The 57,671-nt window shown below is 35.1% G+C and carries 54 protein-coding genes (2 of these 54 running past the window's edge); 39 read left to right on the forward strand and 15 right to left on the reverse strand.

The annotated features are described in order from the left end of the window. From K0U91_RS12240 to K0U91_RS12265, 6 genes are all read left to right on the forward strand, one after another. Positions 1–4,029, forward strand: partial view of an alpha-2-macroglobulin family protein gene (locus tag K0U91_RS12240; protein WP_220179842.1) — the 3' portion only. 1,863 nt of this gene lie to the left of the window's left edge; the window shows 4,029 of its 5,892 coding nt (coding positions 1,864–5,892); the start codon falls outside the window, past its left edge; its stop codon occupies positions 4,027–4,029. A 161-nt stretch (positions 4,030–4,190) separates the two neighbouring features. After that, entirely contained in the window at positions 4,191–4,646 is a 456-nt protein-coding gene (locus K0U91_RS12245) for a DUF1569 domain-containing protein (protein WP_219969434.1), read from the forward strand. A gap of 10 nt (positions 4,647–4,656) precedes the next feature. Beyond that, entirely contained in the window at positions 4,657–5,130 is a 474-nt protein-coding gene (locus K0U91_RS12250; protein ID WP_258561878.1) for a hypothetical protein, read from the forward strand. 2 nt (positions 5,131–5,132) lie between these two features. Then, positions 5,133–5,534 carry a hypothetical protein gene (locus K0U91_RS12255; protein WP_220179843.1) on the forward strand — a complete coding sequence of 134 codons (402 nt, stop codon included), beginning with the start codon at positions 5,133–5,135 and terminating at the stop codon, positions 5,532–5,534. A gap of 10 nt (positions 5,535–5,544) precedes the next feature. Next, positions 5,545–5,916: a VOC family protein gene (locus tag K0U91_RS12260; RefSeq protein ID WP_219969432.1), complete on the forward strand. Its 372-nt coding sequence runs from the start codon at positions 5,545–5,547 to the stop codon at positions 5,914–5,916. 90 nt (positions 5,917–6,006) lie between these two features. Then, entirely contained in the window at positions 6,007–6,453 is a 447-nt protein-coding gene (locus K0U91_RS12265) for a VOC family protein (RefSeq protein WP_220179844.1), read from the forward strand. A 361-nt stretch (positions 6,454–6,814) separates the two neighbouring features. Here K0U91_RS12265 and K0U91_RS12270 read toward each other — a convergent pair whose 3' ends face one another. From K0U91_RS12270 to K0U91_RS12310, 9 genes are all read right to left on the reverse strand, one after another. Beyond that, on the reverse strand, positions 6,815–7,411 hold the full coding sequence (locus K0U91_RS12270; RefSeq protein ID WP_220179845.1) for a hypothetical protein: 597 nt from the start codon (positions 7,409–7,411) through the stop codon (positions 6,815–6,817). Beyond that, a complete protein-coding gene (locus tag K0U91_RS12275) occupies positions 7,404–8,327 on the reverse strand; it encodes an RHS repeat-associated core domain-containing protein (RefSeq protein ID WP_220179846.1) in 924 nt (307 codons plus the stop codon). Before K0U91_RS12275 ends, K0U91_RS12270 begins: the two co-directional genes overlap by 8 nt. Positions 8,328–8,543: 216 nt before the next feature. Then, a complete protein-coding gene (locus K0U91_RS12280) occupies positions 8,544–9,119 on the reverse strand; it encodes a hypothetical protein (protein ID WP_220179847.1) in 576 nt (191 codons plus the stop codon). A gap of 1 nt (position 9,120) precedes the next feature. Beyond that, positions 9,121–9,696, reverse strand: a complete 576-nt coding sequence (locus K0U91_RS12285; RefSeq protein ID WP_220179848.1) for a hypothetical protein — start codon at positions 9,694–9,696, stop codon at positions 9,121–9,123. Between the two features lie 316 nt (positions 9,697–10,012). Further along, positions 10,013–10,438 carry a hypothetical protein gene (locus tag K0U91_RS12290; protein ID WP_220179849.1) on the reverse strand — a complete coding sequence of 142 codons (426 nt, stop codon included), beginning with the start codon at positions 10,436–10,438 and terminating at the stop codon, positions 10,013–10,015. 11 nt (positions 10,439–10,449) lie between these two features. Next, positions 10,450–11,304 carry a hypothetical protein gene (locus K0U91_RS12295; protein WP_220179850.1) on the reverse strand — a complete coding sequence of 285 codons (855 nt, stop codon included), beginning with the start codon at positions 11,302–11,304 and terminating at the stop codon, positions 10,450–10,452. A gap of 13 nt (positions 11,305–11,317) precedes the next feature. Beyond that, positions 11,318–11,476, reverse strand: a complete 159-nt coding sequence (locus K0U91_RS12300; protein ID WP_220179851.1) for a hypothetical protein — start codon at positions 11,474–11,476, stop codon at positions 11,318–11,320. Between the two features lie 174 nt (positions 11,477–11,650). Beyond that, positions 11,651–11,962, reverse strand: a complete 312-nt coding sequence (locus K0U91_RS12305; protein ID WP_220179852.1) for a hypothetical protein — start codon at positions 11,960–11,962, stop codon at positions 11,651–11,653. Between the two features lie 378 nt (positions 11,963–12,340). Continuing rightward, the gene (locus K0U91_RS12310) at positions 12,341–12,844 is read right to left on the reverse strand and encodes a hypothetical protein (RefSeq protein ID WP_220179853.1); all 504 of its coding nucleotides are present in this window, start codon (positions 12,842–12,844) and stop codon (positions 12,341–12,343) included. Positions 12,845–13,145: 301 nt separating this feature from the next. Between K0U91_RS12310 and K0U91_RS12315 the strand changes: the two genes are divergently transcribed. The 9 genes from K0U91_RS12315 to K0U91_RS12355 all read left to right on the forward strand — a co-directional run bounded on the left by K0U91_RS12315 (position 13,146) and on the right by K0U91_RS12355 (position 20,435). Then, on the forward strand, positions 13,146–13,817 hold the full coding sequence (locus tag K0U91_RS12315; RefSeq protein WP_220179854.1) for a DUF2490 domain-containing protein: 672 nt from the start codon (positions 13,146–13,148) through the stop codon (positions 13,815–13,817). Positions 13,818–13,856: 39 nt separating this feature from the next. After that, entirely contained in the window at positions 13,857–14,861 is a 1,005-nt protein-coding gene (locus tag K0U91_RS12320) for a bestrophin family protein (RefSeq protein WP_220179855.1), read from the forward strand. A gap of 52 nt (positions 14,862–14,913) precedes the next feature. After that, complete coding sequence (locus tag K0U91_RS12325) at positions 14,914–15,171, forward strand: hypothetical protein (RefSeq protein WP_220179856.1); 258 nt, start codon at positions 14,914–14,916, stop codon at positions 15,169–15,171. 82 nt (positions 15,172–15,253) lie between these two features. Further along, complete coding sequence (locus K0U91_RS12330; RefSeq protein ID WP_219969427.1) at positions 15,254–16,867, forward strand: Na+/H+ antiporter; 1,614 nt, start codon at positions 15,254–15,256, stop codon at positions 16,865–16,867. Positions 16,868–16,904: 37 nt separating this feature from the next. Then, positions 16,905–17,285: a VOC family protein gene (locus K0U91_RS12335; protein WP_258319562.1), complete on the forward strand. Its 381-nt coding sequence runs from the start codon at positions 16,905–16,907 to the stop codon at positions 17,283–17,285. 38 nt (positions 17,286–17,323) lie between these two features. Then, entirely contained in the window at positions 17,324–18,349 is a 1,026-nt protein-coding gene (locus K0U91_RS12340) for a glutaminyl-peptide cyclotransferase (protein ID WP_220179857.1), read from the forward strand. Positions 18,350–18,437: 88 nt separating this feature from the next. Further along, positions 18,438–19,343, forward strand: coding sequence for a hypothetical protein (locus tag K0U91_RS12345; protein WP_258561879.1), 906 nt, complete (start codon positions 18,438–18,440; stop codon positions 19,341–19,343). A gap of 39 nt (positions 19,344–19,382) precedes the next feature. Next, on the forward strand, positions 19,383–19,997 hold the full coding sequence (locus K0U91_RS12350) for a deoxynucleoside kinase (RefSeq protein WP_219969424.1): 615 nt from the start codon (positions 19,383–19,385) through the stop codon (positions 19,995–19,997). An 87-nt stretch (positions 19,998–20,084) separates the two neighbouring features. Continuing rightward, positions 20,085–20,435 (forward strand): ArsC/Spx/MgsR family protein, encoded by a 351-nt coding sequence (locus K0U91_RS12355; protein WP_219969423.1) that lies wholly within the window; start codon positions 20,085–20,087, stop codon positions 20,433–20,435. A gap of 51 nt (positions 20,436–20,486) precedes the next feature. On the opposite strand, the gene K0U91_RS12360 is transcribed toward K0U91_RS12355, so the two are convergent. Together K0U91_RS12360 and K0U91_RS12365 are read right to left on the reverse strand one after the other, a co-directional pair. Next, a complete protein-coding gene (locus K0U91_RS12360) occupies positions 20,487–20,792 on the reverse strand; it encodes a DUF493 family protein (RefSeq protein ID WP_219969422.1) in 306 nt (101 codons plus the stop codon). Positions 20,793–20,830: 38 nt separating this feature from the next. Then, on the reverse strand, positions 20,831–21,511 hold the full coding sequence (locus K0U91_RS12365) for a DUF4197 family protein (protein WP_220179858.1): 681 nt from the start codon (positions 21,509–21,511) through the stop codon (positions 20,831–20,833). Between the two features lie 434 nt (positions 21,512–21,945). Between K0U91_RS12365 and K0U91_RS12370 the strand changes: the two genes are divergently transcribed. The 16 genes from K0U91_RS12370 (at position 21,946) to K0U91_RS12445 (ending at position 43,374) form a co-directional block, all read left to right on the forward strand. Continuing rightward, positions 21,946–24,735, forward strand: a complete 2,790-nt coding sequence (locus K0U91_RS12370; protein ID WP_220179859.1) for a SusC/RagA family TonB-linked outer membrane protein — start codon at positions 21,946–21,948, stop codon at positions 24,733–24,735. Between the two features lie 18 nt (positions 24,736–24,753). After that, on the forward strand, positions 24,754–26,217 hold the full coding sequence (locus K0U91_RS12375; RefSeq protein ID WP_220179860.1) for a RagB/SusD family nutrient uptake outer membrane protein: 1,464 nt from the start codon (positions 24,754–24,756) through the stop codon (positions 26,215–26,217). Between the two features lie 20 nt (positions 26,218–26,237). Beyond that, complete coding sequence (locus K0U91_RS12380; RefSeq protein ID WP_220179861.1) at positions 26,238–27,215, forward strand: LamG-like jellyroll fold domain-containing protein; 978 nt, start codon at positions 26,238–26,240, stop codon at positions 27,213–27,215. Positions 27,216–27,259: 44 nt separating this feature from the next. Continuing rightward, complete coding sequence (locus K0U91_RS12385) at positions 27,260–28,651, forward strand: glucoamylase family protein (RefSeq protein ID WP_220179862.1); 1,392 nt, start codon at positions 27,260–27,262, stop codon at positions 28,649–28,651. Between the two features lie 54 nt (positions 28,652–28,705). Continuing rightward, positions 28,706–30,088: a glucoamylase family protein gene (locus tag K0U91_RS12390; protein WP_220179863.1), complete on the forward strand. Its 1,383-nt coding sequence runs from the start codon at positions 28,706–28,708 to the stop codon at positions 30,086–30,088. Between the two features lie 247 nt (positions 30,089–30,335). Further along, complete coding sequence (locus tag K0U91_RS12395) at positions 30,336–31,043, forward strand: carboxylesterase family protein (protein ID WP_220179864.1); 708 nt, start codon at positions 30,336–30,338, stop codon at positions 31,041–31,043. 244 nt (positions 31,044–31,287) lie between these two features. Further along, entirely contained in the window at positions 31,288–33,618 is a 2,331-nt protein-coding gene (gene bglX / locus K0U91_RS12400; protein ID WP_220179865.1) for a beta-glucosidase BglX, read from the forward strand. 263 nt (positions 33,619–33,881) lie between these two features. After that, positions 33,882–35,228, forward strand: a complete 1,347-nt coding sequence (locus K0U91_RS12405; RefSeq protein WP_220179866.1) for an alpha-amylase family glycosyl hydrolase — start codon at positions 33,882–33,884, stop codon at positions 35,226–35,228. A gap of 165 nt (positions 35,229–35,393) precedes the next feature. Next, positions 35,394–35,834 (forward strand): hypothetical protein, encoded by a 441-nt coding sequence (locus K0U91_RS12410; protein ID WP_220179867.1) that lies wholly within the window; start codon positions 35,394–35,396, stop codon positions 35,832–35,834. Positions 35,835–35,971: 137 nt separating this feature from the next. Further along, on the forward strand, positions 35,972–36,685 hold the full coding sequence (locus K0U91_RS12415; RefSeq protein WP_220179868.1) for a proprotein convertase P-domain-containing protein: 714 nt from the start codon (positions 35,972–35,974) through the stop codon (positions 36,683–36,685). A 163-nt stretch (positions 36,686–36,848) separates the two neighbouring features. After that, positions 36,849–37,301: a hypothetical protein gene (locus K0U91_RS12420; RefSeq protein ID WP_219969411.1), complete on the forward strand. Its 453-nt coding sequence runs from the start codon at positions 36,849–36,851 to the stop codon at positions 37,299–37,301. 146 nt (positions 37,302–37,447) lie between these two features. Further along, on the forward strand, positions 37,448–38,242 hold the full coding sequence (locus K0U91_RS12425; RefSeq protein WP_220179869.1) for a thymidylate synthase: 795 nt from the start codon (positions 37,448–37,450) through the stop codon (positions 38,240–38,242). Between the two features lie 81 nt (positions 38,243–38,323). Next, complete coding sequence (locus K0U91_RS12430; RefSeq protein WP_220179870.1) at positions 38,324–39,637, forward strand: serine hydrolase domain-containing protein; 1,314 nt, start codon at positions 38,324–38,326, stop codon at positions 39,635–39,637. A gap of 4 nt (positions 39,638–39,641) precedes the next feature. Then, positions 39,642–39,872: a hypothetical protein gene (locus K0U91_RS12435; protein ID WP_219969408.1), complete on the forward strand. Its 231-nt coding sequence runs from the start codon at positions 39,642–39,644 to the stop codon at positions 39,870–39,872. Positions 39,873–39,882: 10 nt separating this feature from the next. Continuing rightward, a complete protein-coding gene (locus K0U91_RS12440) occupies positions 39,883–42,393 on the forward strand; it encodes a M1 family metallopeptidase (protein WP_220179871.1) in 2,511 nt (836 codons plus the stop codon). A 174-nt stretch (positions 42,394–42,567) separates the two neighbouring features. After that, the gene (locus K0U91_RS12445) at positions 42,568–43,374 is read left to right on the forward strand and encodes a T9SS type A sorting domain-containing protein (RefSeq protein WP_220179872.1); all 807 of its coding nucleotides are present in this window, start codon (positions 42,568–42,570) and stop codon (positions 43,372–43,374) included. Between the two features lie 105 nt (positions 43,375–43,479). Here K0U91_RS12445 and K0U91_RS12450 read toward each other — a convergent pair whose 3' ends face one another. Then, a complete protein-coding gene (locus K0U91_RS12450; protein ID WP_220179873.1) occupies positions 43,480–43,983 on the reverse strand; it encodes a hypothetical protein in 504 nt (167 codons plus the stop codon). A gap of 107 nt (positions 43,984–44,090) precedes the next feature. Continuing rightward, positions 44,091–45,290, reverse strand: coding sequence for a dicarboxylate/amino acid:cation symporter (locus K0U91_RS12455; protein WP_220179874.1), 1,200 nt, complete (start codon positions 45,288–45,290; stop codon positions 44,091–44,093). A gap of 94 nt (positions 45,291–45,384) precedes the next feature. On the opposite strand from K0U91_RS12455, the gene K0U91_RS12460 reads away from it, so the two are divergent. The 3 genes from K0U91_RS12460 to K0U91_RS12470 are packed head-to-tail and all read left to right on the forward strand — an operon-like array spanning position 45,385 to position 47,166. Then, positions 45,385–46,293, forward strand: a complete 909-nt coding sequence (locus tag K0U91_RS12460) for a DnaJ C-terminal domain-containing protein (protein WP_220179875.1) — start codon at positions 45,385–45,387, stop codon at positions 46,291–46,293. Between the two features lie 3 nt (positions 46,294–46,296). Continuing rightward, a complete protein-coding gene (locus K0U91_RS12465; RefSeq protein ID WP_219969402.1) occupies positions 46,297–46,599 on the forward strand; it encodes a chaperone modulator CbpM in 303 nt (100 codons plus the stop codon). A 39-nt stretch (positions 46,600–46,638) separates the two neighbouring features. Next, the gene (locus K0U91_RS12470) at positions 46,639–47,166 is read left to right on the forward strand and encodes a hypothetical protein (protein WP_220179876.1); all 528 of its coding nucleotides are present in this window, start codon (positions 46,639–46,641) and stop codon (positions 47,164–47,166) included. A 47-nt stretch (positions 47,167–47,213) separates the two neighbouring features. On the opposite strand, the gene K0U91_RS12475 is transcribed toward K0U91_RS12470, so the two are convergent. Beyond that, the gene (locus K0U91_RS12475) at positions 47,214–48,197 is read right to left on the reverse strand and encodes a PLP-dependent cysteine synthase family protein (protein ID WP_220179877.1); all 984 of its coding nucleotides are present in this window, start codon (positions 48,195–48,197) and stop codon (positions 47,214–47,216) included. 313 nt (positions 48,198–48,510) lie between these two features. On the opposite strand from K0U91_RS12475, the gene purB reads away from it, so the two are divergent. The 3 genes from purB to K0U91_RS12490 are packed head-to-tail and all read left to right on the forward strand — an operon-like array spanning position 48,511 to position 54,744. Continuing rightward, a complete protein-coding gene (purB, locus tag K0U91_RS12480) occupies positions 48,511–49,938 on the forward strand; it encodes an adenylosuccinate lyase (protein WP_220179878.1) in 1,428 nt (475 codons plus the stop codon). Positions 49,939–49,980: 42 nt separating this feature from the next. Further along, positions 49,981–51,003: a hypothetical protein gene (locus tag K0U91_RS12485; RefSeq protein ID WP_220179879.1), complete on the forward strand. Its 1,023-nt coding sequence runs from the start codon at positions 49,981–49,983 to the stop codon at positions 51,001–51,003. 42 nt (positions 51,004–51,045) lie between these two features. Beyond that, a complete protein-coding gene (locus K0U91_RS12490; RefSeq protein WP_220179880.1) occupies positions 51,046–54,744 on the forward strand; it encodes a phosphoribosylformylglycinamidine synthase in 3,699 nt (1,232 codons plus the stop codon). A 54-nt stretch (positions 54,745–54,798) separates the two neighbouring features. On the opposite strand, the gene K0U91_RS12495 is transcribed toward K0U91_RS12490, so the two are convergent. Further along, positions 54,799–55,152 carry a diacylglycerol kinase family protein gene (locus tag K0U91_RS12495; RefSeq protein ID WP_220179881.1) on the reverse strand — a complete coding sequence of 118 codons (354 nt, stop codon included), beginning with the start codon at positions 55,150–55,152 and terminating at the stop codon, positions 54,799–54,801. 143 nt (positions 55,153–55,295) lie between these two features. On the opposite strand from K0U91_RS12495, the gene dnaN reads away from it, so the two are divergent. Beyond that, positions 55,296–56,426 carry a DNA polymerase III subunit beta gene (gene dnaN, locus K0U91_RS12500; RefSeq protein ID WP_219969394.1) on the forward strand — a complete coding sequence of 377 codons (1,131 nt, stop codon included), beginning with the start codon at positions 55,296–55,298 and terminating at the stop codon, positions 56,424–56,426. A 151-nt stretch (positions 56,427–56,577) separates the two neighbouring features. Further along, on the forward strand, positions 56,578–57,671 hold the 5' end (the start) of the coding sequence (gene pheT / locus K0U91_RS12505) for a phenylalanine--tRNA ligase subunit beta (protein ID WP_220179882.1). Its footprint extends 1,309 nt past the window's final position; the window shows 1,094 of its 2,403 coding nt (coding positions 1–1,094); the start codon lies at positions 56,578–56,580; its stop codon lies off the right edge, out of view.

The following is a 57,671-nucleotide window of genomic DNA, read 5'->3' on the forward strand; positions in this document are numbered from 1 at the left end:
GGACAGCTTAATGGCACATTTTATATAAGGACTGATTCCAATGAAGGTTATAAAAATATCAGAGTTGAAGAATATAAACGTCCGAAATTCGAAGTGACCTTTGAACCCGTAAAAGAAGAATACAGATACGGACAAACCATTGAGCTGAAAGGTAAAGCAATGATGTTTTCTGGGGTTGCACTAAGCAATACAAATGTAAATTATGAAATCAGAAAACAAAACATCCGCTGGAGATATTTCCCATGGTATCCGAGTGATAATGAAAATGAAAACTCAATTTTGGGTGAAGCAAAAACCAATGAAAAAGGTGAATTTACCATAAAATTAGATCTCAAAAAAGACGAAATAATAGATGGGATTCAAATTGATAATTACCAGATTAATGCTGCAGCTACAGACATCAACGGTGAAACGCAGACTGCGAATACCAATCTGAAAGTTGCCTCAGTTTCGCACTATATCAAAGTTGATGACATCAAAAATACATTTGCTGATGAAAATATAAAGCTGAAAGTTGAAACAAAAAATTATAACGAACAAAATCTAAAAAAATCCTATCAGGTTAAATTATCAAAATTAGAAGCACCGGAAAGAATTTTCAGGGAAAATTTCAAGGAAGAAGTTCAGGATCTTCCAAAATTTTCAAAAGAGGATTTTATCAGCAAATTTCCTCACGATTTGTATGACAAAAATGATGAATTAAAAAACCGTAAAACTTCTTTTGTCATTCTGAACGGAGAGAAGCGAAGTGAAGAAACTCTGGATCTAGGAAAGCTGGAAGCAGGAGGTTATCAGTTGGAGCTTTACAATATCGAAGGAAAAGACACGATAAAATCTGTTCAGCAGTTCAGTGTTTGGGATAAAAAATCACTTAAATCTGATCAGAAAACTTTTCTGACCGTTTTAGAACCTAAAAATGAATTTTCGAGAGGCGAGAAGGCAAAAATATATGTGTATTCTGGGATTCCTGATACTTTGGTGAATGTTTTTGTTCAGGACGGTTCCGGAAAAACAAATTCAGAAGTACACCAATTTAAAAATGGAATTTTAGAGTTTATTGTTGATATTCCAAAAGAAAAAAGCATTACCGCATTAAATATTCAGTTTCAGGTTGTAGCATTCAATGATGTGCAAACAGAAACGGTGGATTTAAAAATAAAAGGTACGGAACAGCCTTTAAAAATTGAAACAACGACTTTCAGGGATAAAATTGAGCCTAATTCAAAGGAAAAATGGTCAGTAAAAGTTTCAGGAAATGAAAAAGAAAAAATCAATGCTGAAGTTTTAGCCAATATGTACGATATGTCTCTGGATCAGTTTGCAATGAACACTTTTACTTGGAATAAGTTATATACTCCATATTCATTTGTAAATTCTTATAATGTTGCACAAAATCTTGAACAAAAATATTATCAAAAAAGATTGAAATACTATAGCGGAAATTATGTAGAAGTTCCGCAGTTTAATTGGTTTGACCGTTATAGCTTTTTAAATTCATTACAAGGTGAAGTTGCAGGCATTTCAGTGCAAGCTAATGCAGCTCCTTCTCCTATGGCTGCACCAAGAGATTCAGTTTCTAAAGAAAGAAATGTTGAGGAAGTTGTTGTTTTGGGGTATAGTAAAAGTAGGATGTCTACTGAAAATCGTCAGAATGTTGAGGAATTAGAAGATAATGCAATTGATATCAAAGGCCCAAAGGAAGCGCTTGATAAAATTCCTGTCCGTCAAAATCTCAATGAAACCGCATTCTTTTATCCGGATTTAAAAACCGACTCAGAAGGAAATGTCAACTTCGAATTCACCTCTCCGGAAGCCTTGACTAAATGGAAATTAATGTTTTTAGCGCACACAAAAGACGCAAGATCCGCAACTTTAGAAAAACAAGTTGTTACGCAGAAAGAATTTTCCGTAACACCAAATTATCCGAGATTTTTGAGAGAAGGTGATGAATTGAATCTTCAGTCAAAACTATCAAATCTAACAGACAAAAAACTAAGCGGCTCAGCAAATCTTCAGATTCTGGATGCTTTTACCAATGAAGATATTTCGTCAAAATTTGGGTTAAATTCAAGTACTCAGAATTTTGATTTAAATGAAAACGGAAACTTAGCGCTGACATGGAAAGTAAAAGTTCCCCACAATGTCTCATCCATCATTTTCAAAGTAGTGGCAAAAGCAGGACAATATTCTGATGGTGAACAAAAAGCAATCGCCATTTTACCAAACAGAATGTTGGTAACAGACGCTCTGCCAATTTTTGTGAAAGAAGGAGAAACACAAACCTTTGTTCTTGACAATCTTAAAAATACAAACTCAACAACGATTTCAAATGTATCAAATACGTTGGAACTGACAACAAATCCGATCTGGGAAATCATGTTTGCTTTGCCAAGCCTGAAAAATGATCAGAATAGCTCTGCTGATGTAATCTTTAATAAATGGTTTGCCGATATTTTGGCTTCGGAAATCTATAAAGCCAATCCGAAACTGAAAACTGTTTTTGAAGAATATCAAAGCAAAGGATTATTAAATTCAAATCTTGAGAAAAATCAGGAGCTGAAACAACTCTTGCTGGAAGAAACTCCATGGGTTCTGGAAAGTAAAAATGAAGAAGAGCAAATGGCAAAACTTTCACTTTTATTTGATACGAATACGATGAGGAATGCTATTCAGACTGATTGGGATGAATTTGAAAAACTGCAGAATCCTGATGGTGGTTTCTCATGGTATCAAGGGTATCCTAGTTCATACGGAACTTCATTGTACATCCTTAAAAACTTAGGAAAAATCAACGTATGGTTGAAAGAAAATGTGAAAGATTATCAGTCTTCGGAACAGATAAAATTGACAGAGAAATTAATCAATTATGTTGATAATGAAATCGACAAATATTTTGAATTAAAAAAAGAAAACGTCTGGACAAACTGGGCGGTCGATTATCTTGATACCAGAAATTACTGGGAAAAACAATATCCTTTAAAAGGAAAAGGTGCAACGCTGAAAAATTTAGTAAAACAGAAAGCAAAAACGGCAAAAATCACTGATTTTACATTCTTCGGTCTACATCGTGCAGCTTTATTGCTGAGTGATTACGGTCTGAAAGATGTTTCTGATAAATTATTAAATTACCTGAAAGAAACTTCTGTTGATACAAAAACGCAGGGCATTTACTGGAAACAGAATCTTGACGATTGGGGCTGGTTCGGCTCGAAGGTAGTCAATCATGCAGGAGCATTGGAAGCTTTTAATAAGCTGAAACCAAACGATCAAAAATTCATTGAAGACATGAAAATCTGGCTGATCACGCAGAAGGAAGTCAACTCATGGGGAAGCTCGAGAGGTACTTCAGAAGTAATTTTCACCATTTTAAATTCAGGGAAATCATGGACGAATGCAGAGAGTGATAAAGCAACAATTATTTGGGGAGGAAAAGAATTGCAGCCTCAAACTCAGGCAACAGGTTATATAAAATCTTCTGTAAAAACAGATATTTTAGATAAAAATTTAGCCACATTAACTGTAACAAAACCGGGCCCAGGAATTGTTCAAGGTGGATTATTTTGGCAGTATTATGAAGATTTAGATAAAATAAAATCATCTGAAAACTATATTTCGATTACCAAAGAGCTGTATAAAAAGATTAAAACGGTAAATGGTGAAGAATTGCAGAAAATTTCACCGGAATCACCTTTAAAAGTGGGAGATAAGATAACGGTAAGAATGATTCTCAATACAGACCGTGCGATGGAATTTATTCACATCAAAGATATGCGTGCTGCCGGGTTTGAACCTTTGGATGTGATTTCCGGATATCAGTGGAAAAATAGCTTAGGCTATTATCAATCGACGAAAGATGCATCTACTAACTTCTATATCCAATATATGCCAAAAGGAAAATATGTTTTTGAATACGATTTTGTAACCAATGCTTCAGGAACATTTTCGAACGGAATTACAACCGTGCAAAATTATTATGCTCCACAGATGAATGCGCATACAAAAGGGAGTACTGTGAAAATTTCAGAATAATTTATTTTAAAGTAAATACCAATCAACTCCTCACATATTTTGTGGGGAGTTTTTGATGGTTGTGATGAAAAAAGATGAACTTTAATTCACACTTCAGATTCAAAACAATATCAAATCAACCGAAATAATATTATATTTGTTTCTATACAATTTAAGATATTATGGAAAACGTATTTGACGCAAAAGATGCTCAGAATTATATCAATAGAATCAATAATCTTGTTGAAGATACACATGGTTTGTGGGGGAAAATGACGGTAGATCAAATGTTGGCACACTGCTGCATCACCTACGAAATGGTGTACGAGCCCGAAAAGCATAAAAAACCGGGAACCATTGCAAAATTTATCTTAAAAACTTTTGTAAAGCCAAAAGTAGTAGGAGAGAAGGCCTATCCCAGAGATTCTGCTACCGCTCCGCAATTTGTCATCAGCGGAAGAAGAGATTTTGATGACGAGAAAAAAAGACTGATTGGTTTTATTCAGAAGACGCAGCAGCTGGGATCTTCAGCCTTTCATGAGAAAGAATCTCTTTCTTTCGGGAAATTAAAATCTGATGAATGGAACAATATGTTTGCAAAACATTTAAATCACCATTTATCTCAGTTTGGAGTTTAAAAAAACATTGATGGTGAAAAAATTATTACCATTTCTAATCCTCGCATGCAATTTTGCAGCTGCGCAAATGCCCAATATCTCAAATGTCTGGCTGAATAAGTCAAAACCCTACATCGGTACCATTGGCAAAGACAGTGAAATCCTTAAGCTCAAGGTAGAAATTTCTGAACAGAATAAAAAAAACGACCAGCAATATTTTGTTGCAGGATATACTGTGGTAGAAAATAATTCGACCAAATTTGAAGGTAAACTGACCATCACGCAATACAAAGACGGCAGGAAAAAAGGCGTCGTGTATGGCGATTATGAATTGTCAGAAGAAGTCAAGGGTAAGCATTCCGGTGTTTTTACCGGGAAATTCATCTATACTTTTCAATGGAATAAAAAAACGCAGAAGATAGAAAATCCATATATCCAACTCATTGGAAACTGGAAAAGCTATGACGGAACTTTAGATTTTAAAACCAACTTAAAAAACCAATAATCATGTTAAGACAAATTTTAGGGATAATCGCAGGAATTATAGCCGGCTCACTCTGCGTTTGGGCAGTAGAAACAATCAATCACAGTCTCTATCCTTTTCCTGCCGGTATGAAAACCAATGATATGGATGCCTTCAAAGCTTATGTTGAAAATTTGCCTGTTTTGGGAAAATTACTGGTGATTGTTGGTTATGCTTTGGGAGCATTAGTTTCAGGATTTGTCTCAACTAAAGTTGCAAAAAACGGAAAACCGGTAGCAGCAATTATTTGCGGGCTTATTTTCCTTACTTTTACCATCTACAATATGTTTGTGCTGCCAACACCTGTCTGGTTCTGGGTTTTAGGGATTCTGGTTTGGGGATTGGTTTTAGCAGGATATAAATTGGCTTTAAATAAAAAACAGTAAATAATTGAATATGAAATTAGGAGCATTTTCCATCAGCTTAAGTGTAAAAGATTTAGAAAAATCAAAAGATTTTTACGAAAAATTAGGTTTTACTACGATGGGTGGCAACATGGAAAGCAATTATCTGATCATGAAAAACGGCAGCACACTGATCGGGCTTTTCCAGGCAATGTTTGACGGCAATATGCTGACTTTTAATCCTGGTTGGGATGAAAATGCCCAGAATCTGGAAACTTTTGATGATGTAAGGGCAATTCAGAAACACTTGAGAGAAAATCAGATAGCGTTGGAGAAAGAAGCTGACGAAACCACTTCCGGACCGGAACATATTTTCCTGAAAGACCCGGACGGAAATATGATCTTAATAGACCAACACAGATAACTAATTAGTAACTAAAATTAATATTTGAATTTTCGTACTTATTTTTCAACTTTCAACAACAATAATAAACACAAAACTAAAATTAAAATTATGGCAACAGTAAACGTTTATCTTACATTCAACGGAAATTGCAGACAGGCATTTGATTTTTACAAATCAGTTTTCGGTGGCGAATTTCCATACATCGGAACTTTCGGGGAAATGCCTCCACAGGAGGGAAAAGAAATGTCTCAGGAAGATAAAGACAAAATCATGCACGTATCTCTTCCGATCTCCTCTGAAACCATGTTGATGGGAAGTGACACCGGCGGAGAATGGTCATCAAATCTTATTGTAGGGAACAATTTTTCTGTTTCCATTAATGCAGATTCTAAAGAAGAAGCAAATAGGCTTTTTGAAGGGCTCTCACAAGGCGGAAATGTTACTATGCCACTTGAAGACACTTTCTGGGGAGCGTATTTTGGAATGTTCACCGATCAGTTTGGCATCAATTGGATGGTTAATTATGATGATCCTTCTAAAATGCAGCATTCTTAACAGTCTTTTTAAATTTAAATGAAACCGGCAGATTGATTTTGTCGGTTTTTTATTTATCTCATAAGATTTAAGCAAAGCATTTAAGAGTCTGTAAAATTGTGGCAGATAATAAAATCTTACGGTAGCGAGGGACTAAAATTTCTGATCCTTTAGGCGTTACACTTGATTATATCGTAAAAGATGGACAGTATGAGCAGATCGACAACGATACTCTGAAAAAACTAAAGCAATATAGGAACTTGACAGCGACACCAAAGCTCACATTTTTGCAACCATCGATGCTTTTATCAAAGCCTCTAAACTTAAAAATATTGCTGCATTATAAAACAAAACCGCCACTCAAACGAGTGGCAGTAGTTTTTTAGGGATATTCAAAACCAAATATAATTTTATAAAGCCTATTATCTTTCAGATAAAACTCCATAAAATACGGAGGCATTTCATATTGCTTTATTTTAGGGTCATCAGGATTATCAATTGTGTATCTGATAATTTCTTCTTTAGATTTTTTTTCAACTTTAAAATCAGTGCCTTTTAAATTGGTTATTTCTTCTGAAGTCATTCCTAATTTTAGTCCTGATTCCGTTTTAAAATTATCATATTTAGTTTTCCCAAAATCTCTCTCAAGTTTAGGGTCATCTTTTAAATACCCTAACTCGAAACAACTAAAACTATTTTTTACATCTCCTTCATATTGATAAGCAATTAAGTATTCTTTTTTTTCTTTATCTGTAAAAATAGTTACAGGAGAATATCTTAAGTTATCTAATAATCTTATATTTTGAGAATAAAAGTCAGTTAAAGAATTTTCTTCTCTTAATTCTAATTGATTTATTTTAAAATCTGGCTTAGAAAATTTTTCTGTAATCACAGTTTCATTTTCCTTCTTTTCTTGTACCTTTTTTTCTGATTGTTGACAACTAAAAAGTACAAAAAATAACAGTAAAAAACTACTCATTAACGTTCGGTATTTTTGCTCCACTTCTACCATTATTATTAGGATTATTTTTAATGTTAATATTAGCAGAAACCGGCCCACCGGTTTTCATCATCCTATTACGGGTATTTGTAGAAGTAGTAAGTACAATCTTATCTCCAGACATTCCAATACAACCCCGTGTTCCTTCTTTATTTCCATCAGCGTGTATTCTTAATAAACTTCTTCCTGTATCAAACTGTGGATTTAAATTATAACTAAATCCTATTCCATCCCGATTCATACCTTTAATGTACCATCCTTTCGGACCTCTATCTTGATAAGAGTCTACGGTATATTCACCATTTTCTGGTGCTCCGTTTCCAAAACCTCCTGCGACACCATCATAAGAACCTAAAGTTTTTATTTTACCATTCTCAAATGTTACATTTAACCTTACATCTACATCGCCAATTTTAGAATTTCTCATTTCTCCATCTATTTCAACGCTCATTTCTTTTGCTCGGGAGTAGTCCATTTTTTTATAAGTATGGTAGGTTTCTAAGACTAAGCCCTTATGTTTTTTATTGTCCCAGGTTTTAGTGCGCTCATAATAAGTTCCTCTATAAGTCTGTCCTTTTTGAAGGACTCCTTTATCTTTATGATTTTTAGCCGTTACATCATCTCGCCAAGTAATATCTCCGTTAGAAGCTTCAAACCAATCCATTCCGTTTGGATCAACAAAACGTATTGGATTACTATTTGCGTAAATCATAGGATTTAACTCAGGATGTTTCTCCGCCAACTGATCTACCACGCCCCATCTTCCAATATCCGGCATATAAAATCTTGCGCCATAATCATACATTCCCGTCTCTTGCAACTCTTTTCCATTGTACTTATAGTTTTTATAGCTTCCCTGCCCGAAGAAAGCTGTTCCTGTTTTCAGGTGATTCATCCCGAAAGGGTAATAATCATCATTATTGGTGATCTCAAGAACGCCTGCGCTGTTTCTTCCGTAAAAAACCTTTACATCCTTAAATAACGTTCATCATCATAACTTTGCACGTTTTGGGATGGCAACTCAACAGAATCTTTAGCAAACTTACATATCCTCTAATTGGAATATTATTCTGCATAAAGAAAAATACAAGGTAATATTATTATTTTCATTTTAAAGACCTGTTATATCTGTAACAATAGCCTTAGAATCTTTCGGAAAAAGATATTGATTATTTACTTTTAAAGTTTTGATAACATTCAAAAGACTATCTTTCTTAAAAGGTATCTGTTCTAAACCTTTATCTGTTTTAAAAACAAAATCATAAATATTTCCATTATACTCTCTAATAAAGCTAAAACCACCATAAGTGTTTTTAGGAAATGTTTCTAAAATATAACACCAATCATTATTTCCTACATGATATTTATAAACATAATACGGCAATCCCTCTTTTTGTTGTAATTGAATTGCATTACTTAAATCGTGTATAATATAATCTCTCAAACTTATTATTTTTGTAGGATTTGAGAGCAATATTACCTGAGAGCTATCATTAGATTTATTCATTAAACCACCAAATAAATAACGATCATCATCAATGACCTTCCACGTTTTGGGTATCGATAATTCAACAGAATCTTTAGCAAACTTTACATATTCTCTGATTGGAATATTATTCTGAACATTTTCCTTTTTACAGCTAATAACAAATGTTAAAACATAGAATATTAATATTGTTTTTTTCATTTTAAAGACCTGTTAAATCTGTTACAACAGCTTTAGAATCTTTAGGAAATAAATATTGATTATTTATTTTTAAGGTCTTGATAATTTCTATAAGACTATCTTTTTTCAATGGTATCTGATCCTGCCCTTCCGGTGTTTTAAAAGTTAAATCATAGATATTCCCATTATATTCTCTAATAAAGCTAAAAATCCCTTTTTTATTTTTTGGAAAGGTTTCTAAAATATAACACCAGTCATTATTTTCTACATAATATTTATAAACGTAATATGACAAGCTTTCACTTTGCTGTTCTTTTGTTACTACCCTTAAATCTTCTATCATATAATCTTTCAAAGTAATTAAATTGGTGCTATTAGACAGTAATATCGCCTGATGTTTATCATCCGATTTATCCATTATTGCACCAAATAAATAACGTTCATCATCAATAACTTTCCACGTTTTAGGTATTGATAACTCAACAGAATCTTTAGCAAACTTTACATATTCTCTGATTGGAATATTATTCTGAACATTTTCCTTTTTGCAGCTAATATGCAATACTAAAACACAAAATATTAGTACTATTTTTTTCATTATTTATTGTCTCTCTTAACATTTAATGTTGCACTTCCTCCAAATTTGATATATCTATTCCCAACATTAACCTTTTGCTCTGCCTGAACACCTCCTGAATAGGTTGTTGATTTCTTTTCCGCTTTCACAGAACCTACTACACCATTGTCTCCCGCTCCGTAAATTGCTTTTGTAGTATTGCTCTTACTGCTACTCTTACCACTTGATGTACTACTTTTTTTGAAGAATATGCTGTTGTATTTTTTATAGTTACTGTTCCTGCTTCTGTTGGTATTACTTTTTTAAATTCTGATTTAACAAGACTCTCATTCTTTACTTATTCAATAGATTTTTCCTTATAATAAAAGTTCAAAATATTTAATACTAAAAGACTGACTAAAAATAGTATTGAGGAACTTAAATAGATATCTTGTTCGATAATTCCTTTGAATAAAATCATATTCTTAAGCCAAACAATCAATAAAAGTATTGAAGAATATAAAATATATTTAGAGTTTTTAATGAAAACTGTGAGTATAAATATAACTACTGATAGTAGTATTTCCAAATATAATATAGAAAAATTACCCCGATAATCCGCACTTAGGTTTATATACTTCCAACTTGATGGATTAGGCATTTGCGTTAATGTTTCTAAATCTAATATTGGAGATGGCGATGAAAAATTATAGGCTATTTTAATATTTAAAAATCCTATTACTACCAATAGTGCTACAATAATTATTATATATTTCTTTTTCATATTAACCTAATTTATGAGCCCGATCCAGTTCCTTTCTTTTGTTGGTCTCCAGTTCTTACATTTGGCTGAACCTCAAAGTTATTCCAATTAACATTCTGAAACCATTTTACTGGATTTACACCTTGATCTGTTCTCTGTATCAATGGCTTTAAATAAGGAGTTACAGAATCATCGATATTAACGTGGCTCGTGCCAGTCATTGTTGATTTCACAGATTGTTGACTATTATTTGATCTTGATCCACCACCATTAGCATAACTATCAGTTGAACTTAAACTTATGATATTTTGAGTATTAATATTTAATTTAGTTGTAGCTGAACTGTAATCTCCAAACCCTATTGATCCTCCTCCTGCATTTACAGTCATAGGATCCATTGTTAGAACTAAATTTATTGTTTCTGAGGTTGAATTTGCGGCATTCAATACATCCCTGCCTCCTAAACTATGTCCTATCATCACAACATTACCATCAGGATTTACGCTTCTGTAATTACTATTAGTTTCAACCATATGAGTTGAAGCAAGACCACTGTCTGTTCCTGTATAAGCTGCAACTGCAATATTGCTTCCTAAATTATTTTGAAGACTGGACAAAGCTCCATCTGTTTGAAGATTTTTAGGAAGATTAGAATATAACGTATTCGTTCCACTTCCGACACCGTCTCCATTTCTTCCATCAGCTCTTCCAAGTCCAAGAACGACTAAGGTAGATTGGTTTTTATTAAAATTATCTGCAGGAACTGCTTCAAGACCTTCTAATTCTCTATGAGAAGTTACCTTATTCTCAGAAAAATTATAGTGTGATTGGTAAGCGTATTTTTCACTCAAAGGATCGACATTAAAAAATCTTCCTACATCCGGCATATAGTTTCTCCATTTAAGTATAAAATCCCGTCTCTTGAAGTTCTTGCTCCTGAAAATTGTAATTTTTATAACTACCTGTTCCAAAATAAGCTTCTGCTTCGGGGTTTCTGATAAAATTCATTCCAAATGGATAATAATCGTGCTTGTCTGCTACTTCACAATTATCATCCATCTTTTTATATAAACTACCCTCACATTTCCCAAATGATCTTTGTACTGATACATGTACTCATTATTTTCCGAAAACTGTTTAATCATACTAATCTTAGATGCATACCAAGACCTCGCAATTTGCGAGGTTTTTCTTTATCTACCACACGATAAAATCGTGCGGGAGCGAGGGGTTTTATTTCTGATTTTTTATCCTATTCATAAAAGGAAAAGTTTCATTGTATTCTACCGAAACTGTATCGCCAACTTTATATTGTTCATCATAACTCGGATTAGAATAGTCTTTACCATTTACTGAAAATTTATAATAATATGTAAATTGATTAGTAAACTGTCCCCTCCTTTTATAGTATTTTTCATTTATTATCTGACCTTTTATATTTTGATTAGAAAACATATTTAGTACTGGTGTATAAATAATATTTTCTCTAAATAAATAAATCATTATAACTAGTAATAGACACACTTTAAGCCATTTGCTATTCATCTGTTTTCTTTTTAATATTATCAACTGTTGTTTTAGTTCTCGCATTAACAGAGTTTTCGACTGCTTTATTAGTAGAATTCTTAATACCAGTACTCAATTGCTTTGAAACACCTTTTATTTTTATTTATTTATTTATTTATTCACATTACGGGATAAAAGACAAGACTTACTATCACTAACTATCTGCCGACAGTTTATTAAGTAACTGCAACCGCTTTATAAGAGGCAATGGCAATTTGTGCAAGCACCTTCAGGCAGTTTATCAATATGTTGAGGTACTGTATATATTACCAATACCCCCTTCATGAAGGGGATGTCGGCACTTATCTAACTGCTCAGTGACGATTTGTCTTGGGATGCTGCCATTTACAGAACCGTCTATTCACCGTTATCGGACTGTTCCGGGGTAGAAGAGGGAGGAACCTGAACGATTGATGAAGAAAAGAACTGCTTCATATCATCATAAATCACATTGGTTCCCGGAACATTTTCACCCGAGAGAAATTTTATGTTTCGATAAAAAGTAATAGCATTATGGTAATTATCATGATCAAGCAAAACTTTCGTATCAGATAATTGTTCGGTGATTGAACTCAGCCTCTGCAGTCTGGTTTCTACCTGTTGTCTGGCAGAATAGTCTCTGTCAAATTCCGCTTTATCCAAGAAGCCCGGAACGTGCTGTGTGTACTGTTCCATATAATCCTTAGCCTTATTTACAAAGAGCTTGTTTTGTTCTGCTATTCGTCCGTATTGTTGTCTCTGGTCAGGGGTAAGGTTAATTGTTTTTCCTCCAAGAATAGATTCGATGCTTTGAATTGCCTGGTCAAGATTGGCTAATTCGCTATCAGAAAAATTAATACTGATGAGATTGTCTAATGCCATAGCTTAAATTTTATTTTTTATCAACGGTAAAAATAAAATAAAAAATTATATTATTATTAAATATACATGACTTTTATTCATTAAATATATTATGTTGAATGAATAATATTATTATGTTAAATGCATTTTTTTGTTTTGGAAAATTAACTTCAAATAAGAAATTGCAAGGCTATGTTCTGGCGAAAACCTCTGCGTCATAAGCAGATTTAGTAATAATTTTGTTTGAGGTTATTTTGTTATTATTGATTTAAAATATTAAATTTGTTACTTCTGATAGACAATAATAATTAACACAATACGCATGAAAATTGCAAATAGGTTCGCATTTACTGTTTTCTGTCTCCTGACTCTGTTTTTATTTGCTCAAAAAAGTGATCTTGGAGCATGGTATATGTATTTTGGGAACAATAAAATCAGTAAAAAATTAAATCTTCACAACGAGATTCAATACCGTAACTTTAATGGAATAGGCGACTTGGAGCAGCTTCTTATCCGTACCGGAATAGGATACGATTTAAACGAGAATAACAATAATATTTTGTTGGGATACGGTTTTATTTTAAGTCAGCCTTATGTGAATGGTGAAAAGAGAGAAAATATAGAACATCGAATTTTCCAGCAATTTATCACAAAACAAAAATTCGGACGACTCAATATTCAACATCGGTACCGTCTGGAAGAACGTTTTTTACAGAATGATTTCAGAATGAGGTTTCGGTATTACCTAGGCTTAAATATTCCGGTCACGAACAAAGAAATGTTGCCAAAAACATTGTATATTTCTGCTTATAACGAAATATTCTTGCATCTCGACAGTCCGGTATTTGATAGAAACCGAGTGTACGGAGCGTTAGGATTTGTCATTAATAAAAATATGAAAATAGAAGCAGGTTATATGAATCAGATTCAGGAAAACAGAAACCGCGGACAGGTACAGATTGGTTTTTATAACAATATTCCGTTGACCAATTAGATATCAATTCTACTAAACTAAAACCATAAACGAAAAAACATGCATTCAGGAAAAAGATTCGGGCCGATAGAATTTATCATGTGGACGAGAAGAAGTCTGTATATTTTATTTGTCATGTCGGCGATCCCAACTATTCTCTATTATTTAGGATTTACTTTTGTTTCTTTTCCATGGCAACCTATTGCTATTATGGGAACAGCCGTTGCTTTCATTGTAGGATTCAAAAATAACGCAAGTTACAGCAGACTTTGGGAAGCAAGACAGATCTACGGAGCGATCATCAACGACAGCCGAAGTTTCGGATATATTTTAAGAGATTCTCTTTCAGACAAAAATTCTGATAAAGTAAAAGTGATGTTCAAACGTCATTATGCGTGGTTAACAGCCCTTCGTTTTCAGCTTCGGGAATCCAGAAACTGGGAAAATATGAGTACCGCACAGTTTAAAGAATATGCTCAGAAATATGAGATTCCGGAAAGACTTTCATCTTTGGATGCCGAATTGCAAAACTATCTTTCCGATGTAGAACTTCAATATGTTTTAAGCAAAAAAAACCGTGCAACACAATTGATGGCTTTGCAAAGTAAAGATTTGGCTGCAGCTTATTCTAAAAGTGAAATTAATGATTTTCAATGGTCGCAAATCAATCAGCAGCTCGTGAAATTCACAGATGATCAGGGAAAAGCGGAACGGATCAAAAACTTTCCTTATCCTAGAAATTTCTCCTCCATTACGACATATCTTTTGCATATGTTTATCATTTTCGTACCATTCGGATTGATCAGAGAATTTGATAAAATGGGAGAAGGAACTGTATTGGCAGACTACACTTTGTGGTTTAATATACCGTTTTCACTTTTAGTGACTTGGTGTTTTCACACATTAGACACTGTAGGTGAAGCTTCAGTAAATCCGTTTGAAGGAAGCCCGAATGACGTTCCTATCACCCAGATCAGCCGTACCATAGAGATTGACATGAGAGATATGTTAGACGAAACCGATCTTCCTGTGGCAATTGTCCCGAAAAATAATATCGTACTTTAAAGTAGCAGAATTTAATGAAATTCACGGTAATAATTTTATTAATCAAAATATTATGGAAGATTTTTATTTAGATAAAAAATTAGAAAACGAACAAATTATAAATACATTATCCGAAGTTTTTGCTGATTTGACGGTTTTTTATTATGATTTCGAAAATGACCAACCGGAAAAATTTGAAAATAGAAAAACATATTTAGCTGATGACAATGATATAGATTTTTTAAATAAAACCGGAATGATTAAAATTCTTAAAGAATATGATTTACCTATTTTTGAATTTGATAAAAAAGCAGTATTTATAAATCATTGATTCATCATAAAACACACATAGACACAAAGCGGAAAAAAATTATTAGTAAAGATTAAAATAACAATAATTTAAATCAGCATACATGATTCATACCTACGTCATCATATCGATCGCAGTGCTTTTATCCGTAATGATCCTCGTAATGATCGGTCAGAAGCTCAAAGTGGCTTATCCTATCTTTCTTGTGATCGCGGGATTGATTATCAGTCTGGTTCCGGGAATGCCCCATATAGAAATAGAGCCGGATCTCATTTTCCTGATTTTTCTTCCACCGATTTTGTTTGAAGCAGCATGGTTTACTTCATGGCAGGATTTTCATAAATGGCGAAAACAGATTTTCTCCATGGCTTTCGGATTGGTTTTTCTGACCTCCGTTGTTGTGGCTTATCTTTCATCATCAATAATTCCGGGACTTACTGTGGCGATGGGATTTTTGCTGGGAGGAGTCAATTCTCCGCCGGATGCAGTTGCAGCAACTTCTGTTTTAAAGCACATGAAGATCCCTAAAAAAATAACCAGTATTTTAGAAGGGGAAAGTTTGATCAACGACGCTTCGAGTTTAATTGTATTTAAATTTGCCTTGGCAGCGGTTATTTCCGGTCAGTTTATATGGAGAGAGGCAATTGGAGATTTTTTCAGCATGGCCGTCGGAGGAATCGCAATAGGAATTGCTCTTGGTTTATTGTTCGGATTCTTCTTAAGGCTGATCCCTTCAAATTCAAATATTGATACAATCATTACATTGATCGTTCCTTACGTAATGTACGTTGGTGCAGAGCATTTTCATTTTTCCGGAGTATTGGCTGTCGTTGCAGGCGGTTTACTGATGTCATATAATTCGCACTGTTATCTAAGCCATACATCAAGAATTCAGTCCGGAAACGTCTGGAGTGTCCTTATTTTCCTCATGAATACCATTATTTTTATCTTAATCGGTCTGGAATTACCAATCGTAGTTGCTGCGATGAAAGATTATACCATTTCAGAAGGTATTTTTTATAGTATTGTAATTGGTGGAGCCATTATTTTCACAAGATTGTTCTACAGTTACGCAATCATGTATTTTCCGTGGTTTTTGTCTAAAAAACTTAAGTCAGAAAATCCTAAACCCGATTGGCGAGAGCCTTTCATCATCAGTTTTGCGGCGATGAGAGGGGTTGTTTCACTCGCTGCAGCACTTTCTATTCCTGCATTCTTACCAAACGGAGAAGCATTTCCGCACCGGAATATTATTTTATTTGTGACTTTTGTGATTATTTTGATAACTTTAGTCGGGCAGGGACTGATGCTGACACCTCTCTTAAAATTTTTAAAAGTGGATAATGCCGGAAGTGATCTGCCGGAAGAAAAACAGGAAGTTATTCTGATGCGCAAGCTGAAAGAAACCGCTTTACAGAAATTAGAATCTGATTTTTCTGAATTGACCGTCAGCAACAGCATGGTGCGACATCAAAAACACAGACTCGAAAATGAGATGCTGATGATGGCGGACAAGTCACAATGTATGGCTTCTACAGGAGATTATGTCACTGCTATGAATGAGAATAAAGATGTAATCAGGCAATTGATTCAGGCACAGCGAAACGAACTTCATCGCATGAAGCGTGAAAAAACATTTGATGATCATGTTATGAGGTCTATAGAAATGCAGCTTGATTTTGATGAAGCTAAGATTACAGGGTTTACCCATTCATAATAGTTAAAATGCCTGAAAATTATTTTAAAAACCGATGATGAAATTCAATTCTTTTTTCCCTGTGATATGGACTCGCAACTTTGAAGAAACGGTTGGGTTTTACATCCATATTTTAAAATTTTCATTGGCTAATGCAAATTCGGAAACGCAATGGGCTTTTCTAGAAAAAGATGGGGTGAGAATTATGATCACAAAACCTAATGAGCATGAAAAGTTTGATAAAATTGCATTTTCGGGCTCATTTTATTTTAATGTGAATGATGTGAATGATCTTTGGCAGGATTTGAAAACCATTACCAAAATATGTTATAAAATTGAAACTTTCGAATGGGGAATGAGAGAATTTGCAATCTATGACAACAACGGTTATATATTACAATTCGGTCAACCTGTAACCGAAATTAGCAAAGAGAAATAAATTTTGCTATTTTTGGTGAAATATTTCAGGAAAAAAATATGAAAAATAAAATAATAACAGGTCTTGCAGCACTTCTGTTGTTTGTATCTTGTAAAGATGATGAAAAAATATTGAATTCATTAGCCGACTACAATGCTTCTATGGAAACCAAAGGTTATCACTTTGGGGATAAACTGGATCTTCCGAAAGATGTTTTAGATAATGCTGAAAATATTACAATCAGCTTTGGTGAGAAAGAAACTTCAAATTTAGTTATAGATTCAAAATATTTTACCTTAGGAGATAATGCGGTCACTTTTAATATCAAAACAAAAAGCGGAGAAACCCTATATCAGGATGCAACGATCAATGTTTTTACTAAAATTCCTGTAAAAAACATCAACTACGAAGTGGTAGCAGAATACCCGCATAATCCTGCAAATTTTGTTCAGGGATTTCAGATCGAGGGAAATACCATCTACGAGAGTGACGGTCAGCAAGGCTCTTCACAAATTTTGAAATATAATTTGGGCGATACCAAACCAATTCTATCGACCAAGCAGCCGGAAGATATTTTTTCTGAAGGAAGTACCATTGTAGGCGATAAAATTTACCAATTGACATGGCAGAATAAGAAAGGATTTGTGTACAATAAAAATTCTCTGAGCCTATTATCTGAATTTCCTTATCCTGATGTAATGGGAGAAGGATGGGGACTAACATACGACGGTAAAAACCTGATTGCATCAGACGGAACAAAAAACTTGTATTTTCTAAATGCAAATGATCCTTCAAAAGTGGTAAGATATATTTCTGTAGCAGGAAATACTGAGGTTTATGATCAGCTAAACGAATTAGAATACTACAAAGGATTTATCTACGCCAATGTCTGGCATAAACCGATTATATTGAAGATAAATCCTGCTAACGGAGAAGTGGTTGGCAAATTTGATTTTACAAAAATTACAGATCCATTTACTAAAGCCAATAGCGAATATGTGCTCAACGGAATTGCTTTCAAAGATGATCATATGGTGATAACGGGTAAAAACTGGTCGAAGATTTATGAAGTTGCTATCAAATAATCAAAAGAATGTAGCTTTTTTAGCATAAAATAATGTGTAAATTGGTAGCGTTCCTTTTGGGGCGCTATCATTGGTAAAATAGATTTTATTGAGATTAGTACAATTATTATTCATTTTTGTTTTCTGCACATTTTCTGCGCAGCGAGTTCTTCCGTTTGATACATTAAGAATCAAAGAGGTAAGAGATTTGTTTGCAGATGATTATGGGAGTATCTACCTATATAAAAACAAAGATTTCAGTTTTACAAAATATGATTCTTTAGGGAAGCAGCTCGGGAAATTGATGTTCACGGTTCCTTTCCGTGTGCAGGGGGTTCAGAATCCTTTAACAATTGCTCTATTTTCTGAAAATGCTCAGGAAATGAAGTTTGTAGATCAGAATTTAAATGAAATTCAAACCATAGATTTCAAACAGAAATTTACCTTCATAAAACATGCATACGCAGAAGATCTGCAACAGATATGGTTGCTCGATGAAAGTGCGAAACGTCTTCTGCAATACAATTTCAGGAATGACACGACGATTAATTCTTATCCTTTTGATTCGAGTTTTGAAGATTTAATTGATCTTCTGGTCTACGAAAATAAAGTGTATATCTTAACCAAAACACAATTCAGAATTTATAATCTGAAATTTGAAAAACTCTATGAAGCTTCTGTTGAAAATGGGAAAAGACTGAGAAGAGAAAATGAATTTATACTGATTATAGCTCAAAATTCAGTTTTTAAATACATCCCGGAAAAAGAATTAACCAAAATTTTTGAAGACCCGGAAGTACAGATTGTGGAAAAAAACTCGTCGGCATATTTTGAAATCAAAGGGAACAAACTTTATCTTTACAACCTTGAAAAGAGGAGTGATTCTACCATTGATACAGTGATTGAAAGTCCAAAAAATGACACTGAGAAAACTGTTGATGAATTAATGAAAGAAAATTCCAAAAAAACAGATCTGATAAATCTTTCTGACGAAATTCAGGAACTCGGTTTTTAATAGTGATCATTGTATAAGTAAAACAACATTCGACGAATTATGCATATTGCAGTTACAGGAAATATAGGAGCAGGAAAAACAACACTGACTACAATGTTGGCAAAGCATTACGGATGGGATGCGCAGTTTGAAGATGTAGATCACAACCCTTATCTCGAAGATTTTTACGCAGATATGAGCAAATGGAGTTTTGCCCTTCAGATTTATTTTCTGGGAAGCAGATTTCGCCAGGTAAAAGAAATAAGAGACAGCGGTAAAAACATCATTCAGGATCGTACAATCTACGAAGATGCGCATATATTTGCAGAAAACCTAAATGATATGAAACTTCTCTCAGATAGAGATTTTAAAAATTATGCTTCTCTTTTTGATCTGATGAAGACCTTTGTTTCGGCTCCGGATTTATTAATTTATCTGAAATCCGACGTTCCTAATCTTGTGAAGAAAATATACAAACGTGGAAGGGAGTATGAAGCATCTATAAGCATAGAATATCTTTCAAAATTAAATCAAAAATACGAAAAGTGGATTTCAGATTATACAGAAGGAAAGCTTCTCATTATTGAAGTAGATGATCTTGATTTTGTAGAAAAACCGGAAGATTTCGGATTGATTTTAGAAAAAATAGAAACCGAGCTGAATGGTTTGTTTTAATCTGTGATTCAGATAATAAAACATTGCATACTTTTTTGGTGCTAAATTTGTTTAAACCAAAACAGATTCAAATTAAATATAAAAAAAATGCTGGTAAAAGTTCTGCATAACGGAAATTGCTCAAAATCGAATGCTGTATTAGAGTATCTTGATGAAAACGGAGTTCCGTTTGAAATCATCAACATGACTGAAGATCCGTTGAGCGTTTTGGAACTGAAGACAGTTTTAAAAAAATTAAATGAAAATGTTTTTCATATTATCCGAAAAGAAGAAAAACTTTACATGCAAAAATATGCCGGAAAAGATTTCACTGAAGAAGAGTGGCTGCAGATTTTATCTGAAAACCCGTCACTGATACAGAGACCGATTCTGATAAAAGGTTCGGTAGCAATGCTCGGAAGACCGGTAGAAAATGTAAAGTTCTTTATTGAACATTAAGAATTAGAAAATAAGAAACAAAAAGAGTCAGCAATTATGCTGACTTCTTTGTTATAACAGGATGACGCCTTCTATTTTTGCCACTTCTTTGTAAATTCTTACAACCTGATCTGCATCTAATACAAATGCGTTGATATTGCACGCGGTGTACTTGCCATTTTTGCTTTCTCTGTTGCCAAGCGTAAATTTGATGCCGTCAAAAACTCTGTATATTTCTGTCAGCTTTGCCTGATCTGTCGGAATAATAAATTTAAAAAGATAATCTTCAGGAAAATCGTGGTGACCTTCAAGTTTTTCTTTTAATGAGATGTAAAATTCTTCAGGATTGGCATGCTGATTTCCTTGTATTATGTCCATTATTGCTGCTTATTTATATAAATATAATGAAAAATAAATTATTTTCCAAGAGGTGCTAAAAGCGATGCCGAATTTTGCTTTTCATGATCTTCAATAATATTGAATAATCCGTTAACGATCTGTTCCGAAGCCAGCATGCTCAATCCGCCTGCGTTAACGTTGCTGTTATTTCCGCCACCTAAAAGACTTCCTAAAAGATTGCTTCCTGATAACGCGGTATTGATGGTTTTTACAATCCCGTATTTATTCAGTTCCTGCTCAACTTTCGGAGCGATTGCTGCAATAAGCTGTTGAGATGTTTTTTCTTTTAAAATCAACGTTGCAGTACCTTTTTCTCCCTGAATGATCCTTGTCACATCCTGTGCATTTAAGCTATTTACTGCATTTTCAAGAATAGGTCTTGAGATATTTACTGTATAAACTGCTGCATCGGCAATATATTCTCTCTCTTTAGCTACCAATGAAGGAGCAATTTTTTCAAGAGTGGTATTGATATCCCTCAATTGTTTTGGTAAAGCCTTGTCTACGAGATTGTTCTGAAGAAAAGCTGCTTTGTTGCCATAAATGCTCATGCCTTTATTAATTCCGCCCAGTAACACTCTTTTTATCACTGCCAATCCTAGATCAGATGTAGCAAGCGTTGAGCAGGAATATAACGTGGTATTAACTGCAGCTCCTGTTCCAAAAATAAGTACAATGGCTATAATATATTTTTTCATTTTTAAAATTTTTTTATCATCGTCAAATACTGCACCAAAGGTAAAACAATTATGTGTTTAACAAAAATTTAGATTATTATACTCTAAATTATAAAATAGGTACTTATCTGAAGATTTTTAAATTTATTTTAAACAATTAAATAAAGCCTGATCAAATTAGGATGTTAATAGTCGATTTTGGTGGAATATTCTCAGAATTTTGTCTTTGCTTCAATGTGAAATATTCATTTATATCACAATATTATGTTTTTGAATTTATTAAAATTTACGATTATTTAATCGATTCTATAATTTAACAAGGAATTAATAAAATATTTAACTAAAATTAACATCATTTGATATTTTTTATATTTTTGAGCAAAGTCTTCTTTTGAGAAAATAAAAGGGACGAGTACATTTACACATTTGATTTGTAAACAAAAAAATTAAACTATATGAAACAAACTAACTTAAAGTATTCTTGTCTGATTGCTGTTCTCTACTTCGGTATGAACGTCAACGGACAGGTAACTCCACAAGATACACTGCCAAAAGAGCAGAAGATTGAAGAGGTTGTTATGATAGGATACGGCTCCAGAAAAGCTGCAGATAATACAACTTCTACAAGTTCTTTAAAGGCAGAAGAGATTACTAAAACCAAAGTTTTGAATGCCACACAAGCTATCCAAGGTAAAGCAGCTGGTGTACAAGTTACTGCGTCAGATCTACCTGGTTCTACTCCTACTATAAGAATCCGTGGATTAGGAACTGTTTTAGGAGGAAGAGAACCACTTTATGTTGTAGATGGATTATTTGCTGATAATATCAACAATGTCAATTCGAATGATATTCTTACCTATGATATTTTGAAAGATGCGTCTGCATTAGCTATCTATGGTAACAGAGGTGCAAATGGAGTAGTGATTATTACCACAAAAAGCGGACGCGGCAAAGGTCTTACTATAGAATATGATGGTTTCACGGGGTTTAGAATGCCGCTTAAGAAGGTAAAAATGGCGGGAAGTAATTTATTTTCTGCCTACAATAATATTGCTATAGGAACAACTAAGTTTTCCCAAGACCAGCCTGTAAATACCGATTGGTTTGACGTGATTACCAGAACGGGTACCTATAATCAACATAATCTAAGCCTATCCGGTTCATCAAGAATCGTCAAATATTTTTTAAGTGTAAGCAATTATGATGAAAAATCAATCCTACAAGGAACAGATTATAACAGAGCAACCATTAGAACCAATAATGAGTTTAAAATTACAAAAGGAATTACTTTAGCTCAGAATTTCAGTGTAGCATTTACGAATACTACTCCAAAACCTTTAGGAGCTTTCACTTCAGCGTACCGACAATCACCGATCGTGCCCGTATATTTTGCAGACGGTTCATACGGAGTTTCTATCGTAGGCGCAGATGGTTTCGCATCACCAACAGGAAATTCTCAGTTTAATAATGTAGGAAATCCTCTGGCACAGCTTATGCTGAATAATGAGAAGCAAAGATTCGTACAGATGCAGGGAGGATTAAAGCTGGATGTTAATTTCCTGAAAGATTTTAAATTTACTTCACAGTTTAGTGCTGAATATTATACATTTAAAGGGTATAATTTTGATAACGGAGTGCGACTTCCGGGACAGTCCCCTGTCAATTTTAGCAATAGGCTTGCCAGTGAGAAAAAAGATTACTACAACTGGTCTGCAACCAATTATTTAACATATAATAAAGTTTTTGCTGATATTCATAATATTGAGGCAACTGTAGGTACAGAAATTACTTTAAGAAAAGGAGAAAATATCTATAAATATACCAGAGATAATGTAAATATTTCAGATTATTACAGCTTGGATGGTATGGATACGAATGGAGATAACAAAGCAGATCGAGCGTATTTGGATTCTAATGAAAATAGGACTCTTTCTTTCTTTGCAAGGGTTCAGTATAAATTGATGAACCGTTATTTATTAACGGGAACTATCAGAAGAGATGGTTCTTCACAATATCAAGACGGGAAAAAATGGGGAAATTTCCCATCATTTGGCGCAGGATGGATCGTTTCTGAAGAAGATTTTATGAAAGACGGCTTTTTTGATCAGTTAAAACTGAGAGCAGGATGGGGAAGATTAGGGAACCAAAAAGTTCCTCTTAATTTTTTACCATTTGCATCAGGAGTAACCTACAATTATTCTTTTGGCGGCAATCCTGTGAATAATGGTAATACCATCAATCAGGTTATCGATCCTGAACTTACTTGGGAAATAACAGAAGAAACCAGTGGCGGCGTAGATTTTCAATTACTGAGCAAAAGATTAAGCGGTTCTTTTGATTTGTATAACAAAACCACCAAAAATATCATCTTAAAATCGGTACCTGTTTCAACGAGTGGTATTGAAAATCCTGGCTATTCTCACATGGGTCAGGTTTCCAATAAAGGTTACGAAATCGTTTTAGGTTGGGCAGATAAAATCAATGACAATCTTTCTTATTCAATAGGAGCTAATTATTCAAACAATAAAAATAATCTGGATAATATAACCAAAGGCAGTAAAGTTGAACCTATATTTGGAGGTGGGTTAGGAAATGGACAAAATGTAAAATATTTCGGACCGGAAGCTGTAGGTCAACCTTTAGGGAGTTTCTACTTGTGGGAAGCCAATGGTTTAGATGCTAATGGAAATATGACCTATGTTGATACCAACGGTAATGGTGTAACAGGATCTGCAGACTCTAATGATAGAAAATTCTTCGGTTCTTACATTCCAAAATCTATCTTGGGAGTAAACTTAGGAGTCAATTACAAAAATGTTGATCTTTCTGTAAACGGGTATGGTACTTTCGGTGCAAAAGTTTACAACGGTAAAAAAGCACAACGTTTTGCAGGTGAAAATATTGAATACGATTTAGCTACAGATTTTTGGACGCCGTCTAGTACTGGATCTTCAAATCCTGCACCATTCAATGCAGTTCCTATAGCTTCAACGTACTACTTAGAATCCGGAGATTTTTTCCGAATCAATAATATTATGCTTGGTTATACGATGAGAAAACCTGTGGAGTATATTTCTTCCCTAAGATTTTATGTAAGTGCAATTAATCCATTCATCACCCAGAAATTTTCCGGTTTTACCCCTGAGCTTAATGGTAATGGAGATCCGTACGAACTTTCAGGTGTAGAATTAGATGCATATCCTACTTTAAGATCCTTTGTATTCGGAATGAATATCAAATTTTAATCAATTAATTAAATCATCATGAAAAAAAATATTATACTTATATCTGCATTGCTCACACTCAGTTTGGCCAATCATAGATGCAGCGAAGACTTTTTAGATGTAAAAGGTACAGAGTTTCTTTCTACGCAGGATTTGGATGTTCTTAATAATAATGAAGGAGCAGAGAGTTTTATTACATCCATTTATGCTAAATTTTTAGATTGGAATATAAGTTCTTTCGCTTGGAACGGAATCAGCAGTATTACTACCGATGACGCAGATAAAGGCTCCTCACCAGGAGATGCTGGAAGTGATAAAGATTTACTGGATGCTTTGACATTTAATGCTACTACGCCATCTTTTGAAGACGTTTGGAAAGGAAATTACCAGGTTATCAACAGGGCAAATCAGGCATTCTTCTACCTTCCGCAGCTTACTAATGCAGATGCTGCATTAAGAGATAGGCTAACAGGAGAAGCTAAATTTTTAAGAGCTTTTGCATATTTTACATTGGTAAGAAGTTTTGGTGAAGTTCCAATTGTAGATCACGTTCCTGTAGCAGGTAACGAAGCAGACAGAGTGATGACGCTTACCAGAAAATCAAAAGAAGAAGTATATGCTTTCATAGAAAAGGACCTTAATGACGCCATCGCAGCATTGCCAAATAAAGGTTCTTACACAGGCAATAATGTAGGACGTGCAAGCAAAGGTGCCGCATATGCATTATTAGCAAAAGTCTCTCTGTATCAGAAAAAATGGCAACAAGCTGTAGATAATGCTAATCTGGTTACAGGATATTCTTTAACGCCTGATTTTGGTGAAATCTATAAAATTTCAGGGGAAAACAATGCCGAATCTATTTTTGAAATTCAAGGAAGAGGAGGTTTAAACCAACCCGGCATTCAGCAATATTCTCAGACTCAGGGTGCTCGTGGAGCAGGAGGTTGGGGCTGGGGATTTAATACCCCTTCACAAAGTTTGGTAGATGCGTATAATGCAGAAGGTGATACAGAAAGAAGAAACGCGACGATTATCTTTAGAAATTCCACATTATATGACGGAAGAGTTGTTCCAAATACCGTAGAAAATCCTTATTATAACTATAAAGCATATTCGTCATCTTTTACAGGAGATGATGATTCTGATGCGAATATAAGATATCTAAGATTTGCTGAAGTTTTACTAATAAAAGCTGAAGCGATGAATGAACTGGGGCAAACTTCTGCTGCTATTCCTTTTCTCAATCAGGTAAGAAATAGAGCTGGTTTAGCAAATACTACCGCAACTTCACAATCAGATGTTAGAATTGCAATCTGGAAAGAAAGACGTTTAGAATTGGCATTTGAGCATGACAGATGGTTTGATTTGGTAAGAACCGGACAAGCAGCTTCTGCAATGGCAGCGAATGGGAAGACTTTTATTGTAGGAAAACATGAAGTTTTTCCTATTCCACAGTCTTTCATTACAGAAGCACAGGGACTTTCCTCACAGAATAATTATTAATAATTTTGAAAAATAAAACGATGAATATCAATTTAACAAAATATATAGCCGCCACTTTTATTATGAGTTTGGCACTTGCAAGCTGCGAGGACAGCATCGATAAAGATAATCCGCCAGTTCCTTATGTAGCCATTGGAGGATATGAAAATTCAGATGATATTGCTTCTGGAAATCTGGTTGCAAAATTAAGCTTTGAAAATGATCTTGCGGATAAATTAAGTAACATCACTGGGCAAATGCCGGCAAATGTTAGTTATGCTTCTGGTGCTAAAGGTATGGCGTATAACGGCTCTTCTTCAGAAATTAAATATACAGTAGGAAATGCAAATAATGCCATTACAGGTCTGAATAATTTTACCATTGCTTTTTGGATGAAAAGTGATAATACCGTAGCTCCAAGTCCTCCTGGACAAGGAAAGGGAGCACAAGGGATTTTCTCCATTGTTCGACCTGCAGAATTTTGGGGAGGAATGAATGTTTTTATAGAAAACCCGGATTCTTCTAAACCAGATAGAATCAGGCTGAAACTTGGTTTGGAAAATAGCAGACCGGGAGTGAGCTGGAAAGGTCAAAGTGTAATTGCAAACTTAGATGGTCACAAAGGTAAATGGGTACATATCGTATTTGCATATGATGCCAGTACAAGCAGATGTTATGTCTATGAAAATGGAGAACCGGCAAAGAATTTAGACGGTTTTGCATATTCTCCGGCGGGAGGAGCTATAAGCGGATACGCTTCTTGGTTTGCGTCTGATCCGGGTGGAGCAAATAATCCTGCTGGTGCACCTGGTTATGGAGGTTTTCAGATGATGGGAACAAATGGTAAAGTTGTCTTTGGTACTCATCAATTTGAAACTGTACCTTCACAAAACAATGGTGGACAAGAAGACTGGGCAACTAGTTTTGCAGGCCAGTTAGATGAGTTCAGAATATATAATGTAGCGCTTAAGAATACAGATGTTATAGCACTCTACAAATTAGAGAAGGATAATAGATAATCATAAAGAGCCTTTAATTGGGCTCTTTTTTTAATGTTTCATGTATGAAAAATTTTAAGTCAGCAATATTTTTTTTAGGATTAATTGTCAGTTCGTGTTCATCTGAAGATAATACACCAACTGCAGGTACACCTATTGGCGGTGGTGGCGGAACGGAAATTCCAAACAATTATACCGACACCCAACTCGTCGAGATGGTTCAGAAAGATGCCTTAAAATATTTCTGGGATTACGCTGAGAGCAATTCAAAACTTGCCAGAGAAAGATACCATACTGATAATCCGGCACAAGATGCTCATGTGGTTTCGGCAGGAGGATCTGGTTTTGGATTGATGACAATTTTGGTTGGTGTCAAAAATGGTTACGTTACAAAAGCAGAAGCTGTTTCAAGACTAACGACGGCACTTAACTTTCTTCAGAACGCTAACCGGTTTCACGGGGCATGGCCTCATTGGATGAATGGCAATAATGGGCAGGTTATTCCATTCAGTCCGCAAGACGATGGTGGAGATTTAGTGGAAACTGCATTTTTAGCTCAGGGACTAATTTGTGTACGAGAATATTTCAAAAATTCTACAGATTCAGCAGAGATTGCTCTATCACAGAAAGCTGATACTCTTTTTAAAGGAATCGAATGGAGTTGGTATACCAAAGGTGAAAATACATTGTACTGGCATTGGTCACCCAATTATAATTTTCAGATGAATATGCAGCTGAAAGGGTTTGATGAGACTTTGATTACTTATGTGATGGCTGCAGCTTCATCTACTTTTACCATTACCAAACCTGTTTATCAGCAAGGATGGGCACGAAGCGGCGTAATTGCAAATGCAGGATCACAATATGGCTTTCCGCTCGTTGTCAATCACAATGGTGCAGTGAATACAGTTGGACCTATGTTTTGGTCTCACTATTCATTTTTAGGACTTGACCCAAGAGGTCTTACAGACGATTATGTAAACTATGGAAATTCTACATCCAATCATGCAAAGATCATGTATCAGTACTCCGTTGCAAATCCGAAAGGATGGCAGGGATATAATTCAAAGAGTTGGGGTCTTACGGCAAGCTATTCTAGAAATGCGGATGGTTCTACAGGATATTCTGCACATCAGCCAAACAATGATTTAGGTATTATTTCACCTACAGCAGCACTTTCAAGCATGCCATATACTCCGGTTGAAAGTATGAATATGTTAAGATTTTTATATAACGAAAATTACAGTAAATATATAGGAGTTGCCGGACCTTATGATGCTTATTCTGTGCACTATAATTGGGTAACGCCAAGATATTTGGCTATAGATCAGGGAACGATTGCTCCGATGATTGAAAACAATAAATCTCAGTTTCTATGGCAGCTGTTTATGAATGCTCCGGATATTCGACAGGGGTTGATTAAACTAGGATTTCATTCGACACAATACGGATTCTAAAAACTAAAACTTGTTAATTTAAAATCTTTAACAAAGTTTTTTATCAAAATTTAAATGAAAAAATTTGCATTGACAGGAATGATTGCATTATTGGTGTTTTCTTGTAAAAATACATCCACTAATCGATATGCATCTCAAAATGAAATCATTACGAGCAATAATACCGACGGGCAGTTACTGGACCAAGTTCAGAAAGATGCCTTAAAATATTTCTGGGATTATGCAGAACCAAATTCGATGTTGGGAAGAGAGCGCTATCACGAAGACAATATTTATCCGGATAATGATAAAAACGTTATTACAACTGGTGGATCAGGATTTGGGTTAGCTACAATTTTAGTTGGAATTGAAAGAGGTTTTCTTCCAAGAAAAGAGGCAGTAAAAAGACTGACGATAATGATGGATTTTCTTGCAAAAGCAGACCGTCACAAAGGAGCCTGGTCGCATTGGATCAACGGAGAAACAGGAAAAACAGTTCCGTTTGGCAAAAAAGATAACGGTGGAGATTTGGTTGAAACAGCATTCCTGACTTCCGGAATTTTAATGGTTCGCGAATATTTCAAAAACGGAAGTGCGGAAGAAAAAGAGTTGGCAAAAAAATGTGACGAACTCTGGAAAGGAATTCAATGGAACTGGTACACCAAAGGAGGCGAAAAAGTATTGTATTGGCACTGGTCACCGGAGTATCAATGGGAAATGAATTTTCCATTACAGGGCTATAATGAATGTTTAATTACCTACATTTTAGCAGCATCTTCACCCACCTATTCAATTGATGCAGAAACGTACTATAAAGGCTGGACTAGAAACGGAACCTATCTTTCAGACAAAGAAAAATACGGACTTCCAATGTATGTCAAGCACAACGGGGCGGAAGAATATGGAGGTCCTTTATTTTGGGCGCACTATTCCTATATTGGTTTAGACCCAACAAATTTATCGGATAAATTAATTAAAAACTATTTTGATCTAAATAGAAACCAGGTCTTGATAAATTACAAATATTGTGTTGAAAATCCGGACAAATGGAAAGGATACGGACCAAATTATTGGGGATTAACAGCGGGTTATTCAAGAAATGAAAACGGAAGTATAGGCTACGATGCTCATTTTCCACAAAATGATCATGGCGTGATTACGCCTACCGCAGCATTGAGCAGCTTCCCCTATACACCCAAAGAATCAATGGAGTTTCTTAGATTTATTTACACTCAAAAACCTGAATTTATCGGGTCTGCAGGTCCTTATGATGCGACATCCATTCATTATGGTAATTGGACTACACCGAGATATTTAGCGATCGATCAGGGAACTATTGCTCCGATGATTGAAAATTACAGGTCCGGATTTTTATGGAAATTATTTATGAATGCACCGGAAATTCAAAAAGGATTAAAAAAATTAAGCTTTAAATCTGAGAAATATGACATTAAATAATTTTTAGGAGCTAATCCCGCTTTCCGCACTCGCTATTTTCCGGGATTTGGGGCGGCGGCTTTGCCGCCGCCCCAAATCCCGGAAAATGAGCTCAAACAAATGCTGCAATCGGGGCTAGGTAGTAAATAAAACAAAGCCTTGTGAAAGTTTTAAATCTTGACAAGGCTCATAATCAGTAGGAGCGGGCTTTAATCCGTGTGAACAATAAATAAAAGTCAAATGGCTTCAGCCAAAACCTAATAGTAAAATGAAATTAAAACTAAAATATATCCCACTTTTACTTCTCCCACTATCTTTAAGTTTAAAGGCTCAGGAAGTCAAGGCAGAATTAAACAAAGAAGTCAGAACACAGGAAAAAATATCTTACATTCTTGATTATCCGCAAAATGCAAAGGGAAATGTTCCTTTGATCGTATTTCTTCATGGCTCAGGTGAAAGAGGCAATGATCTTGAAAAAGTAAAAATGCACAGTCCGTTTACGTATAAAAATTTAATTAAGGAACCTGTTGCGATTCTTGCGCCGCAATGCCCCGAAAATAAGTGGTGGGATACGTTGACAGTTTATAATTTAATAAAGGAAATTCAGGCAAAATATAAAATAGACGCTTCCAGAATTTATCTTACAGGATTATCAATGGGAGGTTGGGGAACGCTGAAACTGGCAATGGAACATCCTGAAATGTTTGCCGCAGTTGTTTCTGTTTGCGCTCCAACCGACAGAGTGATGTACGCTAACATCCACCAATACAAAAATTTAAACATGAAAATTTTTCATGGCGGAATGGATGATGTCGTTTTACCGGAAAATGCTCTGAATTTCTATCAAGCACTTCATCCTGTAAACCCAACGGCCGAGCTGACCATCTTCCCGAATGACAACCATAATTCTTGGGACTCAACCTATTCAGATCCTCAATTATATGATTGGATGTTGTCAAAAAGAAAAGATAAATAATTCATTAAAATTAATAATAATTATTCTGCGATCTTAGTTAATATGGGTTTCAAACTAATCTATCAGATACGAAACTTTGTGTTTTTTTTAGTGGAACGACCTTTATGTATTTAAAAGCAGTTAGCAGTCAAAAAATCTTAGCGAACTTTGTGTTAAAAACAAATTAATATAAAAAATAAAAATATAATCAAAGACAGATTTATGAAATCGAGATTCACGAATACCATAAAAAAATGAAGATAAAATGAGTAAAAAGTTAATTGTAATTGCAGCTTTAGCCCTTTCGCCTATATTTTCGGCGCAGGAAATGGTAACAAAACCCATTCAGTCTTATCAGACGGCGCAATATCAGACAAAGAAAAAAGCATTTGTTGATAATCTTTTGTCAAAAATGACTTTAGATGAAAAAATAGGACAACTGAATTTACCAAGCTCCGGAGATTTTACAACAGGTTTGGCTCAAAGCTCAGACATCGGAAAAAAAATCGAACAAGGTTTAGTGGGTGGACTATTTAATATTAAAGGTGCAGAAAAAATAAGAGCAGTACAAAAAGTAGCGGTAGAAAAAAGCCGTCTTAAGATTCCTTTGATTTTCGGGATGGATGTAATTCACGGTTATGAAACCACATTTCCGATACCGTTAGGTTTAGCAGCTTCTTGGGATATGAATTTAGTGCAGCAATCAGCAAGAGTTGCAGCCAAAGAAGCAGCAGCTGACGGAATCAACTGGACCTTTTCACCAATGGTCGACATTTCTCGCGAACCTCGATGGGGAAGGGTTTCCGAAGGTTCCGGTGAAGATCCGTACTTAGGAAGTGAGATTACTAAAAATATGGTGTACGGTTATCAGGGCAAAGATTTGTCATTAAGCAGTACAATATTAGCATGCGTAAAGCATTTTGCATTGTATGGTGCGGGTGAGGCAGGGAGAGATTATAACACGGTGGACATGAGCCATGTCAGAATGTTCAATGAATATTTTCCGCCTTACAAAGCGGCTGTTGATGCGGGTGTCGCTTCAGTAATGGCTTCTTTTAATGAGGTTGACGGAGTTCCTGCAACCGGAAACAGATGGCTTCAGACTGAGATTTTAAGAAATAAATGGAATTTCAAAGGTTTCGTTGTAACGGATTACACAGGAATCAACGAAATGGTAGACCACGGAATGGGCGATCTTCAGCAGGTTTCAACATTAGCATTAAAAGCCGGAGTTGACATGGATATGGTAGGTGAAGGTTTTTTAACCACATTAAAAAAATCTTTATCTGAAGGGAAAATCACTCAGGCTGAGATCGATATGGCTGCTAAAAGAATTCTTGAAGCAAAATACGATTTAGGCTTATTTGACGATCCTTATAAGTATGGCGATGCAAAATTAGCGGCAAAAGAGGTTTACAATTTAGAAAACCGTAATATCGCAAGAAACGCCGCAGCACAGTCAATGGTGTTGATGAAAAATGAAAATCAGGTGTTGCCTCTGAAAAAATCAGGAACAGTTGCCGTGATCGGTCCTTTGGTGAACAACTCACTGAACATGGCGGGAACTTGGAGTGTTGCTGCTCAACATGATAAAGCGATTAGTTTAATGCAGGGTCTGCAGGCAAATTACGGAAAAGAGGTAAAATTCATTTCTGCTAAAGGTGCCAACATCGATTATAATGCAAAATTAGAAGATATTTATGCAGCACACGGAAAGAAAACCGACAGAGATAGTCGTTCAAAAGAAATATTACTAAAAGAAGCTATTGATGTTGCCAACAAAGCAGACGTCATTGTTCTGGCCATCGGAGAATCTGCCGAAATGAGCGGCGAATCTTCATCAAGAACCGAAATTACCATTCCTCAGTCTCAAATTGATTTATTAAATGAATTAAAAAAGACAGGGAAACCAATCGCAGTCGTACTTTTCACAGGCCGTCCGTTAGCGTTGACAAATATGAAAGACGTTCCGGATGCAATTCTGAATGTCTGGTTTGCAGGTTCCGAAGCTGGAAATGCGATTTCTGACGTTCTTTTCGGAAAAGTAAATCCTTCAGGAAAATTGCCGATGACTTTCCCAAGAAGTCTCGGACAGGTTCCTATTTATTACAACGCGAAAAACACGGGTCGACCATTAGATCAAAAACTGGTTGATAAATGTGAGTATCAAAGGTTTCGTTCCAACTATATGGATGAATGTAATACGCCGCTGTATCCGTTTGGATATGGATTGAGCTATACAAAATTCAACTATTCTGATATGACGGTTTCCAATGCCAATCCTAAAGGGAATCAAACTATTCAGGCATCATTCACCTTGACAAATTCCGGAAATTATGACGGGGCGGAAGTAGTGCAGCTGTACATCAGAGACATGGTGGGAAGCATCACAAGACCGGTAAAAGAATTAAAAGGATTCCAAAAAGTAATGCTTAAAAAAGGTGAATCTAAAAAGATTACCTTTAATATTACCCCTGAAAACCTGAAATTCTATAACGGAGATTTGAAATACGATTGGGAAGCCGGAGAATTCGATATCATGATAGGAACCAATTCAGATGAGGTAAAACACTCCAAAATCAACTGGACAAAATAATAAAAAAGCCATTCGAAAAGAGTGGCTTTTTTATTATGGAAAGCGCTGTTCTTTAGAAGCAATTCCCGCTATCCACTCATACTCCTCGCCCCAAAGCTTAGCCTACGCTTGCTGCGGGGTAACCGTTCCTATCGGGGCTAAAAATTTAGTCATCATTATTTAATATGGTGTACATAAGAAAAAGATCGGATGAGACGAAATTTTACCAATCTCGATTCATATTTAAATAGGTAAATTATTACTTTTGTTAAAACTTAAAATGAATGAGAAAATTAATTTTACTCGCAACAGTCGGTTTGGGACTTTTGTCTTGCACTACTCAAAACATCAAAAAAAATATGGATTTACCTGCAGAATGGAAACATACTACAAATATTTATGAAGTCAATCTAAGGCAATATACAAAGGAGGGCAGCTTCAAAGCATTTGAAAAAGAAATGCCACGTCTTAAAAATATGGGAGTAAAAACATTATGGTTTATGCCCATTACACCCATCGCTCAGCAAAATAAAAAAGGAAGCCTGGGAAGTCAGTACGCAGCTGCAGATTATACCTCCATCAATCCAGAATTTGGAACGATAGATGATTTCAAGCATATGGTAAATGAGGCGCACCGACTTGGTTTCAAAGTAATTATCGACTGGGTGGCAAATCATACTGGGTGGGATCATATCTGGACAAAAACCCATCCAGAATTTTACCTGAAAGATCCTGATGGAAAATTCCATATTGCATCAGGTATGGATGATATCATCGAACTGGATTTTAAGAATCGGGAGATGAGAAAAGCAATGATTGATGCCATGAAATTTTGGGTCAAAGAAACCCATATTGATGGTTTCAGATGCGATCTGGCTTCCTGGGTTGAGGTAGATTTTTGGGCTGAAGCAAGACCAGAAGTCGAAAAGGTAAAACCATTATTTTGGATCGGAGAGTTTGACGAATTGGAAAGTCCTGAATACGGAAAAGTTTTCGATGCAAGCTACTCATGGAAATGGATGCACAAATCTGCCGATTACTATAAGAAAAATGAATCGATCACCGAACTCATTGATTTGCTCAAAAAATATTCTGCAATCGGAGATACATCAATGAGAGCATGGTTTACTACCAATCATGATGAAAACTCATGGAATGGTACAGAATATGAAAAGTATGGCAATATTACCAAACCAATGGCGGTATTTTCAGCAACCTGGAACGGAATTCCGCTCTTATATTCAGGTCAGGAACTTCCAAATATGAAGAGACTTGAATTTTTCGAAAAAGACGTTATAAAATGGAATGGGCAATATCAAATGGAGGATTTCTATAAAACTTTACTGAATTTAAAATCTTCAAACCCTGCTTTAAGAGGCGGTGAACCTGCGGTTTCAACATACCTTCTGAATACCACAGCCAACGATAAAATTTTAGCATACATAAGAAAAAACGGGAAAGATGAGGTTCTTGTTGTTCTCAATATGTCAAAAGAGCCTGTGAATTTTACTATTCACGATAAAAGCTTAAACGGAACTTTTAAAAACGTATTTGAAGGTAACGAGAGAGATTTCAGTGCAGGGAAAGATTTTAATTTTAAAGTTTCAGATTTTGCTGTTTTTGAAAAGTAAAAATAACAATATAACATACTTAAAATATCAATAGGAGCGGGCTTTAGCCCGCTTTTAGTTTAAAATATTGTTAGTTTGCTTCAGCCAAAATTTAAAATTATAATTACATATTGTAATGATCAGCAACTTATATTTAATTTTACAAATCAAAGATCACTTCCAAAAATGAATAAAAAAGAAATCCTACAAATTCTGAAAGATAAAATCTCAACAAAAATCCAGACTTTTGAAAACCTGATCAATGAGACAAGAGCATCAAGCAATGACACAAAAAGCTCGATGGGAGATAAGTACGAAACGGGCCGTGAAATGCTGCAGCAGGAAATAAATAATATCCAGAGACAGCTCAATGAGACGTTGATCCAACAAAATGTTTTACAGAAGTTAAATACCGAAACCTGCACAAAAGTTCAGACCGGAGCTTTGGTAGAAACTGACAAAGGATGGTTTTATATATCGGTTTCGTCAGGAGAAATCATTTTTGAAGACAGAAAAATTATAACTGTGTCCAACGAATCTCCTTTGGCAAAAGCTATGACAGGTTTGGTTTCGGGACAAATATTCTCAATAAACAACACAGATTATAGTGTTAAAAATATGTATTAAAATTCGTTTATGGATAAAAATAATCAATTAATATGCTTCTTTTAATTATTTTATTATGTTAATACATTTATTGAAGGAATGATTATACATTAGTAAAAATTAATAATTATGAAGAAATTGCTCTATTGTTATCTTTTATGTACTGTTTTTACTGTTATTCACAGGTAGGGATTAATACAGGTTTTCCCGATACCACTTCTGTTTTAGATATAAAATCTCCTTTGAACGATAAAGGTGTTCTAATTCCCATGATGACAACGGTACAGATTAATGCCATTTCTAATCCCGCTACTGGTCTTATTGTCATGAATTCCGCAAGCAGACTCATATGGGTCAATTCTGGTACACCATCGGTTCCTCGTTGGGTAGAAATGAATACGGTACTAAAGAGTAATCCTGTTACATCATCATTTTCGTCAGGTACATTATCATTGGCTATTCCCAATAATTCAACCGCAGGGACCTCTCATACCATCAATGTAACGGGTATTCCAAAAACTCTTTCTGTATTTGATTATCCCAGAATTTCTCAGGTATGCCTTAATATAACCCATACTTATGATGCAGATTTAGATATTACATTAACATCTCCAGACGGAACTACCTTTATTACATTGTCAGATGATAACGGAGACGACGGGAATAACTATACAAACACATGTTTTAAACCAATTGCAGGATTGCCAATTTCGTCCGGAATCGCTCCACTTACCGGAAGTTTTCAGCCGGAAATTCCGTTTAGCTTATTTAATGGCCAAAATATCAATGGAAACTGGACTTTAAAAGTAGCAGACGATGCAGCTATGGATACAGGAACTTTAACGGGATGGTCAATAGAATTTCAGCATTAAATAGGCATTAAGCTATTAAAATTTACTTTAAGATGATCGTATCGGTTAAAATGTTGAAAATCTGGGTAGCAAAGTAATAAAATTTTCTATTAGTTAATTCTCAGTTTTTATTCCATTAACAATAATTACGTAATTTTGAAATAACCAAATTAAAAATTTTATTATGAAAAAATTAATTTTCAAAACCCTGCTTCTCAGTGGGTTTTCAGCAGCTGTTATTTCATGTTCATCAGATGATGAGATGTCTTTCAATCAGGAGCATATGCAGACTCAGAATTCAAAAGAATCTCAAATAGCTAAAACACAGACTTTCGATATCCGTTTTGGTCTGTTATCTCAAAATGGAACAAAAATACTTTCAGGAAGTTACGACTTGGGAGGCTTTGTTGCTACCAATACGGTGACGGGTGATGTGTATTATACGTATGGTGGAAGTGGTTTTCAGTCGGTACCGCAATATTTTGATGGATTACCTGCAGGAACTTATGAGTTTTCGGCTCAACAGGGACAAGGAGGTTGGGTTGGATATGGAACCGTAATAGGAACTGTTTCTGATGCGCAGGTTGATGAAGACGGATATGTTACTGTATACGTTCCGATTGCATGGGAAGAATAAAGCTGTTCTTCGGTTTAAATTTATATAGATATTCAATAAGAACGGACTTTAGTCCGTTTTTTATTTTTATAGAAAGGCATTGTTATAAATATGATAGTTTTGACTGTAAATTTCTTAAATTTGAAACTTCAAAAAGCTTTTTCAAAATGCAAAACTATTTAGACCTTTTACAGCATATTAAAGAAAACGGAACCGATAAAACTGACCGTACTGGAACCGGTACAAGAAGTGTTTTCGGGTATCAGCTGAGATATGACCTGTCAGAAGGATTTCCTTTGGTTACTACCAAAAAAGTGCATTTAAAATCTATAATTTACGAATTGCTGTGGTTCTTGAATGGAGATACCAATGTAAAATATTTAAATGACCGTGGCGTTTCAATCTGGGACGAATGGGCAGATGAAAATGGTGATTTAGGCCCTGTTTACGGGGCTCAATGGAGAAGCTGGAACGGAGCCGACGGAAAAGTAGTAGACCAGATTTCGGACGTGATCGATCAGATAAAAAAAAATCCGGATTCCAGAAGGCTTATTGTATCAGCATGGAATGTCGCAGAAATTCCTAATATGGCATTAGCACCGTGTCACGCGCTCTTTCAGTTCTATGTTGCAGACGGAAAACTATCTTTGCAGCTCTACCAGAGAAGTGCAGATGTTTTTCTGGGCGTTCCGTTTAACATAGCAAGTTATGCGCTTTTATTAATGATGGTTGCGCAGGTTTGCGATCTTAAAGTAGGAGACTATATCCACAGTTTTGGGGATGTTCACATTTACAACAATCATTTTGAGCAGGTAGAAAAACAGTTGGCGAGAGATCCGAAACCGCTTCCTACCATGAAACTGAATCCTGAGATTAAAGATATTTTTGATTTTAATTTTGAAGATTTTACATTAGAAAACTATGATCCGCATCCGGGAATTAAAGCTCCGGTGGCAATTTAAAATATGAAAAGTGAAGTCTAAAAACTTCACTTTTTTTGTAACTATTTATGTGTTTTATCAACATATCAATAAAAATCCATTATGATTAGAAAAGTTTTTTTATTAGTTGCTGCAAGTATTTCGTCATTTTCATTTTCTCAAAATAATGTAAGAGAAAAGTTGGGTAATTATCTAGATTCTTTACATGTCCACCACAAAGTAATGGGAAGCTTTGCATTTGCAAGTAATAATGAATCTACTTTCGTAAAAGTTGTAGGATTCTCTGACGCAGAAAAGCAAGAGAAGGCCAATCTTAATACGCAGTATCGTATCGGCTCAATCTCCAAAACTTTTACAGCTGTTTTGATAATGAAAGCCATTGAGGACAAGAAACTTACATTAAATACAAAATTATCACAGTTTTTTCCTGGAATCGAGAAAGCAAATATGATTACCATTGAAAACCTCCTGCAACATAGAACAGGAATTCACAATCTCACAGATGAAGAAGAATATATGCAGTACCATACTCAAACCAAGACTGAGAAAGACTTGATTGATATTATTAAGAAATATAAAAGCGATTTCAATCCCGGAATTATGTTTGAATACAGCAATTCAAATTACATTATTTTAGGCTTTATTCTAGAAAAAATTTACAAAAAATCTTATGCCGATTTGATTAAAGACAAAATTGCAAGACCATTAAAACTGATTTTAACGGAAGTTGGAGGCAAGATAGATTCCGGTAAAAATCAGGCAAAATCTTATAAATTTATAAACGGGCAATATCAGGCTTCCTCGGAAACTGATATGAGCATTCCTATTGGCGCAGGAAATATTATTTCAACTCCAACTGAACTTTTGAAATTTATTTTAAGCTTGGAAAATGGAAAATTAATTACAAGTGCAAGCCTGAAGCAAATGAAAAATTTCTCAGATGATTACGGATACGGATTGGTGAAAATTCCTTTTAATGGAAGCTCAGGCTTCGGGCATAATGGTGGAATTGATGAATTCAAATCTTTTCTGTATTATTTTCCGGATTTGAAAGTTGCAGTGAGCTCTGTAACCAACCAATCCGACTATGATAACAATCAGATTGCTATAAATATGTTGAAAGCAGCTACTGGTGTAGATTTTCAAATTCCTAATCTGAAGTCACTTCCTGAATCAGAATTACAGCAGTTTGTAGGAAATTATTCCAACCCGAAAATCCCTGTCAAATTTGATATTTTTATTCATGATAAAACGCTGATGGCTCAGGCAACGGGACAAAGTGCGTTTCCGTTAGAATCGGTTTCGAAAAATAGCTTTAAATTTGATACGGCAGGAATTGTTATTAATTTTGACACTTCTAAAAAGCAGTTTACCATCATTCAATCTGATGTAGAAACTGTTTTCACAAAAGATTAATCTTATGAAATATTTAAAAATAAATACAGAAGATAAAGCAGATCTGGAAGCACTTCAGAACGCAATTCTTCAGCTAAAAGGTGTTGAATCTTTAGAAATCATCGATGAAGAAAACCCTGAAAGCGAGCTGAAAAAAGCTTTTGCCAAAACCAAAGAGCAGCTTAAAAAAGGCGATTACGAAACATTAGTCAATGACATTTTCGATGTTTTTACTAAGAACAACTCAAAAAAATAATAAGAAATAGATGAAGAAAATCATTTTATCAATTGCAATATTAGGATCCTTATTTTCTGCAAATGTGTCTGCACAAACTGAAACTTCAGGCAGAGAAAAAGTATATAGAGCAACATCAGAAAAAGTTACAGAACTTAAACATACCAAGCTTAAAGTCAGTTTCGACTATCAGAAAGAGCAGATGAATGGTGAAGAATGGTTAACAGCATCGCCCTATTTTTATACATCTAACGAATTGGTTCTGGATGCAAAAGGAATGCTGATTCATGAAGTTGCTCTAGACAATAATGGAAAAAGGTCACCTTTAAAATATGATTACAAAAATGATGTTTTAAAAATTTCTTTAGATAAAACGTACCAGAAAAATCAGGAGTACACGGTTTATATCAAGTACACTGCGCGTCCCAATGAAGTAAAACAGGAGGGAAGTATGGCAATAAGCGATGCAAAAGGCCTTTATTTTATCAATGCTCAAGGTCAGGATACAAATAAACCGACACAAATCTGGACACAGGGCGAAACCGAATCTTCTTCCGCATGGTTTCCTACCATCGACAGATCAATTCAAAAAACAACACAGGAAATTTACATGACGGTTCCCGATAAATACGTCACACTTTCAAACGGAATATTAAAAGATTCTCAGAAAGATGCGAACGGATTGAGAACAGATCATTGGGTAATGGATAAAAGACATTCAACCTATCTGTTTTTCATGGGGGTTGGCGAATATGCTGTCGTTAAAGACAAATGGAAAAATATCGATGTTGATTACTATATCGAAAAGGAATATGAACCTTATGCAAAACAGATCTACGGAAATACACCCGAAATGATCGAGTTTTTCTCTAAAAAGTTGGGTTATGATTATCCTTGGGCAAAATATGCACAGATTTCCGGGAGAGACTATGTCAGTGGAGCAATGGAAAATACAACAGCAACACTTCACGGAAGCGATATTTTACAAAAACCGGGACAACTGATCGATGAAAACAAATGGGAAGATACAATTGCCCATGAGCTTTTTCATCACTGGTTTGGAGACTTGGTAACGGCAGAAAGCTGGAGTAATCTTACAGTAAACGAATCTTTTGCCAATTATTCAGAATATCTTTGGAACGAGTACAAATATGGAAAAGACCAGGCAGAATATCATCAGATGGAAGATGTGAATCATTACATTCACAATCCCTCAGATTTTAAAAAAGATCTGGTAAGATTTGATTATGCTTCCCGCGAAGATGTTTTTGATTTAGTGACCTATCAAAAAGGAGGCGGCATTCTCCACATGTTAAGAAATTATCTGGGAGATGAAGCTTTTTTTGCAGGAATGACCGACTATCTGAAGACCTATGAATACAAAAATGCAGAAGCTCATCAACTAAGATTATCATTTGAAAAAATTTCCGGGAAAGATTTAAACTGGTTCTTCAATCAATGGTATTTCGGAAGCGGACATCCGAAATTAAATTATTCTTACACGTTTGAACCTGTGAAAAAGCAGGTAACAGTTGTAATTGACCAGTCTCAGGAATTGCCTTTTGAATTTCCTTTGACGATTGATGTTTATGACAATGGAAAACCAAAAAGGCAACAGGTTTGGGTGAATGCAACTGCAAAAAATACATTCAGCTTTGATGTTTCAAAAAATCCGGATTTAATCAATATCAATGCAGACGGAATATTGGTTGCAGATATTACTGAAACTAAAACACCGGAGCAGAATCTGATGCAGTTTACCGGGTCAAAAGAATTTAAAAGCAGATATTATGCATTAACCGCAATCAAAGATCAGGTAGGAAAAACTCCTGCAGCGACAAAATTATTGTCCGCCGCTTTGAAAGATCCCTACTTCAGAATACGGGAAAAAGCTTTAGAATTAATGGATTTATCAAATGCTGAACAATTCAAAGCTTTAGCAACAGATGTTGAAAAATTAGCTTCAAATGATCCTAAAACATTAGTGCAAGGTGCAGCGATTGCAGCTTTAGCAAAAACAAAGGATAAAAAATATCTGCCAATCTTTGAGAAAGGAGTGAGTGCGGTATCAAATTCAGTAAAAGGAAATTCTTTGGCAGCGATTGTATCGGTAGATCCGTCAAAAGTGGATGCGTTGGCAGACAAAATCGATTTGGAAGGTGCTTCTGAAGCAATGCTGACGCAGCTGATGCCGATTGTTGTTAAAAATAAAGTGACTTCTCAAATGGCAAATATTGCACCGATTGCGGCTTTTTATCCTTTCATTAAATTCCAGAATCCGGAATTGGGGAAAGTGGCGGAGGAGGGCTATAATTGGATTATGAGCTCAGATAACCTGAAAGCTACCGAAAGTATTACCAAACTTCTCGGTCAGGCAAAAGGTCAGATGGGTGAAAATCCCCAGGTGAAGATGATGATTTCTCAAATGTTGAAAGATGGTTTAAGCAAAAAAATGGATTTACTAAAACAGAACCCACAGAAAGCTGCAAGTATCAATCCACAGATTGATGCCATTAATAAAGGAATTGAGAATTTTAAATAATCTATTGATAATAATATTCTACCAATATATTTATATAGCCGCAGTTTTACTGCGGTTTTTGTTTTTTTTACTCTTGTTTATTTCGTATTGCTTGTGGTATTTTAATTGAAATATGTTCTGTAATTAGAATATAAAATGTATATTTGATACTAAATACCAATAAAATCAATGAATATGAAAACAAAACTATTTTCTTCTCTGACAACTGTATTATTTACAATAGTCGCCAATGCACAGATTACTACATTCCCATGGACAGAGACTTTTGAAGACAGTTCACCAACCAGAGCTGGTTGGACTCAAGTTTATGAAGTTAATAATATGTCATGGACATATTCCACCACCGCTTCTACAGGAAGTTCTGGAGTAACCGCATATGACGGAACTAAATTTGCAAATTACCCGGGAACTTCACATAATTTTGATAAAACCAAACTGGTTAGTCCGGCTCTTAATTTAACAGGGGTGACAAATCCTACTGTGAGTTTTTTCTATATTAATCCTTATTGGAATCCTGATCAAAACTGGTTGAGGGTTTTCTTCAGAATTTCTGCCACAGACCCATGGGTACAGATTGCTGAGTTCCATTCAAATATCACAACTTGGACTTCTTCCGGAAGCATGGCAATACCTCCCAATACCTATCAGATTGCTGTAGAATGTGAGACTGATTATGGATATTCTACACTTGTAGATGGCTTGGTAGTAACAGGTACTAATTTGAGTGTAAGTGACGCAGTTAAAACCTCAAAATCTACAATCAAATATTTTCCAAATCCTGCTGAAGACGTATTAAACTATGAAAGTAAAGAAAAAGTGTATGAAATTTCTGTGTACAATAATGTAGGACAAAAAGTTTTGGATCATAAAGTGGAATCTAATCAAGGAAAGATTAATGTCTCCAGCTTAGTAAGCGGAACTTATTTAGTTCGAACTAAGACAGACTCCGGTATCAATTCATTTAAAATGATTAAAAAGTGATAAATATTTAATCAGTGTCATAATATTAGTTGAGCACCTCTTTTATGGAGGTGCTTTTTTTTAATATTTTTTAAGTAAAGACTTTTGTTGAGCTTCATGACGTGATTATTTTTTTTGAGCAATAAAAGTCAACTCCCTTTTAAAATCATATTTACTTTTTTTAATATTTCTTTTTAGAATGAAATACTGTATAATGAGCATAAGTATCGATATTAAAATAAAAGTCACATCGTCATTTTTATTAAAATTTAAAAGTATAATAGACAAAAAGCTTAGAAGAATTAAAATTTTAATAAAAGAATCATTTGATGGTGATAGTTCTATTTTAATCAAAGTAATACCATTTTGCTCACAGATCAAACCTCTTATAATAGGATTTTGAATGTTATTATCAAAAAAATGTCTTCTTCTCCGAATCATAAAATCATCATCATTCACAAGTCCTCTGTATTCAAATCTATTAGGAATTGAGTAGTCTGCAATTTCAAAAATGCTAAAATCACTTTTGTAAATAAACTTTTTTAAGTTCATAAGAAATTGAGTCTTACTTATTTCAGTTTCAAAAATAAATTCATCATACAGACCAATACTTTTAAAGAGAAATTTCATATTAATATGCTTGAATTATAGATCTGGAACAAACCTAATGTTAGAATGTAAAAAACAAGTTCTTTCATAAAGATTTACATTTTAAAATATATTTGCTTTTTTTTAAATTAAACCCTAACAAACCGATTGACGAACATCGCAGCTACAATGTCTCCCACTGCATTCAAAACTGTTGCTAAAGGATCAACTAAGGTTCCTATAATAATAACAGCCGGAACAGCTTCCTGAGGCAGCTGATATACAGAAATCATTAGCATTTCCCCAATGTAGCCGCCGTTAGGAATACCGCCTGCTACAATGCTGACAAAAACCGTAATCCCTAAAGCCAAAAGAAGATTCGACGGTTCAAAGAAATCTCTTCCGATAATCTGAAATGCAACGTAAATTTTAATAATAGAAGACATTGACGAACCGTTTTTATGCAAGGTAGTTCCTATAGGAATTACAAGATTGGCAATCGAACTAGGAATGCCAATTTTTGACGCCGCCACAAGATTTGTAGGCATGGTTGCAAAGCTGCTGCATGTGCTCAAAGCTGTTAAAGTAGGTAAGATGGCATTTTTCCAAAAATTTTTGATTCCGTTTTTTCGGTCTGAGATAAAAGCATACAGTGAAAAAAATACAAAGAAATAAATAATTCCGGCAATATAATACAGTCCTAAAGGTTTCGCATAAAACCCGAAAAGTTGAGGTCCTAACGTTGCCACCTGATAAGCAAAGTAAGCTCCCAGACCAATCGGTGCAATTTTCATAATCATTAAAAGCAGCTCTTTCATGACTTCATAACCCGATGCTATAAAAATTCTGAATGGTTTTCCGTTTTCACCGGATTTTCTTGCTGCAAAACCAATAAGAAATGCAAAAATTAAAAGTGCTAACATATTTTTGCGCGAAAAGACTTCTGTAAATTCTCCTACAGTGAAAAAACTTACGATTCTATCACCCCAGTTTTCTTCTTTGGCAGTTTCATTAATGATTTCAGAACTTCCTGAGATAGATGACACGGGGAAAAGATAAACCATTCCGATGGTGAAAATTGCCGCAATCAATACAAAAAGGAGAAAGGTAAATGACATTGTAAGGATGATTTTTCCGAATTTAGATTGCTGCTCTAATGACGAAATAGAATTGGCCACGGCAAAAAATACCAGCGGAACCACGCTCACAAAAAGAAGATTCAGAAAAATATCTCCCAAAGGCTTTATGTACTCCACAATCTGCGGAGCAACAATGCCGATGATGCTTCCGACGGTAATCCCGAGAAGCAAAAAAAGAATTCCTGAGTAGTTTTTTAAGACCTCTTTCATACAGTGATTTTCATCAAAGATAGATTTATTTTTAACAATTTCTTAGACGTTTGTTTGTCTTAATTTTTCTAAATTTGAGTAAACATTCGTTTCTATGGCTTATATAGATTATTACAAAATTTTAGGCGTAGACAAAAGCGCAACGCAGGACGATATCAAAAAAGCGTACCGCAAGCAGGCCAGAAAACTGCATCCCGATCTCAATCCCAATGATAAAGAAGCTGAAAAACAATTCAAAGAGCTGAATGAAGCCAATGAAGTACTCAGCAATCCGGAAAATCGAACTAAGTATGATAAATACGGAGAGAACTGGAAGCATGGCGAAGAATACGAAAAAGCTAAGCAACAGTACCAGAATCAAAATGAAGGTTTTGCTGGAGATTTTTCAGGTGCTGATTTTGGTGAAGGTGAAGATTTTTCAGATTTTTTCCAAAGTATGTTTGGTAATGAGGGCGGTGGATTAGGGCGGAGTTCGAGAGGTAGTGCTTCAAATAAGTTTAAAGGCCGGGATATTCAGGCAGACTTGAATTTAGACCTTAAAGATGCAGGAAAAACACAACAGCAGATTTTTGACATCAATGGAAAGAAAGTAAGAATCACCATTCCTGCCGGAGTGCATGACGGTCAGCAGATTAAATTGAAAGGTCACGGAAACCCCGGCTTCAACGGCGGTCCGAGTGGTGATTTATATATAACTTTTAACATCAGTCCCAATCCCGACTTTGAAAGGGCAGGAGATGACCTCAAATCAAAGGTGATTATTGATCTGTATACGGCCGTTTTAGGCGGTGATGTCAACATAAAAACTCTCGAGGGAAGCGTTAAGCTGAAAGTAAAACCGGAAACTCAAAACGGAACCACTGTGCGATTAAAAGGAAAAGGATTTCCGGTTTACAAAAAAGAGGGTGAATTTGGTGATCTTTTTGTTACCTACGAAATAAAATTACCCACAAATCTTACCGAAAAGCAAAAAGCACTTTTTGAACAACTTAAAAATTCTTAAATCATGAGCGAAAGAATATCACGGGAAGAGCTCGTAAAAATATACAATGTCGAAATTACTTTTTTTGATGAACTCGTTGATTACGGTTTGCTGAATGTAGAGACTGAAGATGAGGTTCGCTATCTGATATATGAAGACCTTCACGTTTTTGAGAAGTTTGCCAACTGGCATTACGATCTGGAAATTAATTTGCCTGGCCTTGAAGTAATTCACGATTTGCTTCAGAGAATGGAAGATTTAAACAAAAAAAACCGTGAGCTGATGCACAAACTTTCGGCAATACGTAATCATTATGAAGATATTTAATTTAGTTTTGCAAACTATAAGAATCGATATATGGCCAAAATGAACGACGATAAAATCATCAATTTAAATGTCAGTAAAAAAGATTTTGAAGAGATTTATCTCAAAGGAAACCAGGGAAGCCTGTTTTTCTCACCTACGGTAAAGGGGAAATTTATTACAACGGTAGTTGTTGCTACCATTTTGGTCATCTTATTCTTCTTTAAAGATGATTTAAGCAAAGAAAAATTCGGGATCTTGTATTTTGTAAGCTTTCTGTTTCTGCTGTGTGCGGTATATTTGTCTTTAGCCATCAATAAAGTTTCAAAATGGAAAAAGGAGGTCATTCAATATCTTAAAACGCTTGAGAACACTGAGATTTATCAGATTCAGTTTAATTCTAAGGTTTTTAAAGTAAACCTCAATGATAATAAAGAAACAAGTCTCTGGACAGAATTTACCGCTGCAGAGATCAGCAATACATTCATCGGGTTAGAAGGAAAATTCAATTATATGTTTCCTAAAAAATCAATGCAGGAAGCAGATTTTGAATTGCTGAAGCAGGCTGTGCAGAAAAACGTGCAAAAATAAAAAATCAGAGCATTTGCTCTGATTTTTTATTTTTATATAGAAATTGATTAATCTAACCAACCCATTTCTTTCATCCACTCATCATTGTAGATTTTCCCCACATATCTTGAGCCGTGGTCATGGAGCAAAACAACAATCACATCATCTTTTGTAAACTGGTCTTTCATCTGAACCAAAGCTGCCATCGCACTTCCCGCAGAATATCCACAGAAAATCCCCTCTTCTTTGGCTAGCTTTCTTGCGTAGATCGCTCCGTCTTTATCTGTTACTTTTTCAAAATGATCGATGACCGACATATCATAATTTTCAGGAAGAATATCTTCGCCAATACCTTCTGTGATATAAGAATATGCGTTTTCTAATTTAATTTCTCCCGTCTCATGAATTTCCTTTAAAATCGAACCGTAAGTATCGACGCCGATAGTTTTAATATTCGGATTTTTCTCCTTAAAAAACATTCCGCAGCCTGTAATAGTTCCGCCGGTTCCTGCTCCGGCTAAAAAATGAGTAAGCTTACCGTCGGTCTGTTCCCAGATTTCGGGAGCAGTCGACTCATAATGAGCCACTCTGTTTGATAAATTGTCATATTGGTTCACGTACCAGCCGTTTTCTGTTTCTTTAGCCAATCTTTTAGAAACTGAATAATAAGAACGCGGATCGGTAGGTTTTACGTCTGTTGGACAAACAATCACTTCAGCGCCAACAGCACGTAGAATGTCGCATTTTTCCTTAGATTGTTTTGCGTTGGTCACAAAAATACATTTATAGCCCTTGATGATTGCAGCCAAAGCCAATCCCATTCCTGTATTTCCCGAAGTTCCTTCGATAATTGTTCCTCCTGGTTTTAGTCTACCGTCTTTTTCGGCATCTTCAATCATCTTAACAGCCATTCTGTCTTTAACCGAATTTCCGGGGTTGAAAGTTTCAACTTTTGCCAATACCAATGCCGGGAAATCTTCTCCCAACACTTTATTGATCTTCACAAGGGGTGTATTTCCTATGGTTTCGAGAATATTTTCTGCGTATTTCATACTTGTTTTTTTTTCTGCGGGGCAAAGATACAGCTTTCAAATTATTTGAGAGCAAAGGTCTTGATATTGAATTACAAGATTGGATAAAAAAATATAATTGCGAAATACGGTTTTCTTTAGGAGCTATTTCCCGCTTTCCGTTGCAATCTTTTGTTTTGCAAACAAAAGGATTTTCACTGCAATCGGGGCTAGAATAAATCGTACAAGTGTCAAATTCAAGTTAGATAAAAAACTGATGCAGTTTTGCAGCAAAAGCATTTTTCTCTCTCAACCAAAATCCGTATTTTTGTGCATCTAAAAAGTAAAATAAAGAATGAATTCCTACAAAAATCCATTGGAAGAACGTTACTCCAGTGAAGAAATGTTATTTAACTTTTCTCATAACAACAAATTCCGTACTTGGAGACAGCTTTGGATCGCTTTGGCTGAAATCGAAAAAGACCTGGGTTTAGAAATTACAGAAGAGCAGATTGCAGAATTGAAAGCGAATGCTGAAAACATCGATTATGATAAAGCAGCTGAGTATGAGAAAAAATTCCGTCATGATGTGATGGCTCACGTTCACACCTATGGAGACGTTGCGCCTTCAGCAAAGGGAATTATACATTTGGGAGCAACTTCCGCTTTTGTAGGAGACAATACAGACTTAATTCAAATCCGTGACGGACTTTTAATTTTAAAGAAAAAGTTAGTTAACGTGATGAAAAATCTTGCGGATTTTTCCATTCAATATAAAGACCTTCCAACATTAGGATTTACCCATTTCCAACCAGCTCAGTTAACGACTGTCGGAAAAAGAGCAACACTTTGGTTACAAAGTTTGGTTCTTGACATCGAAGAGCTTGATTTCTTCTTGGAAACTTTACGTTTCAGAGGAGTAAAAGGAACAACGGGAACTGCAGCAAGTTTCCTGGAACTTTTCAACGGAGATTATTCTAAAGTAAAACATCTTGATAAAGAATTGTCAAAAAGATTCGGTTTCGAGAAAGTTTTCGGAGTTTCCGGACAGACTTACGACAGAAAAATTGACGCGAAAGTGGTTGCTTTACTGGGAAATATCGCTCAGTCTGCTCATAAATTCTCAAATGATTTGCGTCTTCTTCAAAATTTGAAAGAAGTTGAAGAGCCTTTCGAGAAAAACCAAATTGGTTCCTCAGCAATGGCTTACAAACGTAACCCAATGAGAAGCGAAAGAATCGGTGCCTTGGCAAAATTCGTAATGTCTTTGACAACGAGTTCTGCAATGGTTGCTTCTACACAATGGTTTGAAAGAACTTTGGACGATTCTGCAAACAAAAGATTAACGATTCCACAAGCATTTTTAGCAGTTGATGCCATTCTATTGATCTGGAATAACATCATGAACGGAATCGTGGTGTATCCAAACAGGATCAACAAACATATTGAAGAAGAACTTCCTTTCATGGCTACAGAATACATCATCATGGAAGAAGTGAAAGCTGGTGGTGACCGTCAGGAAATTCATGAAGTAATCAGAGTTCACTCAATGGAGGCTTCTAAAAAAGTAAAAGAAGAAGGAAAAGATAACGATCTGATTGAAAGAATTTTAAATGATCATTCTTTAAAGCTTGATAAATCAAAATTAAAAGAAGTTTTAGATCCTAAAAACTTTATTGGTTTTGCACCCATCCAGACAGAAGAATTTATTGCCAATGAAATTCAGCCTATTCTGGATGCAAACAAAGAGTTGATTGGTTTAGAATCTGATCTTAAAGTATAATTGATATGCAGTCTTTGGGCTGCATTTTTTAATTTAAATTGTATGAGAATTTACTTTTTTTTTACTTTGTATGTATTTCCAGTGATTGCATTTTCTCAGGATTTAAAACCGAATAATAAAATCAAATCTGATTCAGATTTTACCCATACAGTGTCCGGGGTCACTGCTCCTTATAGTCTCAATGATTTTTCTAGAACGACATTATTTACAAACTCCAAAAATGACAGTGTTTTTGCTGCAGAATATGAAAATAAACGCAATGACGCAGTGTTTAAATTTAAAATTATTCCGGCCTTACTTCATGAAGAAAGACTTTTAAATCATTATTATAAAGATTTAAATGAAAGGAGATATACACCCAAAGAAAGTGAAAAAGTAAATAAAACAGTAGTATTTAAAGAAGGTAAATTTAAGCTTCACGGAATCAGCACGTATTTTACTCATCTTAACAGGCTGGTTAACGTGAGAGTTTATGACGCAGGATTTTGGGTTCTTATATCTGAAAGTAGTCAAAAAGGAAATGATACTTTATCTCTGGACAAAGCTCAGGATTTGTTTTTAACTAAAATAAAACCGACAAAAATAGTTGAGAAAAATCCATTAACAAGATACAGCAATATTTTATATGCACCTGTTGCAGCTCAGGACAAATTATTGCTGAGAACCACGATGAGCAGTGCAACGAATAAGATGAAATGGATTTACGAAAATATTGATAAATACGAAAGAGCGGCGGGAATTCCCGGAATTCTTCTGGATTTTCAAATTGCTGGGATTAATGGTTTCATAGATTATAAAACAGAGAAAAATCAAAGTACAATAGAAGGAAATAATCCTGCAACACGATTGATTTCTTTCTTTACAAAACTTAAAAAAGATGGTTTTATAGACGAATATCTAATGGAGCAATATTACTATTTATTGACCCCGTCAGAAAATCAGAAGTTCGATTATAAAGGCTATCAAAAGTGGAAACTAGAGAATTCGATAGATTATAATGTTGCTCAAAAATACTATATAATTGTAAATTCGCGTAAGAAAACTGATCTGAATAAAGATGAGTAAATTAATTAAAAAGTTTAATAATATTTAAATATCTGACATCTAATGTCTCAAAACAAAAGAATTTTCGTAGAAAAAAGAGGGATTTTCGATGTAGAAAGTCCAAAGATTTTTGATGAAGTAAAAGCGGTAGTTCCGTCGATCAAAAATGTAAAAGTGTACAATGTGTACGATATTTTCAATTTATATGATGGTGAATTCGATAAAGTGGTTAACAGTACTTTCGTAGATCCCGTTACTGATATTTTGCATGAAGAAAATCCTGCAGAAGGAATTCATTTTGCCATGGAATTTTTGCCGGGACAATACGATCAGCGTGCCGATTCTGCTCAACAATGTATCGCTTTACTGACAGGAAATGAGAAATCAAAAGTAAGAAGCGGAAAACTTATGCAGTTTGAAGGTATTTCAGAAGCTGATTTAGTAAAAATAAAAGATCTTTTGATCAATAAAGTAGAATCTCAGGAAAAAGATTTATCGATTTTAGATATTCCTGCAGAAGAGACACCGTCAAAAGTGATTGTTCATGAAGGTTTTATCAATTTTGATGATGCTCAGCTTGAAGAATTCTTTAACAATCACGGTTTTGCTTTAGGTATGGATGATTTAAAATTTATTCAGGAATATTTTAAAAGTGAACAGAGAAATCCTACAGAAACTGAACTGAAAGTTTTAGACACCTATTGGAGTGATCACTGTCGTCACACAACGTTTGAAACAGAATTGTCAAATATTGAGTTTGAAGGACAGTTTAAACATACATTGGAAACCATTTTCAACGATTATATCGAAAAAAGAAAATTTTTAGGACGCGAATTGAAACCTATCTCTTTAATGGATCTGGCAACCGTTTGCGGAAGATATTTTAGTAAAACCGGAAAGCTTGATAACTTGGTAGTTTCAGACGAGATCAACGCCTGTACCATCCAAATCGAAGCTGAATACGACGGTAAAAAAGAACCTTGGTATTTATTATTCAAAAATGAAACACACAATCACCCGACAGAAATCGAGCCTTTCGGTGGTGCTTCAACGTGTTTAGGCGGAGCGATCAGAGATCCTTTGTCCGGACGTTCTTTCGTTTTTCAGGCGATGAGATTAACGGGTGCTGCAGATGTTTTAGAACCTGTGGATCGAACGTTACCGGGCAAATTACCTCAAAAAACAATCACAAAACAGGCTGCAAACGGATATTCTTCTTACGGTAACCAAATTGGTTTGGCAACTACAATGGTTTCCGAAATCTACGATGAAGGCTACAAAGCAAAAAGAATGGAAGTTGGTTTCGTTGCAGGAGCGGTTCCTGTGGATTGGGTAAGACGTGAAAAGCCTGAAGCTGGTGATTCTATTATTATTTTAGGTGGTGCAACGGGACGTGATGGAGTTGGTGGAGCAAGCGGAAGTTCGAAAGAACAAGACGAAACTTCGATCCACACGATGAGTTCTGAAGTTCAGAAAGGAAATGCGGTAGAAGAACGTAAAATCCAGAGATTATTCAGAAATCCTGAAGTAACAAAACTGATTAAAAAATCTAATGACTTCGGAGCTGGAGGTGTTTCTGTAGCAATTGGTGAAATCGCCGATTCTTTGGAAGTGAATCTGGATGTTTTACCTTTAAAATATGAAGGTTTGAACGGAACTGAGCTTGCCATTTCTGAATCTCAGGAAAGAATGGCTGTTGTGGTTGAACCAAAAGATAAAGAACAGTTTATCAAATTCTGTGAAGCTGAAAATATTGTTGCTGTTGAGGTTGCAAAAGTGACAGATTCAGGAAGAATGCAGATGTTCTGGAAAGGCGATAAGATTGTTGACCTTTCAAGAGAATTCCTTGATACCAACGGTTGTTCTAAAAGACAGGAAGTTAAGATTACGCATCTTAATGAGATAAAAGAGGAAACACCTTCTTTTAACGAAGAAAACTTCTTAAAAATCTTAGCAGATAAAAATGTTGCCTCTCAAAAAGGTTTGTTAGAAATGTTTGATTCATCAATTGGTGCGACCACGGTTGCGATGCCTTTGGGTGGAAAATATCAGCAGACTTTGATGGAAGGAAGTGCTCAGACATTGCCGATTTTAGGAGCGAAAAATATTGAAACAGTTTCTTTGGCAAGTTGGGGATTTGATGCTGAAATTTCAAAGCAAAACTCATTATTGGGAGCTTCTTATGCAGTCTTAGAAAGTGTGGCAAAAATCGTTGCTATGGGTGGCGATTATAAAAATATCAGATTCAGTTTTCAGGAATATTTTGAGAAATTAGGTCAGAATCCTGAAAAATGGGGGAAACCTTTGGCTTCTCTTTTAGGAGCTTACGATGCTCAGATTAATTTCGGTTTAGCAGCAATCGGAGGTAAAGATTCGATGAGTGGAACGTATCAGGATTTGAATGTTCCGCCAACGTTAATTTCATTCGCTTGCGCTAACGGAGAAAAGAAAAATATCATCTCTCCTGAATTTAAACAGGCAGGAAATAAACTCTATTTCTTCAATCATACTCCACAGGAAAACGGACTTCCAAACTATGAAAGTTTAAAGGTTGTTTTTGAATTGATTTTCGAAAATATCATAGCCGGAAAAATTGTTTCTGTGAAGACAATTAAAGAAGGTGGAGTTGCTGTTGCTTTAGCGAAAATGAGTTTCGGAAACAGATTGGGAGCTGAAATTAATATCGCTGATGAGAATATTTTATTAGCTAAAAATATTGGAAGTTTAGTCATCGAATCGACTGAAGAATTGAGTTCTGTTGATCTTCAATTAATCGGTGAAGTTAAAAATTCAAATATTTTGAAAATCAATAATTTGAATTTTGAAATCGAAAAATTACTTGAAGCTAATACGAAGACTTTTGAGAATCTTTTTTCGACAGTAGAAAAAGAAAAAATAACGGTTGAATTGGATTCAAAACTGAATTCTATCAACCCTAGAAATATCATTATTAAAAAACACGGGTTGGCGAAGCCAAGAGTTTTTGCTCCTGTATTTCCGGGGACAAACTGTGAGTATGATACATTGAATGCCTTTGCAAAAGAAGGTGCTGTTGTCAACAGTTTGCCTTTAATTAATATCAATCATCAGTTGCTTGATGAAAGCATCGATGCATGGGTAGAAGAAATTAAACAGTCACAGATTTTAGCATTCTCAGGAGGGTTCTCTGCGGGTGACGAGCCGGATGGTTCTGCTAAATTTATCGTGAATGTTCTGAAGAACGAAAAGATGAGAAATGCCGTTCACGAATTGCTGGATAGAGACGGAATGATCATCGGAATCTGTAACGGTTTCCAGGCTTTGATCAAATCAGGTTTGTTGCCTTACGGAAGAATTAAAGATTTGGATGAAAACTCTCCAACCTTAGCGCACAACGCCATTAGAAGACATATTTCTCAAATGGTTAATGTCAAAGTTTTAAACGACGAATCGCCTTGGTTGAAAGGAATGAAAGATCAGGTTTTCACGATCCCGATTTCTCACGGAGAAGGTCGTTTTATGGCTTCGGAAGAAGAAATTCAGAAGCTGTATGAGAACGGACAAATCGCTACTCAATATTTAGATCTAGACGGAAATATTGCGCACGGAATGCCATTCAATCCAAATAACTCATTGTTCGGAATTGAGGGAATCACAAGTCCGTGCGGAAAAATATACGGTAGAATGGGGCACCCTGAACGTTTTGCAGAAGGCTTGATGAAAAACATTCCGACTGCGAATTATCACAATATTTTCAAAAATGGAGTTGAATACTTCAAATAACAATAAAAAAAAATGGCCGTTATTGATGGCGGTCATTTTTCTAATCGATCTGGCTTAAAAAATATATTTCCAATATACCAATATACCCACTACAACAGATGCGGTTGCCATTAACAGAACCGCGCCCGCAGATGTGTCTTTAATAAAACCAATTCTTTTGTCATATTCCGGCTGCATAAAATCACAGATCTTTTCAACGGCGGTATTAAAAATCTCTGCAGCTAAAACAGCAAAAGACACCATTAAAATTAAAATTGAATCGACAGTTGTAAGGTTTAAATAAAAAATCAGAAAAAGATTAATTAAGAAAGCCATCACCTCAATCTGAAAATTTCTTTCAGATTTAAACATGATAAAAATACCGCGTAAAGCGTTTAAAAAACTTTTATGAATGAGAGGTTTTCGCATTATTCGGCTTATAATAAACAAAGATAGTCGATAAACTCATTGAGGAAAAATTAAATTCTTTGATGGTTGTTAATAACTCACCTTATTATTCTTTTCTATCTGTTTTCTATTTGTTATATTTGTAAAAACTTATTTTTAAATCTATGAAATTTATTATTTCAAGTGGTGAACTTCAGAAAGCATTGCAAACTGTAAGTGGCGTAATATCAAGCTCTCAATCGAGACCAATTTTAGAAAATTATCTTTTTGAGTTAAATGAAAATAACCTTACCATTACAGCTTCTGATGGAGAAACTACTTTGGTGACTTCTTTAGATGTTAAATCTGACGATGCAGGTAAATTTGCTGTTCCTGCCAAGATTTTTCAGGATTTTATCAAAACTTATGGGGAACAGCCGCTTACGCTTGTTGTTAAAGACAATGCAGAAGGTACAGGCAGCCAGCTTGAGATTTTAGATGAAAAAGATAACTTTGCCGTTGCACTAGACAATGCAGATGATTATCCTGAGCTTCCGGAATTTGAATCTGCTCAAAGTGTGACAATGCCCGCAGGAGTTTTATCTGAGGCTCTGACCAACACTCTTTTTGCAACCAGTAACGACTCTCTTCGTCCTGTAATGACCGGGGTTTTGTTCCAGTTTGGAGAAAATGAAACCAACTTCGTTTCTACAGATTCTCATAGATTGGTAGTTTATAAAAGAACAGATTTAATGAATGCCGAACCAATGGAATTCATCATGCCTAAAAAACCGCTAAACATTTTCAAAAATATTTTAGCAAGTTCAAACGAAGATATTACCATAGACTTCAACGATAATATGGCAAAATTTTCTTTTGGTAAACATATCTGGATCTGTAGACTGATCGATGGAAAGTATCCTAATTACACAGCGGTAATTCCTAAAGAAAATCCGAATGTATTAACAATTAACAGAAACCTTTTATTGGGAGCTATCAAGAGAGCTTCTATCATGTCGAATAAATCTACGAATCAGGTTAGATTTAAATTGTCTGCCAATATTCTTCACCTTCATGCAGAAGACACAGAATATGCCAACAAAGCTGATATGCAGATTCCTTGTGATTACAACGGAGAAGACATCAACATCGGATTCAGTTCTAAATTTTTAACTGAAATGTTAGGAATCCTCGGAGCAGATGATATTACGATGAAAATGTCTCAGCCAAACAGACCGGGAATCATAGAGCCGCTTGACGGTCTTGAAGAAAATGAAAATATCTTAATGTTATCAATGCCGGTAATCGGGTTGTAATATTTAATTTAATAAATACTAAAAGAGGTTGATTGATCAGCCTCTTTTTATTTTTTAAGGCTCAGTTGAAAGGTTAAAAATTTCTCTGTTTCTCAAAAAAACACGACATTTGTAACTTGAAAAATTCAAAATAAATTTTCAATATTAAAGGATGAAAATATCAAACAACTGGCTGAAAGACTATATCAAAACGGAATTGAAATCTGAGAGAATCGGTGAATTCCTTACAGATATAGGTCTTGAGGTAGAGGGAATAGAAAAATTTGAAAGCATCAAAGGAAGCCTGGAAGGTATTGTTGTAGGTAAAGTTTTAACCTGCGAAAAGCATCCGAATGCCGATAAACTAAATAAAACAACCGTAGACATTGGAAACGGAAAGATTTTAAATATCGTTTGCGGTGCTCCGAATGTTGAAGCTGGGCAAACCGTACCCGTTGCAGTTGTCGGAGCCAAAATATACGATAAAACAGGAAACTTTTTTGAAATCAAGGAAGCTAAAATAAGAGGTGAAGTTTCTCAGGGAATGATCTGCGCAGAGGATGAGTTAGGTCTTAGTGATGATCACGGCGGAATCATGGTTTTAGATGAAAGCAAATATGAAGTTGGAAAGGATTTTTCAGATTATTTTGAATTGGTAAATGATGAAGTTTTCGAAATCGGTTTGACTCCGAACAGAACCGATGCGATGTCTCATTATGGTGTAGCAAGAGATTTGTATGCTTTTCTTTCAACCAATCAACAGAAAGGTGATTTCGTAAAAGTTTCCTCAGTGGCTTTAAATAATGAAGGTTCACATGAATTTTCATTGGAAATTGAAAATGCTGAATTGACACCAAGATACATCGGAGCAGTTATTGAAAACGTGAAGGTTTCAGAATCTCCATCTTGGCTCAAAGACAGGCTGAAAGCAATCGGATTAAGCCCGATCAACAATATTGTAGATATTACCAACTATATTCTTCACGGTTTTGGTCAGCCGCTTCACGCTTTTGATGCAGATAAAATTGCAGATAAAAAAGTAAAAGTCGGAACTGTAGCCGAAGGAACAAAATTTACCACATTAGACGGTGCAGAAAGAACTTTAAACGGTTCTGAAATCATTATTAAAGACGGACAGGATAACCCAATGTGTATTGCCGGAGTTTTCGGTGGTGCCAATTCTGGAGTGTCTTCTGAAACCAAAACTATTTTCCTGGAAAGTGCTTATTTTAATCCTGTTGCTGTAAGAAAGGCCGCAAAAGCCCA

This window comes from Chryseobacterium sp. LJ668 (genome assembly GCF_019613955.1).
Lineage (GTDB): Bacteria > Bacteroidota > Bacteroidia > Flavobacteriales > Weeksellaceae > Chryseobacterium.

Bases quoted from the DNA above. Each gene is read 5' to 3' on its own strand.
- K0U91_RS12305 (WP_220179852.1), bottom strand. From the start codon at position 11,962: ATGAATAGCAAATGGCTTAAAGTGTGTCTATTACTAGTTATAATGATT.
- K0U91_RS12250 (WP_258561878.1), top strand. From the start codon at position 4,657: ATGGTGAAAAAATTATTACCATTTCTAATCCTCGCATGCAATTTTGCA.
- K0U91_RS12290 (WP_220179849.1), bottom strand. From the start codon at position 10,438: ATGAAAAAGAAATATATAATAATTATTGTAGCACTATTGGTAGTAATA.
- K0U91_RS12435 (WP_219969408.1), top strand. From the start codon at position 39,642: ATGAAATATTTAAAAATAAATACAGAAGATAAAGCAGATCTGGAAGCA.
- K0U91_RS12405 (WP_220179866.1), top strand. From the start codon at position 33,882: ATGAGAAAATTAATTTTACTCGCAACAGTCGGTTTGGGACTTTTGTCT.
- K0U91_RS12295 (WP_220179850.1), bottom strand. From the start codon at position 11,304: ATGCCGGATGTAGGAAGATTTTTTAATGTCGATCCTTTGAGTGAAAAA.
- K0U91_RS12370 (WP_220179859.1), top strand. From the start codon at position 21,946: ATGAAACAAACTAACTTAAAGTATTCTTGTCTGATTGCTGTTCTCTAC.
- K0U91_RS12475 (WP_220179877.1), bottom strand. From the start codon at position 48,197: ATGAAATACGCAGAAAATATTCTCGAAACCATAGGAAATACACCCCTT.
- dnaN (WP_219969394.1), top strand. From the start codon at position 55,296: ATGAAATTTATTATTTCAAGTGGTGAACTTCAGAAAGCATTGCAAACT.
- K0U91_RS12490 (WP_220179880.1), top strand. From the start codon at position 51,046: ATGTCTCAAAACAAAAGAATTTTCGTAGAAAAAAGAGGGATTTTCGAT.
- K0U91_RS12280 (WP_220179847.1), bottom strand. From the start codon at position 9,119: ATGAAAAAAACAATATTAATATTCTATGTTTTAACATTTGTTATTAGC.
- K0U91_RS12425 (WP_220179869.1), top strand. From the start codon at position 37,448: ATGCAAAACTATTTAGACCTTTTACAGCATATTAAAGAAAACGGAACC.
- K0U91_RS12445 (WP_220179872.1), top strand. From the start codon at position 42,568: ATGAAAACAAAACTATTTTCTTCTCTGACAACTGTATTATTTACAATA.
- K0U91_RS12455 (WP_220179874.1), bottom strand. From the start codon at position 45,290: ATGAAAGAGGTCTTAAAAAACTACTCAGGAATTCTTTTTTTGCTTCTC.
- K0U91_RS12325 (WP_220179856.1), top strand. From the start codon at position 14,914: ATGGAAGATTTTTATTTAGATAAAAAATTAGAAAACGAACAAATTATA.
- K0U91_RS12430 (WP_220179870.1), top strand. From the start codon at position 38,324: ATGATTAGAAAAGTTTTTTTATTAGTTGCTGCAAGTATTTCGTCATTT.
- K0U91_RS12350 (WP_219969424.1), top strand. From the start codon at position 19,383: ATGCATATTGCAGTTACAGGAAATATAGGAGCAGGAAAAACAACACTG.
- K0U91_RS12335 (WP_258319562.1), top strand. From the start codon at position 16,905: ATGAAATTCAATTCTTTTTTCCCTGTGATATGGACTCGCAACTTTGAA.
- K0U91_RS12300 (WP_220179851.1), bottom strand. From the start codon at position 11,476: ATGGATGATAATTGTGAAGTAGCAGACAAGCACGATTATTATCCATTT.
- K0U91_RS12420 (WP_219969411.1), top strand. From the start codon at position 36,849: ATGAAAAAATTAATTTTCAAAACCCTGCTTCTCAGTGGGTTTTCAGCA.
- K0U91_RS12275 (WP_220179846.1), bottom strand. From the start codon at position 8,327: ATGAATCACCTGAAAACAGGAACAGCTTTCTTCGGGCAGGGAAGCTAT.
- K0U91_RS12315 (WP_220179854.1), top strand. From the start codon at position 13,146: ATGAAAATTGCAAATAGGTTCGCATTTACTGTTTTCTGTCTCCTGACT.
- K0U91_RS12285 (WP_220179848.1), bottom strand. From the start codon at position 9,696: ATGAAAAAAATAGTACTAATATTTTGTGTTTTAGTATTGCATATTAGC.
- K0U91_RS12320 (WP_220179855.1), top strand. From the start codon at position 13,857: ATGCATTCAGGAAAAAGATTCGGGCCGATAGAATTTATCATGTGGACG.
- K0U91_RS12265 (WP_220179844.1), top strand. From the start codon at position 6,007: ATGGCAACAGTAAACGTTTATCTTACATTCAACGGAAATTGCAGACAG.
- K0U91_RS12465 (WP_219969402.1), top strand. From the start codon at position 46,297: ATGAGCGAAAGAATATCACGGGAAGAGCTCGTAAAAATATACAATGTC.
- K0U91_RS12310 (WP_220179853.1), bottom strand. From the start codon at position 12,844: ATGGCATTAGACAATCTCATCAGTATTAATTTTTCTGATAGCGAATTA.
- K0U91_RS12390 (WP_220179863.1), top strand. From the start codon at position 28,706: ATGAAAAAATTTGCATTGACAGGAATGATTGCATTATTGGTGTTTTCT.
- K0U91_RS12470 (WP_220179876.1), top strand. From the start codon at position 46,639: ATGAACGACGATAAAATCATCAATTTAAATGTCAGTAAAAAAGATTTT.
- K0U91_RS12360 (WP_219969422.1), bottom strand. From the start codon at position 20,792: ATGGACATAATACAAGGAAATCAGCATGCCAATCCTGAAGAATTTTAC.
- purB (WP_220179878.1), top strand. From the start codon at position 48,511: ATGAATTCCTACAAAAATCCATTGGAAGAACGTTACTCCAGTGAAGAA.
- K0U91_RS12495 (WP_220179881.1), bottom strand. From the start codon at position 55,152: ATGCGAAAACCTCTCATTCATAAAAGTTTTTTAAACGCTTTACGCGGT.
- K0U91_RS12255 (WP_220179843.1), top strand. From the start codon at position 5,133: ATGTTAAGACAAATTTTAGGGATAATCGCAGGAATTATAGCCGGCTCA.
- K0U91_RS12375 (WP_220179860.1), top strand. From the start codon at position 24,754: ATGAAAAAAAATATTATACTTATATCTGCATTGCTCACACTCAGTTTG.
- K0U91_RS12330 (WP_219969427.1), top strand. From the start codon at position 15,254: ATGATTCATACCTACGTCATCATATCGATCGCAGTGCTTTTATCCGTA.
- K0U91_RS12485 (WP_220179879.1), top strand. From the start codon at position 49,981: ATGAGAATTTACTTTTTTTTTACTTTGTATGTATTTCCAGTGATTGCA.
- K0U91_RS12355 (WP_219969423.1), top strand. From the start codon at position 20,085: ATGCTGGTAAAAGTTCTGCATAACGGAAATTGCTCAAAATCGAATGCT.
- K0U91_RS12245 (WP_219969434.1), top strand. From the start codon at position 4,191: ATGGAAAACGTATTTGACGCAAAAGATGCTCAGAATTATATCAATAGA.
- K0U91_RS12340 (WP_220179857.1), top strand. From the start codon at position 17,324: ATGAAAAATAAAATAATAACAGGTCTTGCAGCACTTCTGTTGTTTGTA.
- K0U91_RS12380 (WP_220179861.1), top strand. From the start codon at position 26,238: ATGAATATCAATTTAACAAAATATATAGCCGCCACTTTTATTATGAGT.
- K0U91_RS12415 (WP_220179868.1), top strand. From the start codon at position 35,972: ATGTACTGTTTTTACTGTTATTCACAGGTAGGGATTAATACAGGTTTT.
- bglX (WP_220179865.1), top strand. From the start codon at position 31,288: ATGAGTAAAAAGTTAATTGTAATTGCAGCTTTAGCCCTTTCGCCTATA.
- K0U91_RS12410 (WP_220179867.1), top strand. From the start codon at position 35,394: ATGAATAAAAAAGAAATCCTACAAATTCTGAAAGATAAAATCTCAACA.
- K0U91_RS12385 (WP_220179862.1), top strand. From the start codon at position 27,260: ATGAAAAATTTTAAGTCAGCAATATTTTTTTTAGGATTAATTGTCAGT.
- K0U91_RS12440 (WP_220179871.1), top strand. From the start codon at position 39,883: ATGAAGAAAATCATTTTATCAATTGCAATATTAGGATCCTTATTTTCT.
- K0U91_RS12460 (WP_220179875.1), top strand. From the start codon at position 45,385: ATGGCTTATATAGATTATTACAAAATTTTAGGCGTAGACAAAAGCGCA.
- K0U91_RS12365 (WP_220179858.1), bottom strand. From the start codon at position 21,511: ATGAAAAAATATATTATAGCCATTGTACTTATTTTTGGAACAGGAGCT.
- K0U91_RS12270 (WP_220179845.1), bottom strand. From the start codon at position 7,411: ATGAGTAGTTTTTTACTGTTATTTTTTGTACTTTTTAGTTGTCAACAA.
- K0U91_RS12450 (WP_220179873.1), bottom strand. From the start codon at position 43,983: ATGAAATTTCTCTTTAAAAGTATTGGTCTGTATGATGAATTTATTTTT.
- K0U91_RS12395 (WP_220179864.1), top strand. From the start codon at position 30,336: ATGAAATTAAAACTAAAATATATCCCACTTTTACTTCTCCCACTATCT.
- K0U91_RS12260 (WP_219969432.1), top strand. From the start codon at position 5,545: ATGAAATTAGGAGCATTTTCCATCAGCTTAAGTGTAAAAGATTTAGAA.